We start from the raw sequence: 57,671 nt of genomic DNA on the forward strand, positions 1-57,671 counted from the left end.
GGAAGCCCAATGGTTCAAGGCTTTGGAATATTTGAAGAAATTCAACCTGATAGATAGCGAACATGTTGTCAATAATTACCTGAAAGACGGTAAGTCTGTTTTGGCAGAAGGTGCACAGGGTACCATGCTGGATATCGATTTCGGTTCTTATCCGTTTGTGACATCATCCAATACGATCTGTGCGGGATGTTGTACCGGCCTGGGTGTTTCTCCTCGCAATATCGGTGAAGTATACGGTATTTTCAAAGCATATTGCACACGTGTGGGAAGTGGCCCTTTCCCTACGGAATTGTTTGACGAAACGGGAGATAAAATCTGTGAACTCGGACATGAATTCGGTTCCGTTACAGGACGTAAACGCCGCTGCGGATGGATAGACCTGGTGGCTTTGAAATATGCGGTAATGATTAACGGCGTAAGCCAGTTGATTATGATGAAGAGCGATGTGTTGGATAGCTTTGACACTATAAAAGCTTGTGTAGCTTACAATATGGATGGCAAAGAGATTACAGAATTCCCGTTCGAAATTAATGATTCGATCGAACCGGTATATGTTGAAATGCCGGGTTGGAAGACTGATATGACAAAAATGCAGAGCGAAGATGAATTTCCGGAAGAGTTTAATGCTTATCTGTCTTTCCTGGAAGAAGAATTGGGAGTTCCTGTTAAAATCGTATCTGTCGGTCCTGACCGCGAACAAACAATTATCAGATATACTGAAGAATAAATTATTTTACCATACAAAATGGCAGAAGACCACATCCTGAAAGGACGATCTCCTGCCATTTTTGTTTTTGGCAGGATTTTTGCTTTTCATTGATAGTATAACTACATAAATTTAGAAGATTATGAGCATGTATTGGATCATATTTATTGGGTTTGCCCTTTTGAGCTGGCTGGTTTCTTCCCGACTGAAAAACAAGTTCGAGAAGTACTCCAAGATTCCTATGCCGAATGGTATGACCGGAAAGGATGTTGCAGAGAAGATGTTGCGTGATAATGGTATTAATGATGTGAAGGTGATTTCTACACCCGGTCATTTGACGGACCATTATAATCCTGCAAATCACACTGTGAATTTGAGTGAGTCTGTTTATTATAGTAATAGTATCGCTGCGGCTGCTGTTGCAGCGCATGAATGTGGTCATGCCGTACAACATGCAACTTCGTATGCTCCTTTGAAAATGCGTTCGGCATTGGTTCCGGTGGTTAGTTTCGCTTCCAACATTATGACATGGGTGTTGCTGGGCGGTATGTTATTGATTCATCAATTTCCTCAGCTATTACTGTTCGGCATCATACTGTTCGCTTCGACAACATTGTTTAGCTTTATAACATTGCCTGTTGAAATCAATGCCAGTAAACGAGCTTTGGCATGGTTGAGCAATGCCGGTATTACAAATGCCTACACACACGATAAAGCAGAAGACGCCTTACGTTCCGCTGCTTATACTTACGTAGTGGCTGCTTTAGGTTCTCTTGCTACGTTATTATATTATATCATGATTTTCCTTGGCGGAAGAAGCCGTGATTAATTACATATCATTTTCCCGGACAACCGATTGAAAAGGATTGTCCGGATTCCCGGTCCATTTGTACAGATGGACCGTACTGTTTTGTTGAGGTTTGTTCGAATCATGCGAAATATAGAAATATCCGTTTCCTAAGGGGCATAAACCTGTTGCCCCCCAACGGAAATTCCAACCGTAGACCCCGCTTTCTTTATCATAAAGTCCCTGGTTGCTTAGAGGCAGTACTTTCCGGACTTCTTTTCTGTCGAAACCTTTTAGTTGCATTTTCCGGGCGGGTTTGTTCCAGTCGATAACAAATAATGAATAATTGGGATAAATTTCTTTTTTCCCTTTGTAGACAGCGGCATATGTGTTGCCGGATGCCGGGTCGTAAGCCAGGTTTTGTATGCCATACGTAGTATTACCGGTGAATACAAAATATTTTTCATTCGGTTTGGATGGTCCTTGTTTATGTGGTGCCCCCTGTGAAAGAGCTTGTGCGTATTTTTTCCAGTTTTTTATATCGTACTCGAGCAGGACTTGGTAGTCATTGTCTGTCCGTTTGTTGTCGCCGTAGATTCCGTAGGCAACGTAAAGATATGTTTTACCTTTTTTCTTTCCGGCTTTTGGGGCAAAGCTTACGCCATCGATGCCTGAGCATCCGTATCGGTGGTCGACGGGGTTTCCATGGTTGGTATCGGTTGCATAATAATCATCTGCCACCTCTTTTAAATAGACAGTCGTCATGATACCGTCTTTTTCCGCATCCATTTGCGGGCAGGTTATTTTGTCCGTATCGAAAATGGCTATGTAGAATGCGCTTTCTTTCCGGGAGGCTTCCTCTCCGGCTATGCCTTTGCCGATGGCATCGTTTTTATATTCCAAGGAGCCGTATACTTGTCCGTTTTCCGGATTAAATGTCAGGCAACCTAAATGTCCGGTTAGTCCTTCGACACTACCGATGAGGTTCCCTTGTAAATCGGTTTTTATCAATTTGGTTGTAAAGGAAAAGTACATATAGCCTTTTTCCTGATCGATAGCAATTCCCTGTACATGATGTTTCCCTTGTAATCCGGAGTATATGCGATTGGGCAATTTGACAGGTGCATTGTCGTTTGGGACAATAGCCGGGAGTATGTTACAATGTATTACCAGTATCCAGGTCAACAACAAAATTTTTCTTAGGGAATCAGGTTTCATTTCAAAATAGAATTAGTTAGGTTGGCAAACTTACATTTTATTTTTGTGAAATGCTGTTATTTTTACAAAATGGAAGCTATCCGCATATAAGTTTGGGAAAATAATGTTTGAAAGCATTATCTTTGCAGTCTGAAATTAATAAAGAATAAATATATGCAAAAGCCAAGTATACCCAAAGGTACAAGAGATTTTTCGCCGGAAGAGATGGCGAAACGTAATTATATATTCAATACGATTCGCGAAGTTTATCATCTATACGGATTTCAACAGATTGAAACCCCGGCTATGGAGAACTTGTCTACCCTGATGGGTAAATATGGGGAAGAAGGAGATAAACTGCTTTTCAAGATATTGAATTCGGGAGATTGTTTTGCAGGTATTACAGACGAGGAATTACTGGAACGGAATGCTGTGAAATTCGGAGTAAAGGCTTGCGAAAAAGGCTTGCGTTATGACCTGACCGTTCCTTTTGCCCGTTTTGTGGTTCAGCATCGTAATGAGATAACATTCCCGTTTAAGCGTTACCAGATACAGCCGGTTTGGCGTGCAGACCGTCCTCAGAAAGGACGTTATCGTGAATTTTATCAGTGCGACGGGGATGTGGTAGGTTCCGATTCTCTTATCAACGAAGTGGAATTAATCCAGATTATGGATGAGGTGTTCCGCCGTTTCGGTATCCGTGTTTGCATCAAGATGAACAACCGTAAGATTCTTTCCGGTATTGCCGAGATTATCGGTGAAGCGGATAAGATTGTGGATATTACGGTGGCTATCGACAAGCTGGATAAGATTGGGTTGGATAATGTGAATGAAGAACTTCGTTCCAAAGGACTTTCCGAAGATGCAATTGCCCGTTTACAACCGATTATCATGCTGAGCGGTACGAACCGTGAGAAACTTGCCGTCCTGAAACAGGAACTGAGTGCTTCGGTGGTTGCAGTGAAGGGCATAGAAGAAATGGAATTTATACTCGACCGTATAGATATTCTGTCTCTGAATGCAGAGTTGGAACTGGATTTGACACTGGCCCGCGGTTTGAATTATTATACGGGAGCAATCTTTGAAGTTAAAGCCTTGGATGTCCAGATTGGAAGCATTACCGGTGGCGGACGTTATGATAACCTGACGGGTGTATTCGGCATGGATGGCGTATCCGGTGTCGGTATTTCTTTTGGTGCGGACCGTATCTTTGATGTACTGAACCAATTGGATTTGTATCCGGCGGATTCTTTACTTACTACCCAGTTGTTGTTTGTTAATTTCGGGGAAAAAGAAGCGAATTATTTATTGCCTTTAATTTTCAAAGTCCGTGCTGCCGGTATCCGTGCGGAATTGTATCCGGAATCTGCAAAAATGAAGAAACAGATGGGATATGCCGATACTAAGAAAATACCGTTTGTAGCTATTGTTGGCGAGACAGAAATGAACGAAGGCAAAATCAATCTGAAGAATATGCTGACAGGCGAGCAAAAGCCTGTTACTGTAGACGAATTGATCGAACAATTTTAATGTGTCAAAAGTCTATATAAAGGAACGCAGAATTCGCAGACAGGGCGCAGATTCACGCAGACAATATTTTTTCAATAAAGAATCTGCGTATTCTGTGCCATCAGCGTTCAGTAATAGCTTTTTTGCCACAGCCTCATCATATAGACTTTTGTAAAACCTGCTTTACTTATAAAATGAATATCATGAAAAAATCCTGTTGTGTGTTTTTATTTGCGGGCTTGTTAAGCGCCTGTTCATTCAATCCCCGTGCTTCCTGGGTTACTACTACAGAAACGGCCCCTTGGCAAGAACAACCGGATTTGATTTCTGCCTCTACCGATACCATAAAAACAATCGATGCAACCGTCCATATCGACAGGAAACAGCAAGTGATAGATGGTTTCGGGGCGTGTTTTAATGAGTTGGGGTGGATTTCTCTTAGCCGCTTGCAGCCTGTAGACAGGGAGAAGATTATGGAAGAATTATTCTTCCCTGAGTATGGGGCTAATTTTACGATTTGCCGTATGCCGGTCGGTGCCAATGATTTCTCCCGTGACTGGTATTCATATAATGAAACGGATGGCGATTTTGAAATGAAGAATTTTACGATTGCCAATGACCAGCAAACGTTAATTCCTTTTATCCGGAATGCACAGAAATATAATTCGGATTTGCGTATCTGGGCTTCTCCCTGGTGTCCTCCTTCCTGGATGAAGTACAATAAACATTATGCTTCCGCTTATACCGGTGAGGCCTATGATGAAAAGTACCGTAACGGGCTTCCTGCAGATAAAGCGGGTCATGAAGGTACGGATATGTTTATTCAGGACTCTTTGTATTTACAGGCATATGCCCTATATTTCTCCAAGTTTATTACGGCTTATAAGGAACAAGGCATCGATATTTTTGCCGTGATGCCTCAGAACGAATTTAATTCGGCTCAGATATTTCCCAGTTGTTGTTGGACTTCTTCCGCTTTAGCCAACTTTGTGGGTAAATACTTGGGACCGGCAATGAAGGATTTGGACGTAGATGTAATGTTCGGAACGATGGAGCGCGCCAATGAAGCCTTGGTCGATACCGTGTTGAATGATGCCTTAAGCAGTCGGTATGTAAGTGGTGTGGGTTTCCAATGGGCAGGAAAAGGAGCGATTGGCGGAATACATAAACGTTATCCGGATATGAAATTATATCAGACCGAACAGGAATGCGGAGATGGGCTGAATGATTGGAATGGTGCGGTATATTCCTGGAATTTGATGCGTCATTATTTGGATAATGGGGCTTCTGCTTATATGTATTGGAACATATCCCTGGAACAAGGTGGTATCAGTCGTTGGGGATGGGCGCAAAACTCGTTGGTTGTTGTCGATCCGGCAAATAAAACGTTCCGGTATACTCCGGAATATTATGTGATAAAACATTTGAGCCATTACGTGCAACCCGGAGCTTATAAATTGGAAACAGAGGGAACGTACACGAATATGCTGGCTTTTAAGAATCCCGATGGAAGTATTATTATCGCTTTGGCAAATGAAGGGAATGAAGATAGAAGGATATCAATCCGGATCAGGGATAGAGTTTACCAGCCTTTGCTTGTAGGGCATTCCATATCGACAATCCGGATCGATTAGCTGTTATGTTATAAATAATTTTTCAGAAGATAAAAAGATAATTTTATTATCTGTCTGTTTTTACATCTTATAGAGTCATCCTGTCAGTTGTGTCGGTTTGTCTGTTGGACAGCAGTGAAAAATTGGCAGTCTTTTGGATTTGGTTTGTTTTGGCACAGATTTCGTATAGATGTAAACGTCCGGTTGAGGCGGACTGTGAAAACAACAATATTATTAACATTTAAAAAATATATTAGAGATGAACATTAAACCATTAGCAGACAGAGTGCTGATTAAGCCAGCTGCAGCAGAAGAAAAAACACTTGGCGGAATCATTATTCCTGATTCAGCAAAAGAAAAACCTTTAAAAGGTGAAGTTGTTGCCGTAGGTAACGGAACAAAGGATGAAGAAATGGTTGTAAAGAATGGTGATACTGTATTGTATGGCAAATATGCCGGAACAGAAATTGAACTGGAAGGTGAAAAATACCTGATCATGCGTCAATCTGATATTTTAGCTATCATCTAATTAATTATTGAAACAATAAAAATAAAGATATATTACCACTATGGCAAAAGAAATTAAATACGATATGGATGCCCGCGACCTTCTGAAGAAAGGTGTGGATGAATTGGCTAACGCAGTAAAAGTAACATTAGGCCCGAAAGGACGTAATGTAATTATCGAAAAGAAATTTGGTGCACCTCACATTACAAAAGACGGTGTAACTGTAGCAAAAGAAGTTGAACTGACTTGCCCGTTCGAAAACATGGGTGCACAGTTGGTTAAGGAAGTTGCTTCTAAAACTAACGACAATGCAGGTGATGGTACAACTACTGCTACTGTATTGGCACAATCTATTATCGGTGTCGGTTTGAAGAACGTTACAGCAGGTGCTAATCCGATGGACCTGAAACGTGGTATCGATAAAGCGGTTGCTAAAGTTGTAGAAAGCATCGCAGACCAGGCTGAAGAAGTAGGCGATAAATTCGAAAAAATCGAACATGTGGCTAAAATTTCAGCAAATGGTGACGAAGCTATCGGTAAACTGATTGCTGAAGCTATGCAGCGTGTAAAGAAAGAAGGCGTTATCACAGTTGAAGAAGCTAAAGGTACTGAGACTACAGTGGATGTAGTAGAAGGTATGCAGTTCGACCGTGGTTATATCTCTCCGTATTTCGTAACAGATACGGAAAAGATGGAATGCCAGATGGAAAATCCGTATATCCTGATTTATGACAAGAAGATTTCTGTATTGAAAGATCTTCTGCCTATCCTTGAACCGGCAGTTCAGAGCGGCCGTCCTCTGTTGATTATCGCAGAAGATATCGATAGCGAAGCTTTGGCTACTTTGGTTGTAAACCGCCTGCGTGGTTCTTTGAAGATTTGTGCAGTTAAGGCTCCGGGCTTCGGCGACCGTCGTAAAGCGATGTTGGAAGATATCGCAGTTCTGACAGGTGGTGTTGTTATTTCAGAAGAAAAAGGTTTGAAGCTGGAAGGTGCAACAATGGATATGCTGGGTACAGCAGAAAAGGTTACTGTTGATAAAGATACAACAACTATCGTGGACGGTGCCGGCGACAAAGAAGCTATCCAGGCTCGTATCGGTCAGATCAAGACTCAGATTGAAAATACAACTTCTGACTATGACAAAGAAAAACTTCAGGAACGTCTGGCTAAAATGGCGGGTGGTGTTGCCGTACTGTATGTAGGTGCTCCTTCTGAAGTGGAAATGAAAGAAAAGAAAGACCGTGTTGACGATGCTTTGCATGCAACTCGTGCTGCTATCGAAGAAGGAACTGTTCCTGGTGGTGGTGTTGCTTATATCCGTGCAATCGAAGTCTTGGAAAGCTTGAAAGGTGAAAACGAAGACGAAACAACAGGTATCGAAATTGTTAAACGTGCAATTGAAGAACCGTTGCGCCAGATTGTTGCCAATGCAGGTAAAGAAGGTGCGGTTGTTGTTCAGAAAGTAAAAGAAGGCAAAGGTGACTTCGGTTACAACGCCCGTCTGGACAAATACGAAAACCTTTGTGCTTCCGGCGTAATCGACCCGGCAAAAGTAACACGTGTAGCTTTGGAAAATGCAGCTTCTATCGCTGGTATGTTCCTAACTACGGAATGTGTAATTGCAGAAAAGAAAGAAGAGGCTCCAGCAGCTCCTGCTATGAACCCGGGTATGGGTGGCATGGGCGGTATGATGTAATTCTTCCCATCTATGATAAAAGAAAAGGTCGCTTTCGCAAGAAGGCGGCCTTTTTTATTTAAGAATCAAACTGCCGTTCTTTCTCTATGGTTTCACGTTCTGGACAGAAAAAGCCGGTTCCCAACTCTCCAAATCTACCCGCGCAGATTGCCGCCACTACCCGGAACCTATTTTTTACTATGTTCCGGGTAGTAAAAAAGAACTGCGCAGTCAGTAAACATAATCTGCGCGGGTGGTTATTACCATATTCGTAAATCTTTTATATATTTGTATCCATTGATATACAAAGAGAATGCAGAATGCAGAATATGAAGTCTAAAATGAGTATATATATAACGGTTCTATTGTGGATTGTAATTCCAGTTTTGATACTGAATATAGTAACGTTGGTTTTTTCAAACGGTGATACATTGGGTGTTGCTCTTGTCGGACTTTACTCTTTGATGTTTGTATGTTGGGGCATATTTTTGGCATATAGTTTTTTACTTGGCTATAAGGCAGGCGAGGGTGCTCTCATTGCAATTCCTGTTTTATTGCTGATTGCGGGTGTCTTTTTGTGGCAATCATCGGGTAGTTGGATTGAACCGGGCACTTTGTGGCGGCAGTTTTTGTCTGGTGCAGTACTTTTCGGAGTGCTTCTGTTTGCCGGGCTATTATGCCGGTATGGCGTGAAAACCGGTGGTTTTATGCATTTCGGTACGATTTTGGTATCTGTTGTAATCGGATTTATTTGTATTGTAATTTGTTTATCGCGGATGTGCGGAGCTTATTCGCCTCTTCCGGAAGAACTTTTTTGGAAAGATGCCTATCCGGAAACGATAAAGAATGGGACAGTTCTTTTCCATGATGCTAAAATATATATAAATCCTTTTGACTCCCGGGTAATCGGTGTCTTTCGCTTTAACGACAAAGGTGAATATGTGGGTTTTAGTAGTAGCCGTTATGAATGCCATAAAATCGTAAACAGTGCATTTAAGGTAAATGATGAAATAAAGGCTTCAACGTGCGACTTTGTTTATACGGGTTACGAGCCGTTGTTGAATGATTTTATGGCTGACTGCCGGGATGCGCTTTATGTGAAAGAAAAAGATTACTGTGTATTTCTATATACAAAAGAGGGTCTTTTGTACAGAAAGGAATTCGACTATCATAGTAATGGCATTGTCAAACAAGCGCGTTCCTATACCTATGACCGGGAAACAGGTTTCCACATCGAGGAAGGGAAAACAATTGAATTTGATGAACTTGGTTTTTGTGAAAATAACGGCTTGCTGAGATGGGATATAAATGATTTCCGGAAAACAGATACCGTGATAGCGGTAGAACGTCGTTATGGGCAAGTATATAATCCTACGGTAACGGACAAAAAATATACGGTTTCCCAACAGGCTATAATCGATTCTTTTATTACTGTAGAGAGCCGGACCGGAAATGCCGGCACCTTAAAAAAATATAGTAGCTTGGATGTTCCACTTGATGAATATTATAAATTGGGAACGGTAAACGGACATGTTATATCCGTACATATAAATACGGATAGTTACAAGTGGCGAAATAGAGGTTTGCATGGATTTACTCAGTTGAAAACCGTAGATCAGATGTATACTTTTATAGATGCGCTGGAGCTGAGCAGCCTGGATACGGGGATGTGGAAGAGAATTGGCAAACAATCGTTGGTTGTAGGAGATGATGACGAATGCTATAGCTTTATGATAAAAGAGAATGCCAAAGGAGGCAAAGCGTTGGTTTTATATGTATTAGGAGATTATGCAGTTACGGCAGACTCAAGATTCAGTTTTCACTTGAACCCTTCTGTTCATAAAGATGTAGAGCTGCAAAAAAAGGCAGGGGAGGCATGGGATAAGATGATGAATATTTTTACTGAATATAAGGAAAAAGAGAATTAACAGGAGGTTACTCCTGCACCGCAATCATATACCTTTGACATCCCCTCTTTTTATCTAAAGAAGCCGTATTTGTTGAACTTTTCGTGTTTTCTTTTGTTTTTCGTTAATTCACCTCTATTAAACCAATTGATAATTAATGAGATGAAGAAAAAGATTAACATAGAGAAAGAGGTTGCCGTGACTGTGATAGAGATGTTTAATTTGCAGGTAAATCAGAAAATACGGTTGGGGTGCACGCGTACGGCGGGCAACTACAAAACCTGTATAAGGAAGTTGACCCTTTTTCTGAAAGAGGATGCTGCCAGTTTTACTTTACGGGAGGTAACTCCGGAATGGGTGGAAAGTTGGGTGAGGTATCTGACCACCCTTCATCCCAATCACCCGGAAACGGTCGATTTTTATTTTCGCAATTCACGCGCCATGTACAACCTTTCGCTGGCATCCCTGAAAGACAAGCAGGGATACGTTCCTTTCCCGTTCAAAGGCGTGAAAATAAAGAAATACCAGCCTTCCAAACGGGCATTGACAGTGGAAGAGATGAAGAAATTGCTGGAACCCGGATTCAGGGAAAAGTTGAAAGTGCCCTTGAGAGAGACACTCGATGTACTGCTATTCATTTTCTATGCCCAGGGGATGGTATTCCGGGACGTATATAACCTGAGGTGGGAGATGGTGGAAAGTGAAGGCCGTATCCGCTATGCACGCAGTAAAACGGGAAATCCGGTTGAGGTCGGTATCTTGCCCGAAACGCGTGAAATCATGGAGTGTTATTTTCAGAAACATTCGCCTTTTGTCTTTCCTTTCCTGCACAGTCGAAAGGAGCATAGCAAAAATATCTCGGAAGAGACTGCTCTCAGGCGTATAAATCTGCATGCTTCCCAAATCGGGAAACTTGCCGGGCTTTCGCTGCCACTGACCACATATGTGATGCGCCACACCTGGGCCACGCTGATGCTGGAAAGCGGTAAACCGGTCGAACTTATCAGCCAATGCCTGGGCCACTCCAATATTCGTACTACGCAGATTTACCTTTCCCGTATTTCCTCCGGGAAAGTGGATACGGAAATCAATGACATGCTCGACCAAATGTTGAGGGATACTTCCGCCCCGGCTGGGCAAAGGAAACAGAAAGGCCGGAAAGGTGTAACAACGGGTGCCTCCTCACAAACAAGAAATAACACGATATCCAACAGCGAAAAAGAAACAGAAATATCGGAAGGTAACCTCTTCCTGTACAAAAGTAAAGAAAAAGCACAGTGCACAAGGGAAAAAAATCCGTTTCTTACAAAGAAAGAGAAAATATTCGTAAACTCTTATAGCCCAATTCTATTTTCCGATACAAAAATACATATAACAAGAAAAAAAACAATATTTTCAGCGCCTTTTTTTGAATATTATAATAACAACTTCCTCCTGAAAGATTTAAAAAACGCTTTTATTCCCTTTGTGATAAGGTTTGTATACCTTTGTTTATCAGTATTTTGAATTATATTTTTTATTCTTTTCTCTTTCTTTGTAAGAAACGGAAGATTTGAGTTTTTCTTCTTCTTTGTAAGAAACGGATCTTCCTATAAGGGTTCAGTAACCGGGTTCCGATTTCTATCTGATTGAATATTATATTCAGATGGAAGAGCCAAAAAAGAAATGAAATTTTGTAGCGAATTATACATAGAATATGTTCTTCCATTTGGAAGTAATTTATATTCTCCTCTTAAACTTAAGTAGTGGAGACTTAGGAAAGAATTAAACGGTAACAAAGAAACAAACGATAACAAAGAAACAAACGATGAAAGTTCCCCTCATAGTAAGTGTCCTGCTCTTTTTTTGCATCCCTGCCGCTTTCGGGCAGAACATAGCTGTAAAGAGCAACCTTTTATCTGATGCTACCACCACCCTGAATCTGGGTGCTGAGTTCGGCCTGTCTCCCCGCTGGACTATTGATTTTTCGGCAAGTTACAATCCATGGACTTTCTCCGGCAACCGTAAACTGAAGCAGTTCTTTGTCCAGCCCGAAGCACGTTACTGGCTTTGCGAACGCTTTAACGGCCACTTCTTCGGTGTGCACCTGTTGGGCGGGGCTTTCAATATTGAAGGTATTCCTTTACCCGGGCTCAGTCGTGAGTTCCGCTATGAAGGTTGGGCAGGCGGTGCGGGAGTTTCCTACGGCTACCAATGGATGATAGGCCGGAGGTGGAACCTGGAAGCCTCTCTGGGGTTGGGCTATATGTATGCCCGGTATGATAAATACGAATGTGCCGCTTGCGGCAGGAAACTCGAAGCAGGCCGTACGAAGGGGTTCTTTGCACCTACCAAAGCCTGTATCTCCATTATTTATCTTATCAAGTAGTTCCCTTCCTCAATATATAGCATATATGAAAACAAAAGTCATGTCCTTCCTCATATTATTACAGTTGCTGTCTTTCGGTCCGGTACATGCCCAGAAAGCGGATATCCGGGTCATCGACTCCCACACCTGTTTTGCAAATGATAGTGTGCATGTACGTCTTACACTCAAAGCGCTCGGTCTTCCGTCCGATTACCGTATGGACCTTACCCCTGTCATCTATGGGGGAACGGAAAAAGCCCTGTTGCCTGCTGCTCGGATATCCGGAAGCAGGAACCGCCGTTCACAGGAGCGGAAGGCACTTTTCGGGCGGAACGTTCCGAAAGACGTATTTCTTACCGTTCCGGCTTCCGATACGCTGTTTTATAAAGCTGTCTTGCCTTACAAGCCCTGGATGAACCATGCTTCATTACGTATCGACAACCGTCTTACCGGTTGTTGTAGTTCGCGGTTGCTCGCCTCCACGTTGGCTGCCGTCGACCTGGCGCTTGCCTTACCCTTGCCCGGACAGCCACAGGCGAAAGAACCAGCCGTTGCGCCCGAACCCGTGATTTCCCCTACCGGACAGCTTGCGAAGACAGAGGGCTTCATCCACTGTGACGAATTGTACGAAGCGGAGAAGCAGGCAGCCAATTACTTCCGTGACCCGGATGCCCTGCGTGTATTTTTCCGCCAGGGACGCATAACGATAGACACCGCCTATATGGACAATGCAACCACGCTGGAGCGGCTGGATAAGGCCCTGCGTGTGATGACGGCAGATACAGCCATCCGCATTACCCGGCTGGTGATAGTGGGCTATGCTTCTATTGAAGGCTCGTTAAGGCGCAATACCTATCTGGCAGGAAAGCGCGCGGCCGTATTACGGGAGTATACCGCAGCACGCGGCGTTCCCCTGCCGGACATTGAAACGGTCAATATGGGCGAAGGATGGGATGAACTGCGGGACTTGGTTGCCACCTCCGGGAGTGTGCCTTGCCGGGAGAAGATTTTGCACATCATCGATACGGTTCCCGTGTCCGAGGGGCGTGAGAAACAACTGATGGACCTGAACGATGGAGTACCCTACCGATGGATGATGAAACATTTATTCCCTCAACAAAGGAATGCCGGATACATCAGGCTATACTATACCGGAGCGGAGAAACCATGCCCTGCAACTGCAACAGGCGGAGCTCCGGAATGAAGCAACAGACAAAATCATATATTAATTATTTTTTAAATATCTCGTTTATTTAACTAAATGTCACGTAAAATGAAACAGATGAGAAGTTTCCTCGCAATGGCCCTGGCGCTAACAGCCCTGGCCGGTTGTAACAAAGAGAATGAAGTGCCGGACATGAACCCGGGAGTAGAAGGAGTGAAGACTTATGCCGCCTTTTCGGTAAGCGTAAAAGCAGCGGAAAGCACACGTGCCGCCACGCCCTCAGATGCCAACGCCGATGCAGTGGAGCAGTCGATCAGTACACTGAACCTGTTTATATTCAACGGAGGGGTACTGGAAACTACCGGAACCATCACGTTGGATAACAACAATGTGGGTACTACCACCTTGGTCACCACTACAGGCGCGAAAGAAATCTATGCCGTGGCTAATGCAAAACCGGACATGACACTGGCCATAGGTAAGACGCTGGCTGATTTTAAGGCACTTGCCGTAAACGCAGGAACTACTGATGGGGTAGCGGATAACAATATCGCGGCAACAGGTGCGTTCGTAATGATTGGTAAAACAGAAGTTACCCTGGCTGTGCAAGACGAGGCTAATGCAAAGGGCAATCCGATTGCCATCACCGTTGCCCGTGGTGCGGCCAAGGTACAGATGCAGTACAATACGGCTACCGTAACTCAAAATGCCAACCTGAAGGGAACATTCAGCGAACCGAAGTATCTGGTGGCACAGATGAACACCAAAATGTTCCTGCCGCGCCAGGACTACGAACAGACTCCCGTGGGAGCCACTGCTGACCAGGCAGATACAACTCCCAGCGACGGTACATACGACCACCTGACAACCGTACCTGCCGACATGGCGAATGCCAAAGATGCTGCTACCGCCTGGGACCACAAGTTTACCAACTCTTTCTATACTGCGGAGAATGTAAATGAGGCACCCGTTACAGGTAACACCACTTTCGCGCTGGTACAGTTGAAATACGTACCGGATGAAAGTGAAATCCAAGGAAAAAACAAAGTCTTGGGCGGAGACGGTACTTTCTATCTCCTTTGGAATAAGACTGCCAAAACCGGTACCATCTATGCCGACCAGAGTGAAGCCAACACGGCACAGCAAGCAGATGCAACCAACCTGGAAGTCAAGACCTATACCGACGGTCGTTGCTATTACCGTGTGAACCTTCGCGACATCGCCAAGACAGCTCTTCAACAGAAGTACTGTGTACTGCGCAACCATTTCTACAAAATCAATATTACACAGATTAACAGCCTGGGAGGCTCCAGTACTACCGATCCGGATGTGGTGGTTCCGACAGAGCCGACTACTCCGTTGGAAGAATCAACATATATCTCTGCCGATATCACTATAGAGGCATGGAATGCCATCCTGATGAACGAACCGCTGGGATAACTCCCATACTGGAAACCGGAGCGGATGGGATAGCCCCATCCACTCCTTTTCTCCTTGTATTTCAGGTTATGGAACCTTCCGGAACAGCCATGCCCTGAACTAAAAACGGTATCCGGATATAAAAGCAAAACCCCATGTTATTCAGAAACATCTTTAAATATTTACTCCTGCTGTCGGCAGCCTTGCTCGTCAACTCCTGCATCTGGGACGACAGGGACGACTGCCGCTATCCTGTCGGCCTGCGATTCCTGTTTACACACAACACGCAGGGAAAAGACCTGTTCGATACGGAAGGGATAGATAACATACACCTGTTTGTTTATGATAACCAGAACCGGCTTGCACTGGAACAGCAGCTACACCGCAGCGACCTGGCCCCGGGCAATGTCCGCCAGCTTATGCTGCCGATGGGCCGCTACACCCTGATTGCATGGGCGGGCGACCTTCAGGAAACCTATAGCTATGAATCTTCCGAATACCTTCCCGATGCCTTGATAAAGCTTCGGAGGAATCCCGGAGGTATCACGGACCAACCTGCCGGAAAACTCTTTAACGGGATCTGCATACCCCTGTTCGCCGGCCTTGCCGACAAAGACCAATATGAAGCGGACCTGCACAAAAACACCAATGATGTACGTATCACAATCAAGGGGAAGAACACTTTCATCCCCCGGCCGGAAGACTTCGGCTGCACCATTACCGCCACCAATGGCGACTATACTTTTGACAACCGTACGCATGGCAACGACCCTGTACAATATATCCCCCGGATTACCGGGGCCGGCAGCGAAATACACTGCGATTTTACCGTGCTGCGCCTGTGGGACGGGGACGCTTCCCGTCTGACGCTGACCTACCGCCCCACCGGCGGCACCCGTGCGGAGAACGTCATCTATGACGGAAGCCTCTCGGAACTCCTGCTCAAAAAGCCGGGCACCGACCTGGAACTGGAAGACCGGTTCGAGGTGGTGTTTACCGTCGATAGCCCTGACGAACCGACCGACGTGGTACTCACCGTAAACGGCTGGGAGATAATCGACCATAATTCAGGATTATAATATGAATACAACAACATAATACCTATGCCCATGAAGAGAATACCCCATTACCAAAGCGCTTCGGCCTTTGTGTGCAGGGCAGCACTTGCCGGACTATTGGTGCTGGCAGCAGCCTGCACCAACGACCGCATGGAAGAAGGGCTGACTCCGGAACCGGGGCAACCGGAGCAGGTGGAGGTGAAAATACGCCTGCGTACCAACCAGCCTGCCAGCCCTACGCGTGCCCTGAGCGTGGAGCAGGAAAGCTTGATAAACGATGTATATGTCTTTTTCTTCAATACGACCGATAACAGGGTGTATACCGTGGTGAAAGGAAAGAATGTGACACCCAACGTCAGTGATCCGGCGAAATGGACCTTTACCGCCTCCCTGATTGTAAACACGGGGACGAGGACGACTTTCGACTGTTTGGTACTAACGAATGTAGACGACTGGATGCAGGGTAAGAACCTGGCGGACTTCAACGGGAAAAACTATGATGATCTGCAAACGATGCTTGTGAGCAACGAACTGAGCCCGGCGGCCCTGCCGGCAGCTTCGCCTACGGAAGGGTTGGTAATGTGGGGAAAAGCAGCCTCGCCCATATCTGTACCGGCTGATGCTGCCAGTATTACCGTTCCGGCAATCCGAGCACTGGCAAGTGTGGAGGTGGGGGTGGGCAAAGGCCCGGCGGCAGAGAATCTCGCTACATGGCCCGGCTGGAATGGGAAGGATGCATCAGGAAAAGACATCCCTTTCGTGCTTAAAAAGGTATATGTATACCGTCCCAATAACCGGTATGCCTTTATGCCTCTGGCTACCGTTTACGATGCGAGCCTGCGTAAAGTGACGGCACCTTCGCCCGAAGGGGGAGCTGCGCTGATAACAGCGCCTTTCATCTATGACCTGCCCGCAAGAGCATACGGCATACGCCGTGAAATCTATCTGCCTGAGGCGGATATACGGCAAACCGTTCCCGGTGGTCCGGGGCACACTGGGAAACCCGGCGATGCCGGACATAAAGACCGTTGCGCACTTGTGGTATGCGGCTCGTACAACGGGCATGCCGATAGTTATTACCGGATCGACTTCAATGACAACGCAGCCGACCGCTCGCTCATAGACCTGCTGCGCAACCACCGGTATTATGTAAGTATCACCTCCGTGCAAGGTGACGGGGAAACTTCCGCACAAGAGGCTTACGAGAGCCTGCGCATAAACATGGGTATAGAGATTACAGGATGGACGGACAATTTTCAGGACATCGTATTCGACGGTACGGACTGGATGTATGCGCAGAAAAAAAACATCATTTTGCCCGGAAATGAAGGACAGAAAGGAACCATAGACATGGAGAGTTCTATAGACCCTGCCGACTGGGAAATGAGCTTCGACGGAGGAGTTTCCTATACAAGGAATGCCTCCTTGGAGAATACCGATTTCCGAGTGACGAAACCCGCCACGGCAACGGATGGGAAGCTTGAGATAAAAACACTCCGCGCAATGGCTGAGAACGACCCCGACCGTACCTCTACGCTGACGATAAAGGCAAAGAGGCTGAAGTTTGATATCCGGATAACCCAGAAGCCGGATAATCAGGCGGATTGGGAACAGGAAGGGGGAGAGTTTGACAAGGACTTTTAAATACAATCGACATATGAAACAGAATCTTTGTATCCATACGCTTCTGGCAGTACTGCTGCCGCTACTGGTGCTTCTTGGCGGATGCCTGCAAGAGGAAACCTTCCCCCGGGACATTGCTGCGGGGGTGACTATCTCCTATAGTTTCGACGATCTGCAGACACGAAGCATATCCGCAACACCGGAAGAGAAGAAATTCAGCGATGTGTATTTCGTATTCTATAACGCTTCCACGGGTGCATACGTAGCCTACCAGAAAACCTCCGCACCGGCAGGAAACACAGGAGAGGGAAGTTTCCCGCTACCTATTCCCCAAGCACTCGCGCCGGGCAATACGTACCGCACGCTGATAGTGGCAAATTACGACCGCTACAAGGCAGACGGGAAAACCTTCGATGTGTATATCAAAGAAAACCGCAGCAAGAGTTATGACCAGATGCAACAGGATATGAAGTCGCAGGCGCTTAATAAAGTAAGGGTGACAGCACCGCTGCCCCTGTTTGGCACCTTGTTGGGAAAGGACGGACAGGAGAGCCTTTTCACCGCACCCGAACCCGATGCCACAGGACAACTGCCCGTATCCGTGCGGTTCAGCCGTGCTGTGAGTCGCTTCGACCTAAAAAACAGGGTGGCGGACAAGTTGGTTATTGCCTGGGTGAAAGTATGCAACTACCGTGATGCGGGTTATTTCTTCCATCAGGATGCCCCGTTGGGCGACTTAGTGAAAGGAACTGCCGCTAAACCGCCTGCTGACGTGAACAATCTTCCCGAAGGATGCGTAAAAGTCAATCCGCCGATGGGTGACCCCGCCACAAAGCAGGATATGGTAGACGGCGGGTTGTATGCCTACCCTAATATTGTGGCAAATGCCCTGCAGGACGATGAAAGCACCACCTGTCTGATGATAGCGGGATATTACCAGGACCCGGGCAGCCTCCCTAATACAACGACCCTGACCTACTATCGTGCCAACGTGGCAGACCCCGGACTGAGCCAGGTACTCAAAAGGAATTATGCCTATACCATCGTCATCACCGGCGTGCAGCGTGCAGGCTCGGGCACGGAAGACGAGGCTATGGCGGAGAAAGACCGTCTGTTGGACTACGTGGTGGACGACCAGTGGCAGGATGACGGGGACAACACCGTGGTGGACGAAAACGGGAACTTCCTCTCCGTATCGCGCACAGCCGTGGTGCTCGACCCGCCGGCAGGGGAGGCGTCCACCATCAAGGTGTCCGTAAAGGAAGGCCTGGGATGGGAAACAGTGTTCAGGCAGAATGAGGGGGATGCCTTTAAGGTAGAGAAAGTAGACGAACACTCATTCCTCATTATGACCAACAAGGAAAACAATACGGATTTTGTTAATACTGCACAGCTTGAAGTACGTGCTACGGGCATCCCCTCACCGGGAGACGGTACTACAAATATCCTAAAAATAACCATCAATATAACTCAGCTTTCCATAAAGAACGAAGTGAAAATGTTGTCCGTAGAGGGACAGACCGGGACACTTACCTACGAGGTGCCCGGACAAGGTGCCACCCTCTCATTACAAGTGCTCACCGGAGGAGCTTATGCCTCGTGGACGGCAAATCCGGACCCTTCACTTTCAGGCTTTATCGGAGACTATACGACATACGGGGCTAACAAAGCACGCATACAGATAACGTTTCAGCCCAACGTTACAAATGCCCCACGGAGCGGAACCCTTACAGTGAACCGTAGTCCCGATGATGGGATACCACCAGTAACGATTAACTTCACACAAAAACAAACCGACCATTTGGTGACGATCTTTCCCAATTTCGGCGACCAGGGGCTGACGCTCGAAGGATTTTCGCCCGATCCGGGAAACCCGAACGGGGTGGTATTGGAATATCCTTTCTGGGTATCACTGGCGGACGGACAAAACTATACGTACAAGGTGGAAAGCAATTTCAGGGCGGATACTGAAGCCTTCTTAACATATGACGTACAACCAGTCCGGCCTCAAGCCGCATATACGGCGAGCGCGGACGGAACTATACTGCAGAACTGCGTTGACGGGAAAAAGTTCACGCTGAGCATCTTCCGTACCGGTCCGGGCGATGCCGACCTCACCCGAAGCATCAAGGTGACGGCTGTGCCGAAAATGGCCGGAGGAAAGTCGGAAGAGGTATCGTTTAATGTCACCATACAATCAAGCTGTGATATCGGGGATGTCACTGTGGGAGGATATACGATAGCGGATCGCAACGTGGGTGCACCCTTGAAAACACAGGCTACGATAGCAGGGAATTACTCGACGAACAGGTATAGTCCGGATAATGGGACGGATCGAAAGAAGTGGACAGGGACAATCATTAAAGACAACCAGGAGATGGAATGCAAAACTTTCGGACAGCAAAATTATGGAGATGGTAACGGCTGGATGCCTGCAGATGCAAGTGTGCTCAATTTGATAAAAGGTGAGATATGCACTTCAAGGGAGAGGGTATTTTCAATAAGTGGAGCTAAGAAAAACGGTAGGTATGTAGCGTGTTATTGGCCCGAATATGCGATAATGGTGGATAACAAAGGCCAAACTTTCACAGGATGGTATGTTGAAAATGCACCTGTTGTTGCAGATGTATATGTGGATCCATCAGACAGTAGATCGTATAAATACGATGTTGATAAGCCAGTTCTGGACGTAAGTAAGGGATTCGTTCCATTTAATTTCAGAACAGATACAAGGCTCACTGCATATTTGATTGACAACTCCGGCTTCCCTGGTGCTAGTACTACGGCCAGAGCAAAGAGTGCGGAAGCAAAAGCAAAGGCTCTGTCTCAAGTACCATTGTCGGGAACTATGCTTAGATGTGTTAAGAGATAGGTGGATTAAAAATCCTGAAAATCAATCAATAGGACCGAAAATCCAATAGAACAAAGATATAATTCATTCTTATGAAACAGAAATTTCGCATCCATACTTCCTTTGCTGCCCTGCTCCCGGTGCTGGTACTTCTGGCCGGCTGCATAAGGGAAGAGTTTGATTTCGGCTTTGATGCTGAGGGAAAGGAAGTAACTGTAAATTATAGCTTTGACGACCTGCAAACGCGGAGCATAGCAGCAACACCGGCCGAAAAGAAAGTCGATAAAGTGTATTTCGTCTTCTATAACTCTTCCACCGGAGGCTACGTTGCCTGGCAGGGTGCTTCCGTCCCCGCCGGAAGCGGGGCGGCGGGCAGCTTCTCGCTCAACATTCCGGGGGCACTCACTGCGGGCAGCAAATACCGCACGCTGATTGTGGCAAACTACGACGAGTACAAAGCCGACGGGAAAAACTTCGAGGACTACATACGCGCAAACAACAGCAAGAGCTATGACGAAATGCGACGCATCATGAAATCACAATCCCTTGCCCGGGCAAGGGTGGCAGCACCGCTGCCACTGTTCGGCATACTGTTGGGACAGGACGGTGAAGAAAGCCTCTTCACTCCACCCGCCCCGGATTCTACAGAACCATTGAACGTTTCGGTACGGTTTAGTCGCGCCGTCAGCCGTTTCGACCTGCACAATATGGCGGCAGACCGGTTGGTTATTGCCTGGGTGAAAGTGTGCAACTACCGCGATGCTGGTTACTTTTTCCATCAGGACGCCCCATTGGGAGATGCAGTCGTGAAAGGAACCGCAACCACGCCACCGTCCGACCCGAATAACCTGCCCGCCGGATATGTAAAAGCCGACCTGCCCCTACCGGACACCAACAGGCAGGATATGGCAGATGGCGGACTGTACGCCTATCCCAACATCGCATCATATACCACGCAGGACGACGAACGCACCACCTGCCTGCTCATAGCAGGATACTACCAGAGCGAGACGGGAGGAGGAGTTAATACTACCAAACTGACCTACTACCGCGCCAATGTCGCGGATGCCGGGCTGAGCCAGGTGCTCAAGCGGAACTATGTTTATACGGTAGTAATCAACGGTGTCAAGCGTGCGGGAGCCGATACGGAAGACCAGGCCATGAGTGAGAAAGACCGCTTGCTGGACTATGCAGTAGACGATGCATGGGAAGAGGACAACAATAACACGGTGGTGGACGACAAAGGAAATTTCTTAACCGTATCACGTACTTCCGTCGTGCTCAATGCCTCTGCCAACGAATCAGCCGTGCTAAAAGTATCCGTAAAGGAAGGACTCGGCTGGAAACTCGCCTGGCGGGAAAATGTCGGGAATAATTTCAAGTTTGAAAAAATAGACGATAATTCGTTCCGGATTGTCGCTGCGCACGAAAACAGCACGGTGTTTGTTAATACCGCGCAGCTCGAAGTAGAGGCTACAGGTATTACACCCACCCCCGCCAAGCCCCTGAAAGTAACCATCAACATCACCCAACTGTCAACAACAGGTGAACTGGAGATGCTCTCCGTAGAGGGGCAGACCGGAACAGTGGAAATGTCCGTGCCCGGACAAGGCACTACATTCTCCCTTCAAGTCCTCACCGGAGGGGCAACCGGCTCGTGGACGACATCGGCGGATAACTACCTTTCAGGCTTTATCGGGGCGGATTATACGAAATTCGGAGGCAACAAAGGGCGCATACAGATACAGTTCCAGCCCAATGTGTCGAATGCCCCACGGAGCGGCACACTTACCGTGACCCGCAGCCCGGCGGGAAGCGTGCCGGATGTAAAGATACACTTCACGCAGGAACCCAGCAAGTATCTGGTGACGGTGTTCCCCAATTACGGGAACGACCCGTTGGTGGTGAACGGATTCTCGAATGACATTGGAAATCCGGACGGGGTGGTAAAGGTGATACCCTTCAGTGTGAAACTGGTAGACCCGGAAAACTATACTTTCAAAGTGAAGAGCAATTTCAGGGAGGACGTGGATGCGTTTCTGGCGCTTACCTCGCCGCAGAACGAGACCCCGCCGAGACAAGCCACTTATACCGGCAGCAGCGCCGGAACTACGCTTACGGGCGCGTTGGACGGGCAAATGTTCTACCTGGGCATCTTCCGCACAGGGCCGGGAGACATGCCAATCACGGAGTGCATCAAGGTGACGGCCGTGGATAAAAAAACCGGACTGGAGGTAACGGAAAGGCAATTCACATTTACGGTGACAATAGAGACGAATTGTCGCATCGATGATGTCGACCTGAACGATTTGGGTATCACGGTGGCGGACCGAAATTGCGGGGCGCAGTTGAAGCAGACATCAATAGCACTGAATTATGCCAATCAGGAGAACCATCCGGACCATGAAAATTCGCAGTTTAGGGGGGAGTATTTTACATTCGACAAGGACAAGCTGGCGAGTCGATGTGCAGAATACGGGGACTATAATTATGATGAGTCGGCGATGAAACAAGGCTGGAGACCGCCAGCCAGGACTGAACAGGAGGCGATGGTGAAACTGGTAAGATTCAGCAAGCAAAGAGCCTTTATCGCTTCGGGTGATGCGGTCGGCGGGTATGTGGGATGCTGGCTACCCACGTCCGGAGAACTAACTAAAGATCCTACAAAAACAAGCGGATTATTCTGGTCAGGTGAGTCTCCTTACAACGGTGTTGCCTACTATATGGCAGTACATGCAGGTACCACCAGATCAGCAGGTCCGGGTTCCAATTCGACCGCTCTGAAATTCTCCCTGCGGTGTGTCAGGCCATTACGACCATAAACACCCGGAATATCTTTACTGAATAGAAGGAAAAAGAGAATTAACAGGAGAAAGGCTATTCTTTTTTGAATAAGCATTTGGTATTTCAAAAGAAATAGTTACTTTTGCACCGCAATCGAGAGAGATTGTGATTTAGATAAAAAATAAATGCCCAGGTGGCGGAATTGGTAGACGCGCACGTTTCAGGTGCGTGTGTCGCAAGGCGTGCAGGTTCGAGTCCTGTTCTGGGCACTTTGAAAGCGGATAATCAGTATGATTGTCCGCTTTTTTTGTATATGCATACCGGAAAAGCTCTAAAATAGTAGAATAGTATATGTAAATCGTAAAATAGGTCACTGTTTCTGCCGTTTTTTTATCCTTATATTTGCCTGTAAATTTGTAATAGATGAATTAATATAAACTTGTATAACAACAAGTCCGGATTAAAAATAGGAAGGATAAATTATGAAAAGTATCATTATCACCGCTGCTTTATCTTGTTTGGTTTCGAATGTCTTTGCCGGTAACGAAGTTTCGGAAGAAAGCATTGATTGTAAAGTGGCAAGGCATTATAAATATAGGAGTGACAAGAGTGCCGGTCGCGAGATGTTTGTTACCTATAACGGTATAAAACCATTGAAAAATGCAAGTATCGAGATTTTGGCAAATGGAAAGAAAGAACGGACGCTGCTGAATACGGATAGGCGTGATTCTATTTCTGTATTGCTTCCTCCGGATATAGGGGTACAGAAAGATGATACGATATCAGTTAACTTTCTTATAGGTAAAAAGCAACTGGCATCGAAGCAAGTGGTAATTCCTTATGCCCGCCAATGGACTGTGTATATTTATCCGCATTCTCATGTGGATATCGGGTATACGAATACACAGGCAAATGTGGAATTGATACATAAACGTAATCTGGAGTATGCGATAGAATTGGCTGAGAAAACAAAAAGCTATCCGGAAGGAGCCCGTTTTGTTTGGAATCCGGAGGTAACATGGCCTGTTGAACGATATTTGAAAACAGAACCGGCTGAAAAATGTGAAAAACTTATCCAGGCAATTAAAGACGGACAGATCGCTGTAGATGCCGGCTACGTCAATACAAATACAAGTACGGCAAATGATGAAGAATTGTTTGAATTGTTCAACTATAGTAAGAAACTTGAAAAGCGGACAGGGAGAAGTATTAAAACAATGGTTCAGGTCGATATCCCCGGTGTTTCGTGGGGAGTGGTTCCGGTTGCATCCCAGTTGGGCATTCCTTATTGCCTGGCTCTTTTTAATGGCTCGGACCGTACGGGGCTTGCACATGAAATCAGTTTTAAACCTTTCTGGTGGGAAGGTCCTGACGGAAAGTCGAAGATGTTGTTTTTGCAGCCTGGGGCTTATACACCCGGCGCCCATAATAAAGGATATATGTTTTGGCCGAAGATGGCAGGGCAGACTGACCCGGATAAATTATTGAGAATTGTCAAAACGGATAACCCGCGTGCTAATTTTATAGACAAGTATATAGACCAGATGTTGCCGGAGTTGGAGAAGGCCGATTATTATCCGTTCGATATATTTCCGATGACCTGGTGTATGGCCGATAATACGCCGATTGATTTTGACTTGCCTGAGGCGGTGAAGAGTTGGAACGAAGAGTTTGTTTATCCAAAGTTGCGGATTTGTACGGCAACAGAGATGATGAGTGCTTTTGATGAAAAATATGGTGACCAGTTACCCGTATTGAAAGGCGATTTTACCGAATGCTGGACAGATGGGCTTGGCTCGAAAGCCGGATTTACAGGACATCACCGGGAAGTGAAAGAGCAACTTGTTCAGACCGAAACTCTTTGGAGCATGTTAAAGCAGGGTAGCCAGGAACCATTGCCGGATTTTGAGGAAGCGTGGAGAAATGTGATAATGGGAACAGAACATACATGGGCTTATATGAATCCTTCCCAGCAACCGATATGTGATGAGATATTGAATGTTAAACTCGATTATTTCCGTAATTCCGATAAGATGCAAAAAGAATTACTTGCAGGAACTTTATCGGACATTATCCGTGAGTCTGCTACTATCAGCCTGTTCAATACCTCTTCCTGGGTACGTAGTGAGGTGGTGAAGTTACCTAAAGAGGTTGCAAAAAATTACACATGTGTAGTAGATGTAGAGACTGGAAAAGAAGTTGTGAGCCAACGTCTTTCTGATGGTCGATTGGCTTTCTGGGCTGCGGATGTGGATGCATTGGGAGCTAAAAAATATCGGTTATCGTCTAAGCCGTCTAAGCGGGTTTCTCTGATAAGGATGGAAGAGAATACATTGGATAATGGCATTATAAAATTGAAAGTAAGTCCGGAAACAGGGGATGTGATAAGCCTGGTGTATGGAGGGGAGGAATTTGCAGATAATAAATCGATGTGTGCTTTGAACAGTTATCGTTATTTGAAAGGGGATGATGAAGGAAGCCGTGCGACAAAAGCATATAATGTAAAGGTGAGTGTAAAAGAGCAAGGACCATTGGTAAATTCTTTATTGGTAGAATCGGACGCGGAGGGATGTAGCGAATTAAAGCGTGAAATTATCCTGGTTGCAGGCCAGCCATATGTTTCATTCTGCAATATGCTTGATAAAATAGCAACAACGGATAAAGAAGGCGTACATTTCGGATTCGCTTTTGATATAAAGAATCCTGTGGTTAATGCTGATATTCCGTGGGGAGTAATGGAAGTGGAAAAAGACCAGCTTGAGGTTGCCAACCGGAATTGGATTGCTTTTCAGCGTTGGTTGAATATTTCCGGCGAAGATAAAAATGTGACTTGGTGTTCGCTGAATGCCTGTATGTTTGAAGTAGGGGAGATGAGTGCGAATATTATTGGCGGGGCATTTAAATCGCCTAAGTGGATTCGGAAAATCAAACCGTCGTCCACTATTTATTCATGGGCACTCAATAATCATTGGCATACGAATTTCCCTTTATCGCAAGACGGGAAAATCAAGTTTGAATATCGTGTGTTGCCGGATAAAGGGGCATATGATGTTGCGAAAGCAAATAAATTCGGGATGGAACAAATACGTCCGATGATAGCGGTTCCGGTTGATAAAGACTTTAGCTACCAACAAAATATGACTTTGACAGGAGATGAATCTGTTGCTGTTTCAATGATTAAAACGATAGATAATGGTAAATCCCAAATCGTTCGTTTGCGTTCCGTATCAGATAAAGAACATACAGTAAAACTTGATTGGAAGATGCAAAGTCCTAAAAAGATTACCGTTTGCGAATTTAATGAGGAACCTGGCAAAATACAGATTATTGATGGTAAAGTTCCGGTCTCTTCCATGGGATTTACTACGCTTAGATTAGATTGGTAATATTGAGTATCCGGATATTTTCCTTATATTTACCACCCAAATTAGTGAGTAAGGATGCAACAATATACAGAAGAAGAGATAGTGTTACAACTACGCGATCCTGCCTGTCAAAGAGACGCTTTTTCGAAGATCGTCGGTTTGTACGGGGAAAAGTTGTATTGGCAAATTCGTAAAATGGTATTGAATCATGAAGATGCGAATGATTTGCTGCAAAATACATTTCTGAAAGCTTGGACAAATATTGATTATTTCCGGGGGGATGCCAAATTGTCTACCTGGTTATATAGGATTGCTATTAACGAATGCATCACTTTCCTGAACCGTCAACGTACAATGAATAATGTATCTATTGATGATACGGATGAATTTTTGTTGGAAAAATTGAAGGGAGATGAGTATTTTGACGGAGACGAAGCGGAAATGAAATTGCAGCGGGCTATTTTGACATTGCCTGAAAAACAGCGGGCTGTGTTTAATATGAAGTATTTTGATGATATGAAATATGAGGATATGTCTGAAATATTCGGAACCTCGGTGGGGGCTTTGAAAGCCTCTTATCACCATGCCGTGAAAAAAGTCGAGGAGTTTTTAACAAAAGACATTTAAACCTTTCCTATTCCTATTTGTCAAAAGAATGTAAAAAGAGAGATGATATGAAAACTGAACGTAACAATCTGGACCATTTTAAGGGAAAAAATCCTTTTACTGTGCCTGAAGGGTATATGGAAGGACTGACGGCTAATATAATGAGCCGGCTTCCCGAAAAATCCCCAAAGGAGGAAGCGAAAAAGGTTTCCATGATGGATCGTGTTCGCCCATGGCTTTATATGGCAGCGGTGTTTGCAGGTTTGGGGTTGTTTTTTAAAGTTCTGGTTGGCGATGGCGGTGAACAAAGCCAGAATGCCGATTCTCTGCTCGTGAAATCAAATGTTACAGCAAATAGTATTTCTGCCAAGCAGGAGGCTGAAGATGAAGATTATCTTGAATATCTGGAAGATAGGTATGCGGGTTTTCTTTTGACAGGGGATATAAGTGTAACTGAGTGATAAAAAAATGAAATTATCAAAATATTTTTGTAGGAAGGCTTGTATGAATAAAATATTTTTTATTACATTTGTGGCGTTTTCAGTTGTGTTCTCATTCTGTGCAAATGCCCAGGAAGGAAAACAGCATAAGGACTTTGATAGAGAAGCATTTCAAGCAAAGCGAAATGCATTTATTACTGCAGAAGTTGGTTTGACTCCGGAAGAGGCTGCGTCTTTTATTCCACTTTGTAATGAACTGCAGGAAAAAATGTTTGAAGTAGGGCATGAATGTAGAAAACTCTCCAAGGAACTTAGAAAAAATCCGGAAACAACTGAAGATGTTTATTTAAAAGCAATTGATGAATGCATTAATGTAAATTTAAAGCAGGCGCAATTAGAAAAGGAGTATTACGATAAGTTTAAAAAGATACTATCACCGAAGAAACTTTATAAGTACAGACGTGCTGAACTCAAATTTGCACGGGAATTTATGAGAACTTCCTCCGGCGATAGAAAAAAGAGACAATAATAAAAAAAGATATTATCATTATTTGTGTTTTTTGTTTAGATTTAGTTTTGGCGTTTAAGTTAAGGGAGGGGTGGCGACGTGATGTCGGTTCCCCTTTTGTTCGTTATAACCCTTTTGATTTTGCTTCGTTCCAAAGTATATCCATCTCTTCCAAACTCATTTCTTTTAAGGATTTTCCTTTTTTTATCGTATGTTCTTCCAAGTAGTTGAAGCGTCGTATGAACTTTTGGTTTGTGCGTTCCAGGGCATTGTCCGGATTGATTTTGTAAAGACGGGCTGCATTAATCAAGCTGAAGAATAGATCACCGAATTCGGCTTCCATTTTATCGGCATCCATTTTGTCGATTTCTGTTTTTAGTTCGGTAAATTCTTCATGGACTTTATCCCATACCTGGTCGCGCTGTTCCCAGTCGAAGCCTACATTACGTGCCTTATCCTGGATGCGATGTGCTTTTACGATGGAAGGGAGGGAGGCCGGAACCCCTTCAAGTACGGTTTTATTTCCACCTTTCTCCTTAAGTTTAAGCTGTTCCCAACTTTGTTCTACTTTGCCGGCTGTGTCAGCCTGAGCGTCTCCGAATACATGCGGATGACGATAAATAAGTTTCTGGCACAGGCTGTCGCATACATCCTTCATGTCAAAAGCTTCTTTCTCTTCTCCTATCTTTGCGTAAAATACAACATGAAGGAGCAAGTCTCCCAATTCCTTTTTGATGTTGTTGTTGTCATCTTTCATGATAGCATCGCATAATTCGTATGTCTCTTCGATGGTATTTGTACGAAGGCTTTCGTTTGTTTGTTTACGGTCCCAGGGGCATTTTACACGCAGTTCGTCCAGAATATCGAGCAGTTGCCCGAAGGCTTCCATTTTTTCTTGTTTTGTTGCCATATATATTGTATTAATTTATCAAAGTCCTATTGTATCGATGCGGATATATAAAATGTGCCAATATTCCAATGAAAAGAAATATGGTTTGAAAACTCTTTTCGATTGGTGTATTGGCACATTCCCATTTTATTGACAGATTATTTCTGTTGTTCTCTGAATACTTTTAATCCGTTTTGCAGGAACTGGATGTATTGTGATACATCTTCATTGAAGGCATAGGACGGTCCGAGAGGCTCGCCTTTATCGTTCAATAATATATAGAATGGTTGGGCATTTGCTCCGAATTTGCTTCGTTGCAGATAGCTCCATTTGTCTCCGATTGTTTTCAAAGTGCGTGTTTTGCCATGTTCTTCGATAGTGATTGGATGCGATAATTTGGTTTTGTCGTCTACCATCAATGTGATTAGAACATAGTCGTTCTCCAGCAATTGCTTAACTTTCGGGTCTGTCCATACTGCAGCTTCCATCTTGCGGCAGTTGACACAACCAAAGCCGGAGAAGTCTATCATGACAGGTTTGTTTACTTTCTTTGCATAAGCCATACCTGTTTCGTAATCGTCGAAGGCTGCATGTACTTCACTTTCATATAAGTTGAAATCCTGTGTGTACAAAGGAGGAGCAAAGGCGCTTATAGCTTTTAGCGGTGCACCCCAAAGTCCCGGTACCATATAAACGGCAAAGGCAAATGAAATAATAGCCATGAACAGGCGGGGAACAGATACAAATTTCACGTCGCTGTCGTGACTGAATTTGATTTTGCCTAATAAATAAAGACCCAACAGGATGAATATAACGATCCAAAGTACGATAAATACTTCACGGTCCAGAATACGCCAGCCGTAAGCCAGGTCTGCGACAGACAGGAACTTCAATGCCAGGGCTAATTCCAGAAAACCTAATACTACCTTTACCGAGTTCAGCCAGCCTCCGGATTTCGGCATACTTTGCAACATGTTCGGGAAAATAGCAAACAGGCTGAATGGGATGGATAATGCCAAGGCAAACCCGAACATTCCGATAGCCGGGCCTACTGCCGTACCCATGGAAGCTGCCTGTACAAGTAATGTTCCGATAATAGGGCCTGTACACGAGAAGGATACCAGTACCAGTGTAAATGCCATGAAGAAGATGCTGATAATACCGGTTGTAGAGTCAGCCTTTGTGTCCAGTTTATTTGTCCAGGAAGACGGCAAAACCAATTCAAAAGCTCCGAAGAAAGAGATAGCAAATACTACCAGCAATAAGAAGAATATGATGTTGAATATGGCATTAGTTGAGAGGTCATTCAGAGCGCTTGCCCCAAAAATACCCGTAATTAATAATCCCATCACTAAATAAATAATGATAATGGAGAGTCCGTAAGTGATCGCATCGCGTATCGCCTTTTTACGATCTTTGGTCCGTTTCAGGAAGAAGCTTACTGTCATCGGAATCATAGGCCATACACAAGGTGTAAGCAAGGCAATCAGGCCACCTAAGAAACCTGCAAAGAAAATAAACAGCCAGGAAGTGTCGGTAGCGGAAACGGTCGTATCACCGAATGCTTTTAGCTGGTCGATTACCGGAGTCCATAAAGATACGTCGTCCGTTAATTTATTATTTGCCGTATTCTTAGAGCTTGCCTGTGTATTTTTGTTTGTTTCCGGAGTTGTAGTTTCGGCCGTATTTTCTGTTGTCTGGTTTATTTCCGGTTGTTCGACAGTAGAATCGTTGGTGTCTACATCCGGCGTTTTGTTTTCGGCTGTAGTCATTTGGATATTCTTCTTGTCGAAAGTGAAACTAACGCGGTCGGGAGGAAGGCATGTTTCATCGTTGCACACCATAAATTCAACTTCTCCTTCCACTTTGAACTTGGTAGGTTCCGTTACTTTAATTTTCTGTGTGAAAGAAACAGTTCCCGGGAACCAACGGAGATTCATTGCAAACTGTTCATCGTATACAACAGTAGGCTTTACGGATGGTACCGGTTTGCCAACCAATTCGGCACCTTTCAGCGTTTCGAATGTGAATGAAGTGGATACCGGTCCGCCTTCAGGCAGGTCCTGGTCATACAAATGCCATCCTTTTTCAAGGGTTGCCGTGAAGACGATTTCTTTTTCTGCCGAGCCGGAATCATTCAGGTTGATTTTCCATTTTGCAGGCTGCAGGATTTGCGCCTGTACAGTCAGTGCCATGATTGCCAGCACTAAGGTGCTAAAGAGCTTTTTCATACGATTGTTCTGTTTTATTATTTGGCTAATGAAATAAATGCCGTTGGAATTTGGGTTTCAAAACGCATCTCCTCCCCTGTCGTAGGATGGATAAAAAAGAGCCGTCTGGCGTGAAGCATCAGCCGTCCGGTGGGATCTGTTTCTGCGCCATACTTATAATCTCCGGCAATGGAATGTCCGATAGATTGCATTTGGGCACGTATCTGGTTTTTGCGTCCTGTTTCCAGGTCTAATTCCAGTAAAGAATAACCTCCGTTACTGTTTAATACACGATAGCGGGTAATTGCTTCTTTTCCATCTCCATCTACTGTCACATAGACTTGCATCTTCGCATTTTCCGTCAGGTTGGAAACGATAAGGTCCATGTCCTTTTCCGGGCGTCCTTCCACTACCGCCACATAAGTGCGCGCTGTAATAACGTTGTTCCAGTCAGACTGTAAAGCCTTTTGTACCTTTTGATTTTTTGCAAACATCATCAGTCCCGAAGTGTCCCGATCCAGGCGGTGCAGGATAAATATTTTATTTCTCGGGTCTGATTTTTTTACATAATCACTGAGCAGGTGGTAAGCTGTGCGCTCTTTTACCCGTGTGCTGGACACCGATAACAAACCTTCCCTTTTGTTGACAACAATCAAATCATCATCTTCCCAAACAATATTCAACAGCGGATTATTAAATTCAACTTTTCCCCGTTCATAACTTATTATCACTTCGTCCCCTTGCTGTAAAGGTGTATTAAATAGAGAAGTCACCTTTCCGTTTACCAATATTTGTCCGTGCGATAGAAGAGCCTTGACTGAACTTTTACTTTGTTCGGTTAATAACTTGAACAGAAAAGGAAGTAATGTATTTTCTTCTTCTACTGTTATCCGGCGTCCTCTCGGAGCTCTGGCTTTATCTGTGCTTCTGTAATTCGAGCGTCTTGCCATATTCATTATTATATATAGTGTACAAAGATACTGGCATTTACGGAATACTGCAAGTGATGAGCTCATAACTAAGGTTTATTAATATACCGGTTTCCGGAGTTCTCCTGATGCTAGGGAGATGAAGTTGTTCGGAGGTGCATATCCTGATTTAGATTAGTCGGATGATTTAGATACATTATACATATTATTTTTGTAATTTTGCAACCTGTTGCGGCATAATGCCATATGCAAAATGATAATAAAAGATTAAGAACGAAATATATGGAAATTGCAAGTAAGTACAATCCCGCAGAAGTAGAGGGGAAGTGGTATCAGTATTGGTTGGATAACGGCTTATTCAAGTCGAAACCAGACGGCAGGGAGCCGTATACGATTGTTATTCCTCCTCCAAACGTCACCGGCGTACTTCATATGGGGCATATGCTCAACAATACCATTCAGGATATATTGGTTCGCCGTGCCCGTATGCAGGGAAAGAATGCTTGCTGGGTTCCGGGAACCGACCATGCTTCTATTGCAACGGAAGCAAAAGTGGTAAACCGCTTGGCGAAAGAGGGGATAAAGAAATCCGATCTTACCCGTGACGAGTTTTTAAAACATGCGTGGGAATGGAAGGAAGAACATGGTGGTATTATCCTGAAACAGTTACGCAAGCTTGGCGCTTCCTGTGATTGGGACCGTACTGCTTTTACTATGGATGAAATCCGTTCGGAAAGTGTGATCAAGGTTTTTATCGATTTATATAACAAAGGTTTGATTTATCGTGGGGTTCGTATGGTTAACTGGGACCCGCAGGCATTGACTGCCCTTTCCGATGAAGAAGTAATCTATAAGGAAGAACATAGCAAACTGTATTATCTTCGTTATAAAGTAGAAGGGGATGCGGATGGTCGTTATGCCGTGGTTGCTACTACCCGTCCGGAAACGATCATGGGGGATACTGCGATGTGTATCAATCCGAATGACCCGAAGAATACTTGGTTGAAAGGAAAGAAAGTGATCGTTCCGTTAGTAAACCGCGTTATTCCTGTTATCGAGGATGATTATGTAGATATCGAATTTGGTACCGGCTGTTTGAAGGTAACCCCTGCGCATGACGTAAATGACTATATGCTGGGTGAGAAGTATAACTTGCCTTCCATTGATATTTTCAATGATAACGGAACCTTGAGTGAGGCGGCTGGTTTATATGTGGGTATGGACCGGTTTGATGTGCGTAACCAGATTGAAAAAGACCTGGCTGAAGCCGGGCTGTTGGAAAAGGTAGAAGCCTATGAAAATAAAGTCGGTTATTCAGAACGTACAAATGTACCGATCGAGCCTAAATTGTCTATGCAGTGGTTCCTTAAAATGGAACATCTGGCACAGATAGCGCTTGAGCCTGTGATGAATGACGATATTAAATTCTATCCTCCCAAGTTTAAGAATACATACCGCCACTGGATGGAGAATATCAAAGACTGGTGTATCAGTCGTCAATTATGGTGGGGACATCGTATCCCGGCGTATTTTCTGCCTGAAGGAGGTTATGTTGTCGCAGAAACTGCTGAAGATGCATTGAGGCAGGCAAAAGAAAAAACAGGTAATGCTGCGTTGACTATAGCGGATTTACGTCAGGATGAGGATGTTTTGGATACCTGGTTCTCTTCCTGGTTGTGGCCGATATCTTTGTTTGATGGTATCAATAACCCGGATAACGAAGAAATTAATTATTATTATCCGACCAGTGATTTGGTGACAGGACCGGACATTATTTTCTTCTGGGTAGCACGTATGATTATGGCAGGTTACGAATACCGTGGTGATAAACCTTTTGGTAGTGTGTACTTTACAGGTATCGTGCGCGATAAACTGGGACGTAAGATGTCTAAATCCTTAGGAAACTCTCCTGACCCGTTGGAGCTGATTGAAAAGTTTGGAGCTGATGGCGTACGTATGGGATTGATGATGGCTGCACCTGCCGGAAATGATATTCCTTTCGATGATGCCTTGTGTGAACAGGGACGTAATTTTAATAATAAGATATGGAACGCCTTCCGTCTGGTAAAAGGTTGGGAGGTTGATAGTCGGATAGCGCAACCCGAAGCTTCTGCTATTGCTGTTAAATGGTTCAAGATGCAGTTGGATAAAACGATTGCGGAAGTAGATGATTCTTTCAGCAAATATCGTTTGAGTGAAGCGATGATGGCTATATACAAGCTTTTCTGGGATGAGTTCTCTTCCTGGTATCTTGAAATGATTAAACCGGGTTACCAACAGCCTATCGACAAGGCAACTTACGATGCAACATTGGGATTCTTTGATGCTTTGCTTCGTCTGCTTCATCCGTTCATGCCATTTATTACGGAAGAGTTGTGGCAGGCACTGGAACCGCGTAAAGAAGGCGAAAGCCTGATGGTTGCGCAGATGCCGGAGGTTGCTCCTGTAGATGACGTGTTGTTGACTAATTTTGAAATAGTAAAAGAGATTGTCGGTGGCATACGGACAATACGCTTGCAGAAGAATATACCGAATAAAGATACATTGGCGTTACAGGTTTTGGGAGAACATGCAGAAGACTTTAACTGTGTTATCTCCAAAATGTGCAACTTGTCTGCTATTGATAAGGTGGAAGATAAGGCTGCAGGTGCTGTTTCTTTCCTTGTCCGGACAACAGAGTATGCAGTACCTCTGGGTAATTTGATTAATGTAGAGGAAGAACTGGCAAAACTGAACGAAGAACTGGAATACCAACGTGGTTTCCTTGCATCGGTCATGAAAAAACTAAGTAATGAAAGTTTTGTAAGCAAAGCTCCTGCAAAGGTTATTGAAATGGAACGTAAAAAACAAGCGGATGCTGAAAGCAAAATCAAATCAATTGAAGAAAGTATCGCAGCTTTAAAAAAATAAAGAAAGGTGCCGTTTCGGCGTGTATTTTTCTTAGGTTCTTTATTTTTTAATGAGACAAAAGTCCATATCGGCATTTAAGGTGCAGATATGGACTGTTTTTTTAATAATGAGACAATTGGCTATCGATTTTTTATTAAAACCTCGGTTGCCGGATTTAAATATTTGTTACCTTGCTGCACGATTGGAGATGGAGTTTATAGAAAGAAATGAGCTTTATCTGAGATGAAAAAACAAACTTACTTATGAAACGTATCCTTGCTCTAATATGTTACATGTTATTGAGTATTTCCTCTTCTTATTCTTCTAATAAGGGAAGTGTTGCCGATAGTGTTGCTTTGCAGCAATTATATCAGGTGGCAATTGACCATATCCGAAAACCGGACCGTTTTCAACACATACAAGCCTTACTTGCTGAAGCACGTAAATCCGGCAATGAGAAATATGAAGCCAATGCGATGTTTTTGTTGATGAAGCACTATTACTCTGTCGATCTGGACAGTTTGTTTTATTGGCTGGAAAAATCAACACCTTTGTTTATGAAGCAAAAGAGGTATGAAGATATGTTTCGTACAAAAGCGTGGGGAATTTATGTGCTGACCAAGGCTAAGAGAAATAAGGCGGCATTGGATAGCATACATTCATTAAAAGGTCTGGCTGTAGAGTTAAATTACCCGGATGGAAAGGACATGGCCAACCAGGCTTTGGCTGACTATTATTTATCCAATAACTTAGAAGAAGAAGGCGTAAAACTGTATGAAGAAGTTTTAGCTGAAATGGAACAGCGGAATGCCCCTTTGGTTAAACAGGTCTATATCATCCGGCAATTAGTGAATCTCATACCAGGTCAGGAGCGGAAGTTTCCCTATTTGGAACGTTTGCAACAGATCATCGATTTATGTGATAAAGATGGCATCCGGCAATTGGATAGTGAAAATCCTGTTTCTTTTCTTCGTTATATATTGTATCGTAGTTATGTGATGCTCTATCTCCATATGGATAATTACCCCCGCGCACTGGCTTATCTGAAAAAAACGGAAGATGTGGTAAGAAAAAATAAGATGGGCTATAAAGATTCTGAGATAAAAACGATGTATGCTACGTATTATATCCGTTCCGGACAATATGATAAGGCCGTACCGATCTACGATGCATTATTAGCGTATTATAAGGCATCAGATATTAACAAAACTTATTTGGATGTCTTAAGGCTGAAAGCGGAGGCTTTGATGAATGCGGGTCGTTATCCGGAGTCTTCCGATGTCCTCCTGCATTATGCCCAGTTGAAAGATTCCTTGGCTTCCGCTAATTATTATAAGGAACTGGCGGAAATGCAAGCGCAACATAATGTGGATAAACTGGAGCTTGCAAATAAACAAATGGAACTTCAGGTAATGGCAGACCATAATAAGGTGGTATTTCTTTGGAGTGGCGTAATTGTGTTGGGGGTAATATGTTGTTTGCTTGGCTATTTGGCATATACGGTATATCGTTTTGGAAACCAGTTGAAAGTGGCAAAAGAAAAGGCGGAAGAAGCAGACCGGATGAAATCGGCCTTTCTTGCAAATATGAATCATGAAATTCGAACCCCGCTGAATGCAATAGTGGGATTCTCTCAAATACTGGTGGATGAGGAAGACCCGGAGACCCGTTTGGAATATTTCAATATTATCCAAAGTAATAATGAATTATTGCAACGGTTAATATGTGACGTTTTAGATATATCCAAGATTGAATCGAATTCAATGAAGCTTAGTTATGCACAGTTGTCACTTCCCGAACTTATGGGAGAAATTTATAACGTAATTCGGCTGAGGATGCCCGAAGGTGTAAAATTGGAATTGACGGATTGTGCTCCTTTTGTATTTAATATGGACAGGAACCGTTTGACTCAGGTTTTGACGAATTTATTGACAAATGCAATTAAACATACCCAAACAGGCGTAATCCGTTTTGGTTACGAATTAGAAGAAGCAGCCATCCGTTTCTTCGTACAGGACACCGGAGAGGGAATACCTCAGGAACAGATGGATAATATTTTTAGCCGTTTTGTACAACTGGACAGCGGAAGCAAAGGGGTAGGACTTGGCCTGGCTATTTGTAAGGGGTTAGTATTAAAAATGGGAGGCTCTATCGAGGTTATATCCCGGTTGGGTGAAGGTTCTACTTTTTTTGTTATACTACCATTTGATTTTATCCCCGATTGATGGTGAAATAACATATTTAGATGCAAATGTGGACGGACACACAAAAAAAGATTATATTTGCTATCAGGTATAATAAACTTATCAATTTACTACCATGGAGAAATCAAGAAGGTCTTTTTTTAAACAGGGATTGGCAGGTGCAATCCTTTTCGGTACTACCGGAATAGCCAAAGCAGGATTACCGGACCCGGTAAAACCCAAAGCTACCAAAGCGATAAATCCTTTCCATTTGGGAATGGCTGGATATACATTTGTTAATTTTGACCTGGATACTACGTTAAAGACGTTGCAGCGTCTGGATATTCATTATCTTTGCATTAAAGACTTCCATTTGCCGTTGGATAGTACGTCTGAACAGATTAAAGCTTTTCATGATAAATGCGCATCGTATGATGTTACCGGTTATGCCGTAGGACCTATTTATATGAAGAGTGAAGCTGAAATAGACCGTGCGTTCGACTATGCCAGGCGGGTAGGTGTGAAGACAATAGTTGGAGTTCCTAATTATGAGCTGCTTCCTTATGTAGATAAAAAGGTGAAGGAATATGATTTTAATTATGCGATTCATTTACATGGACCGGATATTAAAACTTATCCTGATGCAACGGATGTTTGGGAACATACAAAAGAACTTGATTCCCGTATTGGAATGTGCCTGGATGTAGGGCATGACTTGCGTAACGGCTGCGATCCTGTTGCTGATTTAAAGAAATATCATACCCGGGTATTTGATATGCACATTAAAGATGTAACAGATGCTTCCAAAGCCGGAGTAGGTATAGAAATCGGGAGAGGAAAGATTGATTTTCCGGCATTGGTGAGAATGATGCGTGAAGTAAACTATACGGGAATGTGCAGCCTTGAATATGAAAAGGATATGAAAGATCCCTTTCTGGGCATTGCCGAGTCGATCGGTTACTTCAAGGCAGTATCGGATATGGCTTAACTATTGGGGTAATATAAAGATTATCTGGTGAATAATTTCATGGCAGGCTTTTAACATTACCTCATTTATATAATATAGTGTATGATGAGAATATCGTTTTATTTGTTGATAGCCTGCTTGTTTGCCGCATGCAGTCCTGTTAATTATATTGGTATCCAGACGTATAATCCTGCGAATATTACTTTTCCGAAGAATGTTCGTAAATTGCTGGTAGTGGATAATGCACTTCCGCAGCCTTCGGATGTGGGTTACCAATACAGTCTGTTTGGAAAGGCGCAGGACACTTGCCGTGCAAGTGCAGATAGTGCTTCCTTTTTTGCCTGTCGTTCATTGGGTAAATCGATTGTTTCGGTTCCTTATTTCAGGGATGTTCTTCTTTATGACCGGGGAACTCGTCAGGATAGTCAATATCTGGTAGATAAAAAAATGTCTTCCGATGATGTTAAGGCTTTGTGTGAGGAAACCGGGGCGGACGCAGTTATTTCTTTTGACAGGCTTTTGTTTAAAATGGAAAAGACTGTGGTTGCTTTTGCAGACGGATATATCGCAGGAATGGTAGAAGTGAAAATGAATGGAGTTGTTCGCAGTTATATACCGGAAAGGGATCACCCTTTGGCAACAGTTTATATGAATGACAGCATTTATTGGATGGAGAATGCCGGTGATCTGAATGAACTGGCGCGTTATCTGCCTTCGCCATCGGATGCTCTACGTTCTGCTGCGGAATATTTGGGAACAAAGGCATCCCCGAATTTTATACCTCATTGGATTGATGAAACCCGTTGGTACTATAAGGGAATAGGAACTCGGTGGAAAGAGGCCTCTGCATATGCTGCCGCTGAAAAATGGGACGAGGCTTATCAGCATTGGATAACTATTTATGAGAAATCCTCCGGTTGGAAAGAAAAAGCAAAAGCAGCATCCAATCTTGCATTATATTATGAAATGGATACGAAATTGAAAGAAGCGTTCGACTGGGCTTCGAAATCTTATGCCCTTTATGAAAAGAATGCAGGAGCAGAGAATCAATATACGAAAATGCAGAAATTGTATATGGATGCATTAAGTGAGCGTTTGACTTCGGATACAAAACTAAATATGCAAATTGACAGGTAATAATCCTATTTTATCTGAATTATTATTACTTTTGACAGATAATTCGATTAAGACGAATAAAGATTAAAAACATATGAGTGCGAATAGTGCAAAGACCCAGTCTGTAATAGAGTCAACTTTCTCGGTAGCAATCAGTAAACTTACTTCTAATGAGTCCGGTAATTTTTATAGCGACTTGTATGTACAAGCCGATCCGGAAAGTGGGGAGTTGCAGATTTATGATGAGAATGAGAACTTGTTAGAAAAGAAAATCATTTTTGACTGGGTGGGATGTCCCTGTGAGAATGATATATTCTATAGTCAGGTGGCAACATCCTTGAAGAATGTCCTTACTCTTTTATCTGCAAAAAAAGTTTTTGAACATCCGAATTTTATGAAACCATTTTCTGTAAGCCTTACAGATGATGACTTCATGGTAATGGAGGAGTTATTATTTCTGGATGATGAGACTTTGCGCGCGGATGACCCTCTGTTGAAAGATTTAGATGCAGATTTGGATGAATTTTTAACGAAACTTCTTTCAGATGTCGAATAGACTTACTACATTTGTGCCCGCATTCGATAATTAAATGTTGCCGAAATAGCTCAGTTGGTAGAGCAACGCATTCGTAATGCGTAGGTCGCCGGTTCAAGTCCGGCTTTCGGCTCTGGATAAAAAAACTGCTACTTTTAGAAGTAGCAGTTTTTTTATGTCTATTGCAATTATAGATTTCCTTCCCTTGTTTTCTGTATCAATAAATAGTCCAGTAAAGTCATGGCTGCCATTGCCTCGACAATGGGAACAGCTCGGGGAAGTACACACGGATCATGGCGTCCACGGGCTTTTAGAATAGTGTCTTCACCTTCCATGTTAACAGTTTCTTGTTCCATTAATATGGTAGCAACCGATTTGAATGCAACCCGGAAGTATATATCCTGTCCATTGGAAATACCCCCTTGAATGCCTCCCGAATGGTTGGTGTGGGTATTAATATCCCCATTATCGTTAAAAAAACGGTCATTGCGTTCTGAACCCCGGTAAAGAGCAGCTTCAAATCCGTCTCCATATTCAAAACCTTTTACGGCATTGATTGTGAGCATGGCATGTCCCAAAGCAGCATGAAGTTTTCCGAATACAGGTTCTCCGAGACCAACTGGAACTCCTTTGGCTACGCAAGTAATAACTCCGCCTATGGTATCTCCTTTGGATCTGACTTCCGCTATCAGTTCTTCCATTTCAGAGGCTTTGGCAGTATCCGGACAGCGGACGATATTTTCTTCTGCATTTTCCAAATTATAATCTGTATACTTCCCTTCCAACTTTAGAGGACCGACCTGTGATGTGTAGGCCTGTATCCGGATGCCTTTTTGTATAAGTGCCAATTTAGCTATAGCACCGGCTACGCATCTGGCTATTGTTTCGCGGGCAGATGAGCGTCCTCCTCCACGTGGGTCGCGGATGCCATATTTCATCTGGTAAGTATAATCGGCATGAGACGGGCGATAAACGTTTTTCATATTGTCATAGTCCGATGAATGCTGGTTTTTATTCCAGATAATGAAACCGATAGGTGTTCCTGTTGTCTTCCCTTCGAAAACACCGGAAAGGAATTGAACTTCGTCGTCTTCTTTTCGTGGTGTTGTAATTTTGGACTGCCCAGGTTTACGACGGTCTAACTCATGTTGAATGAATGCCATATCCAGTTCGATACCAGCAGGGCAACCATCTATTACACCTCCTATTCCAGGGCCATGCGATTCCCCGAAAGAGGTTAGTCTGTATATATTACCGAATGTGTTCATTTTTATAATTGAAAAAGGAGAATTGAAAATTCGAAATTAAAAGAGAACCAAACTGATAATACAAAAAATGGAAAAGTATCCTATCACAGATAATTTTCCATTTTTAATTATCAATTTTTCAATGAATTAATGGCATCCGCCACATCCGCAATTACTGTCGTGATTGTGGTCGCTGCATCCGCTTCCGCAGTCATCGCATCCACATCCGCAACCTCCTGCCGGAGCAGAAAGAGCTGCAATCTCTTCAGCTGTAGGTTCATGAACATCAATAACTTCACCACTGAAATGCAATGTTTCGCCAGCCAAAGGGTGATTGAAGTCCATTACAACAACATCTTCGTTTACTTCCAGTACGGAGCCGTTCATACGATTTCCGTTAGAGTCCATCATGGGAACAGTGTTGCCAACTTTAATCATTTCGCTATCGAATTTACCTTCAACTTCGAAGATGTTTTTCGGAAGATCCAGGACATGTTCCTCCACATACTCGCCGTATGCTTCAGCCGGAGCTATAGAGAAATTAAATTTGTCGCCAACTTCAAGACCTTTTAATGCATCTTCGAAAGCGGGAAGCATAGCACCTGTTCCGTAAATGAATTTCAAAGGTAGTTCAGCAGTTGCTTTTTCCATTAATTCACGTTCTTCGCCTTCGCCTACGTTCAGGTCGTAAGTAACTGCAACGAACTTATTTGCTGTAATTTTCATTATGTAATTGTTTATGTAATAAATAAAACGAGGACAAATTTAAGCATTATTTCCCAGTTCCCTGCTTAATAGATGAAAAATAAAGCAAAGACTTACAATGCTTTTGCTGCTTTCTTTAATGATTCCAGTGCGGAAGCTAAAATAGCACGCGGACATCCGATATTCATTCGCATATATCCTTCACCTCCGGGGCCGAACATACTTCCATCGTTTAGCAATAAACCTGCTTTATCCTGAAAAAGGCTGACCAAATCAGGTTGGTTGAGCCCTAATTCGCGACAATCCAACCAGATAAGGAAGGAGGCCTGTGGGGGATATACTTTGATTTTCGGTAGATGCATTTGTAAGTATTCATTAACAAAGCGTACATTTTCCATAATGTACATTCTCATTTGCTGTAACCATTCCGCACCGTAAGTATAAGCCGCTTCAGTTGCCGTATAAGCGAAGATTGTACCGTCTCCAAATTCTCCGGCCTCAAGGAATGAGTAGAATTTTTCCCGTATATCATTATCCGGAATGATTGAATAGGAGCTTACGATACCGGCTATATTAAAAGTCTTGCTCGGCGCCATGAATGTGATACTACAGGATGCCGCTTCCGCAGAAACCGTGGCAAAAGGATGGTGTGTATACTGGGGAAAACACATTTCCGCATGAATCTCATCGGAGATAACCAGGATATTGTGCCGGAAACAGATTTCGGCCAATTTTACTAATGTATCTTTTTTCCAAACGATTCCACCCGGGTTGTGGGGGTTGGAAAGAATTAAAATTTTGCATTTGTCATCGATAACAGACTCTAAATTTTCAAAGTCCATTTCATATGTCCCATTTACCAACTGGAGGGGATTATATACAATCTCCCGGTGCATACTTTCGGGAACAATGCGGAACGGATGGTATACGGGGGGCTGGATAATTATTTTATCGCCTGGCTGTGTGAAACATTGTAACACAAAACCGATACCTTTGACAATTCCAGGAATGTAACTCAGCCATTCTTTCTGGATTTTCCAGTTGTGTTTGTAATGTACCCATTCAATGATGCTGGTATAATAATTTTCCGAACCATATGTATATCCGAATATTTCATGTTCACACCGTTTCTTTATTGCATTAACAATAAAATCCGGAGTCCGGAAATCCATGTCGGCAACCCATAGCGGTACGAGGTTTTCGTTTCCGAATCGCTCTTTTATAGCATCGTATTTGATACAATTGGTACTGCGCCGTTCTACGATTTCGTCAAAATTGTATTGCTTCATTTATATTCAATTTTCAGTCTGTTGATTGTCGCCAAAGATACAAATTAGTTGACAGTTGGCAATTGACAGTTGAGAGTTATTTCGGCTTTCGATAGATTTATGAACAGGTGAGAGGTGTTGTTATTCAATAGTTGATTGTCGGTTAGCTGAGATTGGGTATAAAAAAAGCCCGTAGATTTATCTACGAACTTTTGTAGTGCGTCCGGGGATCGAACCCGAGTTTCCGCCGTGAGAGGGCGGCGTCCTAGGCCACTAGACGAATGCACCGGCTTAGTTGTCAATCGCTCCGTTTGACGATGCAAATTTAGTAAAAAAATATTTCGTGGTATCTATTCAAAGGAAAAAATGTAATCTTTTTCCGGATGGCTATCATTTTGGTATCATTTTCTATCCGGCACCACTAAAAGGCGTTAAAAATGGTATCAAATTCGTTTCTTTTTCATTGTTCTTACTGTTTATTTATTCTACCTTTGCCTCCTGTTATTGAACAATATACTATTGAACAATTACTAATACCAGTATTAAAATAACTAATATTATGGCAGAATTAAAAGAAAAACTTTTCTCAGAATTCGCACCTGTATCTACTGAAGAGTGGATGGCGAAGATTACGGCAGACCTGAAAGGTGTTCCGTTTGAGAAAAAGCTTGTTTGGAAGACAGGCGAAGGATTTAATGTAAATCCTTTCTATCGTGCAGAAGACATCGAAGGTTTGAAAACGACAGAATCTCTTCCCGGTGAATTTCCTTATGTTCGCGGTACTAAAAAAGACAATGATTGGAAGGTACGTCAAAACATTGAAGTAACATGCTTTAAAGGAGCTAACGAAAAAGCGCTCGACATCCTGAACAAGGGTGTATCTTCGTTAGGCTTCATTATTAAAGGGGATGAAGTAAATGCCGAAAACATTGCAACCTTATTAGAAGGTATTTGCCCGGAATGTGTAGAATTGAACTTTAATACTTGTAATTGCAAGGCTGAAAAGTTAATCGGTATTCTGGCTGAATATTTTAAGAGTAAAGGTGCAGATCTGAGTAAATGCTTCGGTTCTGTAAATTACGATCCGTTTAAAAAGCCATTAGTTAAAGGTAAAGAGAACGAAAACTGGGTGGAAGCTGCCGCTGCTGTGCTCAAAGCCGGTAAAGCACTGCCTCGTTACAAAGTCTTGGCTGTAAATGCCTTTTACCTGAATAATGCTGGTGCGTATATCGCTCAGGAATTAGGTTATGCATTATCTTGGGGTAATGAATTGATGGCAAAATTGGTAGAAGCCGGTTTTGAAGCAGATGAAGTTGCCAAAAAGATCAAGTTTAATATGGGTATCAGCTCCAACTACTTCATGGAAATTGCGAAGTTCCGTGCCGCACGTTGGTTATGGGCTGAAATCGTAGCTGCTTATAATCCTATTTGCCACTGTCCGACAGAATGTCCGAACAAGGCAGATAACGGTTTGTGCCGTTGCGCTTGCAAGATGAACGTACATGCACAGACTTCAGAATGGAACATGACTATTTACGATGCTCACGTAAACTTACTCCGTTCACAGACAGAAGCAATGTCTGCTGCTATTGCAGGTGTTGACTCAATCACTGTTCGTCCGTTCGATAAAACCTATCAGACTCCGGATGATTTCTCAGAACGTATTGCCCGCAACCAGCAATTGCTGTTGAAGGAAGAGTGCCACTTTGATAAAGTAGTTGATCCTTCTGCCGGTTCTTATTATGTGGAAGTTTTGACAAATTCATTGGCAGATGTCGCTTGGAAGTTATTCCTGGAAACGGAAGAAAAGGGCGGTTTTGGTGCTGCTGCTTTGGCTGGCGATATCCAGAAAGCCGTAAATGCTTCCAATGATGCTCGTAAGAAAGCGGTTGCTACCCGTCGTGAAATCTTATTGGGTTCTAACCAGTTCCCGAACTTTACAGAAGTGGCTGCCGAAAAGATTAAAGAAACTGCCTCTTGCTGTTGTGGTGGAGGACATTGCGGTGAAGCAACGATTACAGCTCTTGATTTCTCTCGTGGCGCTTCTCAGTTTGAAGTTCTTCGTTTAGCTACAGAAAAGAGTGGTAAGACTCCGAAAGTATTTATGTTGACTATCGGTAATTTGGCTATGCGTCTGGCCCGTTCACAGTTCTCTGCAAACTTCTTCGGATGTGCAGGATACAAAATTATCGACAATTTAGGCTTCGAAACAGTAGAAGCCGGTGTAGATGCAGCTGTTAAGGCAGGTGCCGAAATTGTAGTTCTCTGTTCAAGCGACGACGAATATGCTGATTATGCTCCTGCTGCTTATAAAGCACTTGCCGGACGTGCAGAATTTGTTGTGGCTGGTGCTCCTGCTTGCATGGAAGACCTGAAAGCTCAGGGTATCGACCAGTTTATTAATGTGAAGAGCAATGTGCTTGAAACATTGCAGGCTTTCAACGCTAAATTAGGAATCGCTTAAGTAGAAACAATTATGAGACCGAATTTTAAAAATATAGATATAAAGAATGCCGGTTTTGCAGCAACAAACGCTGCCGAATGGGCGAAAGCCAATGGCATTGAAGCCAATTGGAAAACACCTGAGCATATCGAGGTAAAACCCGTATATACAAAAGAAGACCTGGAAGGAATGGAACATCTGAACTATGCTTCAGGTTTGCCTCCTTATCTGCGTGGCCCGTATAGTGGTATGTACGCTATGCGTCCTTGGACAATCCGCCAGTATGCAGGTTTCTCTACAGCTGAAGAATCTAATGCATTCTATCGTCGTAACCTGGCATCCGGACAAAAGGGTTTGTCTGTAGCATTTGACCTTGCTACACACCGTGGATACGATGCCGACAACGAACGTGTAGTTGGTGATGTTGGTAAAGCCGGTGTATCTATCTGTTCTTTGGAAAATATGAAAGTTCTGTTCGATGGTATTCCTTTGAATAAGATGTCTGTTTCCATGACAATGAACGGTGCCGTTCTTCCTGTTCTTGCTTTCTATATCAATGCAGGTTTGGAACAAGGTGCTAAGTTGGAAGAAATGGCCGGTACAATCCAGAATGATATCCTGAAAGAATTTATGGTGCGTAATACTTATATCTACCCGCCTGAATTCTCAATGAAGATTATTGCTGATATCTTCGAATATACTTCACAGAAGATGCCGAAGTTCAACTCTATTTCCATTTCCGGTTATCATATGCAGGAAGCCGGTGCTACTGCCGACATCGAAATGGCTTATACGTTGTGCGACGGTCTGGAATATCTTCGTGCAGGTGTGAATGCAGGTATTGATGTGGATGCTTTCGCTCCGCGTTTGTCTTTCTTCTGGGCTATCGGTGTAAACCACTTCATGGAAATAGCCAAGATGCGTGCTGCACGTATGTTGTGGGCGAAGATTGTGAAGAGCTTCAATGCTAAAAATCCGAAATCATTGGCTCTGCGTACTCACTGCCAGACTTCAGGTTGGTCATTGACAGAACAGGATCCGTTCAACAACGTAGGCCGTACTTGTATCGAAGCTATGGCTGCCGCTTTGGGACATACACAGTCTCTGCATACGAACGCATTGGACGAAGCGATTGCATTACCTACAGACTTCTCTGCACGTATTGCCCGTAATACCCAGATTTATATCCAGGAAGAAACAAAGATTTGTAAGGAAATCGACCCATGGGCAGGTTCTTACTATGTAGAAACTTTGACAAACGAACTGGTTCATAAAGGTTGGGCTTTGATTCAGGAAATCGAAAGCATGGGTGGTATGGCAAAAGCTATCGAAACAGGTCTGCCAAAGATGCGTATCGAGGAAGCTGCTGCACGTACTCAGGCTCGTATTGACTCTAAGCAACAGACAATTGTTGGTGTCAACAAATATCGTCTGCCGAAAGAAGATCCGATCGATATCCTTGAAATCGATAACACGGCCGTTCGTAACGAACAGATCGAAATGTTGAAAGAGCTGCGTGCCAACCGTGACGAAGAAGCGGTTAAGAAAGCATTGGCTGAAATTACAGAATGTGTTCGCACGAAGAAAGGCAACTTGCTGGAACTTGCTGTTAAAGCAGCCGGTTTGCGTGCTTCTCTGGGTGAAATCTCTGACGCTTGCGAAGAGGTAGTAGGTCGTTATAAAGCAATTATCAGAACTATATCAGGCGTGTATTCATCAGAAACGAAGAAAGATGCAGACTTCGAAAAAGCTTGTGAGCTGACAGCTGAGTTTGCTAAGAAAGAAGGTCGCCAGCCGCGTATCATGATCGCTAAAATGGGTCAGGACGGACACGACCGTGGTGCTAAGGTTGTTGCAACAGGTTATGCCGACTGTGGTTTCGACGTGGATATGGGACCGTTGTTCCAGACTCCGGCTGAAGCTGCCCGTCAAGCTGTTGAAAATGACGTTCATGTAATGGGTGTTTCTTCTTTGGCTGCCGGCCACAAGACTTTGGTTCCGCAAGTTATTGAGGAATTGAAGAAGTTAGGCCGTCCCGATATCATCGTAATTGCCGGTGGTGTAATTCCTGCACAGGATTATGACTTCCTGTACAAAGCAGGTGTTGCCGCGATTTTCGGTCCGGGTACTTCCGTTGCAAAAGCAGCTTGTCAGATATTGGAAATCCTGTTAGGTGAATAATGACAAAGTAAGACTTTAAAAATAATAGAAGTCTTTTATCATAAAACCGTGCAGTTTCCATCCGGAGACTGTACGGTTATTTTTTATAATCCAAATGAATAGAAATATGAAGCTGAGGCGTGATTGTATAGGGAAGGTATCAGTTGTTTTTACGGCTGTATTAACGTGTGTCCTGCTGGTAACTTCTTGCCAGAAAAATGATGAAGGGAATAATGGCCCGAAAGATGATGTAAATACATGGATATATAAAACCATGCAGGAACATTATCTTTGGTATGGCGAGATGCCGTCTCAGAAAAGGCTTGATTATAATCTTTCTCCGGAAGATTTTTTTAATTCTTTGTTGGTTGATGAGGATGGGGCAATTCTAAATAATACAAAAATAAAGTTCTCTACAATCGAAAAGAAAGATGAAACGACAAAGGCTATATCGGATGCCTTAGATTCATACGGATTTGAATATGCTTCCCTTCGCTTATCCAGTGGTTTGTATTATGCGTGGGTTCTGTATGTCCTTCCTGATTCGCCGGCGGCAGAAGCCGGATTGAAACGAGGGGATTGGATTGTAGGTGTCAATAATACATCTCCTATTATGGATCTTTCGACCTTGAACAGTGGTGCTGCTACTCGTTTCCGAATGGCACAATTCAAAAATAATAAGTTTGTAGAAAATGGGACGATAAATATATCAGCTTCGCGTGCTGTAGAAGATACCCCGTTTCTGAAAGATTCGGTTTATCATATAGATGGTAAAACAATAGGATATCTATTATATAACCATTTTGCTTCCGGTCCGGATAATAAGGATTATAGCTATGATGAAAGGATGAAACAAATCTTTGCCTCCTTTAAATCCGGAAACGTAAACGAGTTTGTTCTTGATTTGCGTTATAACGGAGGAGGATTGGTTACCAGTTCGCAACTCCTGACTTCCCTTTTGGCACCGGCCAATGCTTTAGGTAAAACATTCTGCATTATGGAATATAACGATAAGCATACAGATGATACACAAACATTACCTTTGAAAAATAACAATGAACTGTCGAATGCAAATTTGAATTTAAAACGAATTTATGTTTTGGTTGGAGATTTGACGGCTTCGGCTTCGGAAGCCGTAATCAATTGCCTGATACCTTATATGGGGAGGGAAAATATCACTTTAATCGGACAGAAGACCATAGGCAAAAGAGTCGGGTCTGTACCTTATGGCGATAATGAAGATTACGGCTGGATACTTCATCCGATAACCTTCAATATTTTTAATGCCGACCATAATGCGGATTATGGGAACGGCTTTAACCCGGATGTAGACCTTAATGAGATGGATTATCAACATAATGTGTTATATCCTCTTGGAGACAGAAATGAGCTGCTATTAGGTGCTGCTATCGATTTGATTACCGGACGTACCTCAAAGAGCCCGTCCGTTCAAACCGGTGGAACTACCGAGTTTTCTTATCCTTCCCTGGAAAGAAAAGCAAAAGGATTAATCTATACTCCTGAAAAATAAGATAAAACGATTATAATTGTAACTCATCTGCCAGCTTGTCCAACCAGGCTGGCATTTTTTTTAAGAAGTCGCTACGTTCTCCGGCGTAATTTGGAGCAAACAAATGGATTTGCAAATCCTTGCACTTATCCCGTAAGCTCTTTTCTATCGGGTAATAGCTGACAAGCACAGCTTGTGAAATATCTCCGCCATAAGTCTCCCTGACTGCATCGATTTTGTAAATGTCATTTTGGGTAACGTTTCCGGATTTACATTCCAGAAAGATAAGTTTCTGCTGGTTGTTCAGTAAAACATCGATTTCGTTCTTCGTTTGCGGGTTCCTTTCGTTGGTCTGGAAGATAACACTCTGCCATACTTCCGGAGACTGGGGCCTTTGTTCGCTCCAGTTGCGTACTTCATTGGCAACCAGTGTCTCCCACCATCTTCCTTCAAAATACAGCATGGTGGCATAACTTTGGTTCAAGCGCAATAAAACATATTCCCCCAATGAAATCAACAGGGAACCGTTTCGCTGTTTGAAACGCAGGTTATTGGCGAACAGTTTGGAATTAGGTAAACGTGTCAATTGCCGTTTACAGAAAATGTTGAAAAATTTCTGGATACGGGCATGTTCCTGCGGATATTGTTCGATAAACTGCTTGATTTGCAGGGATGCTTTTACTTCGCCGATACTCAGTTCTTTGGCATCATGGTAATGAGTCAGTTTATTCCCGCTTAACCCGAGAATTTCCTCATTATTAAGAGTACTGTGCAGCGGATGGAATTTGAACGTATTCAGGTGAACGATTTCACCATGTTGTGTCAGGTAAAAAGCCTCCGAATTTGTTTCTTTGGCAACAATAAAAGCAGCAAAAGCCATTACTTTAGTCCCTTCGGATAGGTTGTAGGCAAATTCTCCCTGGTGCTCGCTATGAATCTGGCGACAAACATCGATCACATTATTCCCGTCGTAAGGCTCTGCTTTATACCGGCTGCAACGAATGGATTCCGGCAGCAAAGGATACATAGGTGTTTCAATATCTTTCGTCTCTTCCGTGTATAAAAGATGGATATGGTCGGGACCGAACTCTTTAATACCATGATAAACCGAAGTGATATCTTTGCCGAGAAGAATGATTTGATGTTTCATGATTTCCTGTTTTGAATGGTTAGTAAAGGTAAGCCTTCTCCCGGAAATACGAAAATTTAAAGCTTGATTTATTATAGGGGTACTTTCGTATCTGAGCGAAGCAGTTTTGTAGCAGGCAATTCATGCTGCTGCGCGCGTATTATCCGATGGAACTGAGTAATCACATAAGCAAGAGGGAGCTGTTAGAGAATAGCTCCCTCTTTAGTGTACTGAATTTATAAAATAAAAATAGGGTTAGTTTCTTATTAATGTGTCTATGTGTTGTACTTTTATTATTTACCGGTATTGATATATTGGATGGCTCGTTCCAGTTGTGTATCATTCCCGTTAAGAAATTCATCCTCATTATATAGCGCTTCAATATCCGGAGTAAGGCCGATACCTTCATAAATATTGCCGTCCAAGTTTTTGGTTAGTGATGTGGAAGTATATACTTCAAAAGCACTGTTTTCAAAAGTCCCTGCATAACTGTCATTAAAGTTGCCATTCAGCGGACCGTGGCCTCCCCAAGTACGTTCTCCGATAAGACATCCGTTAGGGAAAGCGCAGATTGCCATGGGGGTTATTTCGCCCATGCTTACAGAATTAACATCAGCAAGTGCAACAATAGGGATATTTTCAATATTTCTTTCAATTTGTAATTGAGGTAAGACCTCATCATAAGAATGACCACTGCTGGCAGGATAGAGAGTCATAGGAGACCAGGGTGTATAATCCAGCCTTCCCATACCGTTTTTAGTACGGGTATATCCAAAAGTGATTGCTTTGGAAGTTAGTGGGGATAAAATGTAGAACATATCTGCCAGGTTTCCACCTCCATTATTTCTGGTATCAATAATAATCCCTTTTAAGTCCGGAATGGTTTTAATTAGGTGGAAGAAGTTAGAGATGGTTTCCTGTATTTGGAGATTGTTTATATTGTTCGAAAGATAAAAAATGTTTAGACGAAAATATACAATACTATTGTCTATACAGTAGGAATAGATATGTATATAGTTATCTCCTATGCGAACATGTGCCTCTTTTAGTTCATTTCTTTTTATACGTCCTTTTTCCCCATTTGTATTGATCGTATTTATCAGAGCATCTTCAGAGAAAGAGTCGTGGTAATACTCTCTTTTTTTTACTTCTTGATACCCGGGCCTAATTTGCTCCCAAATTTGCCCATTTTCATCCTTTATGGATAAAGAGTAGTGATGGTCAATAAGATTTTTAGTCATTTCTGTAAATAATTCTATAACAGTCGTCGAGTCCTGACTGTTATAGAATTTCAGATCCTGAAAACGTGGCTTATATTCCCTGTAGACCGCATCCCAGTCTGTAGAGTCCACATCCCAGAAGGCATAGCTGTAATTCATGCCATTCCAGAAAGACTCGAAAACATCATCCCAACAAGTGAGTCTTATGCCATCCTGTGGATTAAATACGGCAGGGTTCTCTTCCCTGCAAGCGAACAATAGGGTACTTACTAATAGTACCAGTAATATTTTATAATGTTTCATTTGTATTTATGATTAATGTTGAATATCCGGTTCAGTTTATTTCTTTTTGTTCCAGTCTCCCAAAGTGAACATGCAACCAACCTGTAAGGTGAATGTATCATGGTAACGGTGTATCTGGTTCAACATATAATTTTTCTGCAAATCAGTCAGTCCGCGGTAATAGCGTCCTTCTATTAAAAGTTGGATTTCCGGGATTAATTGATATTGCAGACCCAGACCTGTCATCAATCCTCCGTCGAAGCGATTGTCTCTGCGTGAATCAAAAGATACTTTTTCATCGAAATGGTAAGGTGCTTGATTTTGCAAATCTATAATCTGATAAAAGTATTGGATTTGGTTTCCCTTTGCGTTACTCGAAGCCCAATAGCCGGCGTAGGCGCCTGCATTAATAAAACCTCTTAGCTTTTTGTCTCCGAATGAGAAATGTGCATAAACCGGCAGTTGCATAAATCCGTTTTTTGTATCACTTTGTACGTTTTTATACATACCACTACGATGGGAGGCATAGTTTTTTGCGTATATGACAAATCGGCTTGTAAAGCAAACCAGTCAACGAACTCATATTGTACGGGAATGCCAACGGTAAAACCTCCAAGGGCATCATAATTCCGGTCGTAGGCATATCCGGAAGTTGTAGACAGGCTATTGTGCGTGTAACCGGCTTGCACGCCTACTTTCCATTGTGCCGAAGCAGTGGAAATATGGAAGGCAAATAATAATAAAGTCATCCATTGTAGATAAATCATTTTTTTCTTCATCTGTTTTTGTGTTATTTTATTTGATCCTTTTTAGCATTACATCCAGTAGTTGTATCCTTTTTCTTGAGGATTGCTCAGTACTTGGTATCTCTTTATAAAACTTTAGCGTGAGTCTATCACCGGAATGATCAATATCGGCTATCAAGGGAGGATTGCCGATAAACTCTAATTTGAGTGTGGGAGAACTTCCTGGAAATCTGGTTACGTGCCATGTTCCATTCATTCCCTGGAGATTAAAAGAATTATCGGCGTTTAATATGAGTTTGTCGCCTTTATTAAACACTAGAATGATGTCTGGATTAGGATATCTGGCTACTTCTTCTACAGTCCATGTGCCAATCAGTTCCATTGTCAATTCTTTATCCTCTTTTTCACAGGACAACAATGTAAACAGTAACGAACAGATCGAGATGAATTTAATAGATGTTGTATTCATATTCTTGTTGATTATAGTTTATTTATTTTCCCGTGTTGATGTATTGGATGGCTCGCTCCAGTTGTGTATCATTCCCTTTAAGAAATTCATCCTTATTGTATAGCGCTTTAATATCCGGAGTGAGACCGATACCTTCATAAATATTGCCGTCCAGATTTTTGGTTAATGAAGTGGATGTATATACCTGAAATGCTGCATTTTCAAAAGTCCCTGCATAACTGTCATTAAAAATACCATTCAGTGGACCGTGTCCTCCCCAAGTTTGTTCTCCGATAAGGCATCCGTTAGGGAAAGCGCAGATCGCCATGGGCGTTATTTCCCCCATGCTTATGGAATTAACATCAGCAAGTGCAACGATAGGAATATTTTCAATATTTCTTTTGATTTGGAGTTGGACCATGCTTTCGTCATCCTTGGCGCTGCTGGCTGGGTAGAGAATCATAGGCGACCAAGGTGTATAATCCAATCTGCCCATACCGTTTTTAGTACGAGTGTATCCAAAAGTGATTGGCTTGGAAGTCAGTGGGGATAAAATGTAGTATATATCTGCCAGATATCCACCTCCGTTTGCTCTGGTATCAATAACAATCCCTTTTAAGTTTGGAGCAGTTTCGATTAGATTGTAGAAGTTTAGAAGGGTTTCCGATACATCAGGATTATCCAGATTGGATAGGATACGAAATGCACTTAGACCTAAATATACAATATTGTTGTCTATGCTATAGGAATAGATAGTTATATCTTCACTATATCCGTATTTAAAGTCTTTTATACGTCCCTTTTTCTTGTTCATTTTGATAGTCTCCACCAGATCCTCTTCATAAAAAGGCTCGTGGTAATACTCTCTTTTTTTAACTTCTTGATATCCGGGATTAATTTGTTCCCAAAATTGCCCATTTTCATTCTTTATGGATAAACAGTAGTGATGGTCGATGAGATTTTTAGTCATTTCTGTAAATAATTCTTTTACAGTTGTCGAGTCTTGGCTGTTATAGAATTTCAGGTCTTGAAAACGGGGTTTGTATTCTCTGTAGACCGCATCCCAGTCTGTAGGGTCTACATCCCAAAAGGCATAGCTGTAATTCATTCCATTCCAGAAAGATTCGAAAACATCATCCCAGCAAGTGAGTCTTATGTCATCCTGTGGGTTAGATATGGCAGGTTTTTCTTCCCTGCAAGCAAATAATAGAGTACTTACTGATAGTGCCAGCAATATTTTATAATGTTTCATTTGTTTTTATGTATAAATGTTGAATATCCGGTTCAGTTTACTTTTTATTGTTCCAGTCTCCCAAAGTGAACATGCAACCTACCTGTAAGGTGAAAGTATCATTGTAACGGTGTATCTGGTTCAACATATAATTTTTTTGTAAATCAGTTAATCCGTGGTAATAGCGTCCTTCTATCAAAAGCCGGATTCCCGGGGTTAATTGATATTGCAGACCCAGTCCCATCATCAATCCACCGTCGAAGCGATTGTCCCGGCGTGAATCAAAAGGTACTTTTTCATCGAAATGATAAGGAGCCAGATCCTGCCAATCTATAATATCATAAAAGTACTGGAATTGGTTTCCCTTCGTTCTACTCGAAGTCCAATAGCCGGCATAGGCACCTGCATTTATAAAACCTCTCAGCTTTTCGCCTCCAAATGAGAAATGAGCATAAACGGGCAGTTGTATAAATCCGTTTTTTGTATCACTTTGTATATTCTTGTACATTCCACTCCGGAACGAGGTATAATTTTTTTGTGTAAACGACAAATCTGCTTGCAAAGCAAACCAGTTAACAAACTCATACTGTACAGGTATGCCAACGGTAAAACCTCCAAGGGCATCGTAATTCCTGTCGTAGGCATATCCGGATGCCGTAGACAGGCTGTTGTGTGTATAACCGGCTTGTACGCCAACTTTCCATTGTGCCGAAGCAGTGGAAATATGGAAGGCAAATAATATAAAAGCCATCCATTTTAAGTAAGTCATTCGATTTTTCATATTAAAAAATATAAGTGAGTGTATTTGTTACGAAGTTTTTCAAATTGGTTATGTCTTATGGTTGTGTTCTTTTGGGAAGAAAAGGACTGTCAAAATTAGTTTTGACAGTCCTTTAGAATTGAAATGTTTGCTATTTTACTTTTTTACAGATTATTGTTTGATTGTCAATTGTAAGTGTAAGTATATTATCCTTTAAGGCATAGTGTCCGATAGGTCCTTTTTTAAAGATAATACGCTTTCCGTCCATAGTATATGTATCAGTTTCTGAACTTATGAGTTTATACTTATCCGATTCAGGGATATATATTTCAATTTTGAATGAACCATTTGAATCAAAAGTTACTACAACTTTCCCAGAAGCATCAATGGCCTCCCAGGAACCGACAAGTTCCGGATCAATCCTTGTTTTTTCATCTTCATCATCTTTTGAGCAGGAAGAGAATAGCATCATTGGTAGCATTACCAACATAATCATTAAAATCTTTTTCATTGTTATATTTTTAATAAAAGCAAGTGAATTTCAATGTGAAGGCTGAGTTATTCAGCGAAACATTATTTTTCCCAATTGCTTGGTAGTCATAACCGATAGAAAGTCCTAATGCTTCCCCATTATCTTTCAGGTTATAAGCATAACCAATATTAGGAGAAAAGTATAAACCTGTGAATGATGTATTAAGGTAATCAGACTCTGTAAATCCATAACCGATTTTAGCAAGTACAAACGGAGTAAACCCTTTTGTTGATTTCAACCGATACCAGCCTGAAGCAAGTATCTGATGGGTGTAAACTGAATTTGCCTGAAACAAAGGATCATAAGCATGGATTCCATAACCAATACCAATATTCGCTTTGGGATTAAACCTGTAGCCAATAATTTGGGCTTGTACTCCAAGATAGCTTGCACTTTCATCTCCTAAGGCAAATCCCCATCCCAATTGTCCTTCACTAAAAAAAGTGATTCCTTTTTCTTTTTGTGCATTTACATGCATGCATCCAACCAATGTAACTAATGTACATAAGCAAAATATAAATAGTTTTCTTTTCATTTTAAGTAGAATAAAGTTTGTATCGAATAAGTAATATAGCTATTGATTTTCAATATATATCCCCTCCTATTAATACTTTATTGGAAGGGAGTATATGTAAACAATACACTACTTTGTTTCGTTTCAGGTACGTTGTTAAATACAAACAATAAATTGCTGTTTCTCAGCTTGAAAGTGAAATTTACAACAGCTCCTTTGTTTTGCATGAAGATTTCATCCATTTCTTTGAGTGGTTCGAGATCAGAAGTTTTCAACCATTCATCGAAAAGTGTTTGACAGCGGTCTTCGTTCTCAGTAAACCAGAAGCGTTTTTCAGAATCTTCAGTTCCCCCGGCCTTCAACACATTCTTGTAGATTTGCCCCATTAGGCGTGCAGGAACGGCAGTGGATTGTGTATATTTTTCTATTTCAGACACTTCTGATAGTTTGCCGTCCTGGTATTCATAAACTACTCCCGATTGGGAGGAACTCACGAAAATTGTTCCAGCAAAGGATGTTTTAATATCCTTACCTCCATATGTCAGAAGTGTGTCGGTCTCTTCTTCCGGAGTCTTTCCCAGTAGGTTGAGTTTCGTCTCATCTTTGGTTTCACCCCAAAAGGAGTTTCGTATATCGCAGGGAATCACTTTTACTGTATTGGACACTGTGTCTTGGCGGGTATTTTTTCCGTCGGCATCAGGATAAGTAAACTTATAGTCTACTATTGCGCTAACTATGTAGGTCCCTGCTGCGTTGAAGCAATAAGTGGTTTTCAACAAATTATCTGTTTGCTGGATTTTTACCGGTGTAGTAACATTTTCGTTCGGCTCCACGGCAAAATTCGGTTTCCATAACTCCACTCCTTCAGGTTTTGGGGGTATCTTGAAGGAGATTCCTACCGGCTGTCCTACTCCGATATTATTTCGGTCGAAGGTTATTTCTCCTGTTAGTTGGGGAACATTGACTACTGGTTGGTCTTCATTATCATTGTTACAAGCGGTGAAGGTGGTTGCAATACTTCCTACCGCAAATAGGAAAAGGAAGTTTTTGTGGAAAAATTCTTTTACTTTCATGATTACTTAATATTAATTGTGATGTTTTTTAATTGTTCGAGACAGTATACATAAGATTTTAGTAGGGATATTAATTTTCTACTGAAGATAACTTGCGCTTTCATCTCCTAAGGAAAATCCCATCCCAATTGTCCTTCACTAAAAAAAGTGATTCCTTTTTCTTTTTGTGCACTGGCTTGTATGCATCCGGCCAATGCAACCAATGTGCATAAGCACCAAGTAAATAATTGTCTTTTCATTTTAAATAAGCTTAAATTTGTAATATGTTTGTTATTGTTATAATATGAAATCATCCCATTTTATTGAATTTGAAAATATTTTATCTGTTTTACCCTATCGTGTATTTTGTGTAATGGATGTTTTTGATGGAGTATAATGATAATATTGCATTTTTTCAATCTTTGTTGTATTCTTATAAAGACTAAAAAAACGTTCGTTTATCTTAGTCGTATTATTAAAAATTAATTATCGAGTGAGGTGGATTATTCAAAAGTCAAATTATTTGATAATCTTGATGTTATTGTTTGGTTGTTTTAAAAAAGGGGATTATCTTTGCAAACAGAAACGATGAGATAATGACTAAAATAAACGAACGTTTTTTTAGTCATTTGTTT

Annotated in this window: 45 protein-coding genes and 3 tRNA genes (1 of these 48 cut by a window edge); 29 read left to right on the plus strand and 19 right to left on the minus strand. The window is 42.8% G+C overall.

The features are described 5' to 3' along the window. Both ACGE0T_RS01700 and ACGE0T_RS01705 read left to right on the plus strand, forming a co-directional pair. Positions 1–727: the 3' portion of an adenylosuccinate synthase gene (locus tag ACGE0T_RS01700; protein WP_459188833.1), read on the plus strand. The gene continues 545 nt to the left of window position 1, outside the view; 727 of the gene's 1,272 nt are visible here — the last part of the coding sequence; its start codon lies off the left edge, out of view; its stop codon occupies positions 725–727. Between the two features lie 121 nt (positions 728–848). Next, the gene (locus ACGE0T_RS01705; protein ID WP_459188834.1) at positions 849–1,535 is read left to right on the plus strand and encodes a zinc metallopeptidase; all 687 of its coding nucleotides are present in this window, start codon (positions 849–851) and stop codon (positions 1,533–1,535) included. Here the strand turns inward: ACGE0T_RS01705 and ACGE0T_RS01710 are convergent, their stop codons facing one another. Then, a complete protein-coding gene (locus tag ACGE0T_RS01710; RefSeq protein ID WP_459188835.1) occupies positions 1,536–2,711 on the minus strand; it encodes a hypothetical protein in 1,176 nt (391 codons plus the stop codon). A 153-nt stretch (positions 2,712–2,864) separates the two neighbouring features. Here ACGE0T_RS01710 and hisS point away from each other — a divergent pair, with 153 nt between their 5' ends. The 18 genes from hisS (at position 2,865) to ACGE0T_RS01800 (ending at position 28,092) form a co-directional block, all read left to right on the plus strand. Beyond that, positions 2,865–4,220: a histidine--tRNA ligase gene (gene hisS / locus ACGE0T_RS01715; protein ID WP_459188836.1), complete on the plus strand. Its 1,356-nt coding sequence runs from the start codon at positions 2,865–2,867 to the stop codon at positions 4,218–4,220. A gap of 182 nt (positions 4,221–4,402) precedes the next feature. Next, positions 4,403–5,833 carry a glycoside hydrolase family 30 protein gene (locus ACGE0T_RS01720; RefSeq protein WP_459188837.1) on the plus strand — a complete coding sequence of 477 codons (1,431 nt, stop codon included), beginning with the start codon at positions 4,403–4,405 and terminating at the stop codon, positions 5,831–5,833. Positions 5,834–6,071: 238 nt separating this feature from the next. After that, the gene (locus ACGE0T_RS01725) at positions 6,072–6,341 is read left to right on the plus strand and encodes a co-chaperone GroES (RefSeq protein WP_459188838.1); all 270 of its coding nucleotides are present in this window, start codon (positions 6,072–6,074) and stop codon (positions 6,339–6,341) included. 40 nt (positions 6,342–6,381) lie between these two features. Beyond that, positions 6,382–8,019: a chaperonin GroEL gene (groL, locus tag ACGE0T_RS01730; RefSeq protein WP_459188839.1), complete on the plus strand. Its 1,638-nt coding sequence runs from the start codon at positions 6,382–6,384 to the stop codon at positions 8,017–8,019. Positions 8,020–8,339: 320 nt separating this feature from the next. Further along, positions 8,340–9,926, plus strand: coding sequence for a hypothetical protein (locus tag ACGE0T_RS01735; protein ID WP_459188840.1), 1,587 nt, complete (start codon positions 8,340–8,342; stop codon positions 9,924–9,926). 141 nt (positions 9,927–10,067) lie between these two features. After that, positions 10,068–11,411, plus strand: coding sequence for a tyrosine-type recombinase/integrase (locus ACGE0T_RS01740; RefSeq protein ID WP_459188841.1), 1,344 nt, complete (start codon positions 10,068–10,070; stop codon positions 11,409–11,411). Between the two features lie 301 nt (positions 11,412–11,712). Then, complete coding sequence (locus ACGE0T_RS01745) at positions 11,713–12,273, plus strand: DUF3575 domain-containing protein (protein ID WP_459188842.1); 561 nt, start codon at positions 11,713–11,715, stop codon at positions 12,271–12,273. Between the two features lie 25 nt (positions 12,274–12,298). Beyond that, positions 12,299–13,456 carry a hypothetical protein gene (locus ACGE0T_RS01750; protein WP_459188843.1) on the plus strand — a complete coding sequence of 386 codons (1,158 nt, stop codon included), beginning with the start codon at positions 12,299–12,301 and terminating at the stop codon, positions 13,454–13,456. Positions 13,457–13,525: 69 nt separating this feature from the next. Continuing rightward, positions 13,526–14,857, plus strand: coding sequence for an Mfa1 family fimbria major subunit (locus ACGE0T_RS01755; protein ID WP_459188844.1), 1,332 nt, complete (start codon positions 13,526–13,528; stop codon positions 14,855–14,857). 134 nt (positions 14,858–14,991) lie between these two features. Beyond that, positions 14,992–15,915, plus strand: a complete 924-nt coding sequence (locus ACGE0T_RS01760; protein WP_459188845.1) for a FimB/Mfa2 family fimbrial subunit — start codon at positions 14,992–14,994, stop codon at positions 15,913–15,915. Between the two features lie 30 nt (positions 15,916–15,945). Continuing rightward, positions 15,946–17,538 (plus strand): fimbrial protein, encoded by a 1,593-nt coding sequence (locus ACGE0T_RS01765; RefSeq protein ID WP_459188846.1) that lies wholly within the window; start codon positions 15,946–15,948, stop codon positions 17,536–17,538. Between the two features lie 13 nt (positions 17,539–17,551). Beyond that, positions 17,552–20,389, plus strand: a complete 2,838-nt coding sequence (locus ACGE0T_RS01770; protein WP_459188847.1) for a hypothetical protein — start codon at positions 17,552–17,554, stop codon at positions 20,387–20,389. 509 nt (positions 20,390–20,898) lie between these two features. Then, positions 20,899–23,190 (plus strand): hypothetical protein, encoded by a 2,292-nt coding sequence (locus ACGE0T_RS01775; RefSeq protein WP_459188848.1) that lies wholly within the window; start codon positions 20,899–20,901, stop codon positions 23,188–23,190. Positions 23,191–23,339: 149 nt separating this feature from the next. Further along, positions 23,340–23,421: transfer RNA gene (locus ACGE0T_RS01780), tRNA-Leu, on the plus strand. 213 nt (positions 23,422–23,634) lie between these two features. Beyond that, positions 23,635–26,538, plus strand: coding sequence for a glycoside hydrolase family 38 N-terminal domain-containing protein (locus ACGE0T_RS01785; RefSeq protein WP_459188849.1), 2,904 nt, complete (start codon positions 23,635–23,637; stop codon positions 26,536–26,538). Positions 26,539–26,592: 54 nt separating this feature from the next. Next, entirely contained in the window at positions 26,593–27,144 is a 552-nt protein-coding gene (locus tag ACGE0T_RS01790) for an RNA polymerase sigma factor (RefSeq protein ID WP_459188850.1), read from the plus strand. A gap of 47 nt (positions 27,145–27,191) precedes the next feature. Further along, entirely contained in the window at positions 27,192–27,584 is a 393-nt protein-coding gene (locus ACGE0T_RS01795) for a hypothetical protein (RefSeq protein ID WP_459188851.1), read from the plus strand. Between the two features lie 43 nt (positions 27,585–27,627). Then, positions 27,628–28,092, plus strand: a complete 465-nt coding sequence (locus ACGE0T_RS01800; RefSeq protein WP_459190395.1) for a hypothetical protein — start codon at positions 27,628–27,630, stop codon at positions 28,090–28,092. A 103-nt stretch (positions 28,093–28,195) separates the two neighbouring features. Here ACGE0T_RS01800 and mazG read toward each other — a convergent pair whose 3' ends face one another. The 3 genes from mazG to ACGE0T_RS01815 form a co-directional block, all read right to left on the minus strand. Continuing rightward, positions 28,196–28,981, minus strand: coding sequence for a nucleoside triphosphate pyrophosphohydrolase (gene mazG, locus ACGE0T_RS01805; RefSeq protein WP_459188852.1), 786 nt, complete (start codon positions 28,979–28,981; stop codon positions 28,196–28,198). A 137-nt stretch (positions 28,982–29,118) separates the two neighbouring features. Continuing rightward, positions 29,119–31,191, minus strand: coding sequence for a protein-disulfide reductase DsbD family protein (locus ACGE0T_RS01810; RefSeq protein WP_459188853.1), 2,073 nt, complete (start codon positions 31,189–31,191; stop codon positions 29,119–29,121). Between the two features lie 17 nt (positions 31,192–31,208). Continuing rightward, the gene (locus ACGE0T_RS01815) at positions 31,209–32,120 is read right to left on the minus strand and encodes an RluA family pseudouridine synthase (protein ID WP_459190396.1); all 912 of its coding nucleotides are present in this window, start codon (positions 32,118–32,120) and stop codon (positions 31,209–31,211) included. A gap of 261 nt (positions 32,121–32,381) precedes the next feature. Between ACGE0T_RS01815 and ACGE0T_RS01820 the strand changes: the two genes are divergently transcribed. The 6 genes from ACGE0T_RS01820 to ACGE0T_RS01845 all read left to right on the plus strand — a co-directional run bounded on the left by ACGE0T_RS01820 (position 32,382) and on the right by ACGE0T_RS01845 (position 39,922). Next, positions 32,382–35,009, plus strand: a complete 2,628-nt coding sequence (locus tag ACGE0T_RS01820; RefSeq protein WP_459188854.1) for a valine--tRNA ligase — start codon at positions 32,382–32,384, stop codon at positions 35,007–35,009. Between the two features lie 242 nt (positions 35,010–35,251). Next, positions 35,252–37,213, plus strand: coding sequence for a tetratricopeptide repeat-containing sensor histidine kinase (locus ACGE0T_RS01825; protein WP_459188855.1), 1,962 nt, complete (start codon positions 35,252–35,254; stop codon positions 37,211–37,213). Between the two features lie 94 nt (positions 37,214–37,307). Then, a complete protein-coding gene (locus tag ACGE0T_RS01830; RefSeq protein WP_459188856.1) occupies positions 37,308–38,159 on the plus strand; it encodes a sugar phosphate isomerase/epimerase family protein in 852 nt (283 codons plus the stop codon). Between the two features lie 81 nt (positions 38,160–38,240). Further along, entirely contained in the window at positions 38,241–39,275 is a 1,035-nt protein-coding gene (locus ACGE0T_RS01835; protein WP_459188857.1) for a DUF6340 family protein, read from the plus strand. A 73-nt stretch (positions 39,276–39,348) separates the two neighbouring features. Next, on the plus strand, positions 39,349–39,810 hold the full coding sequence (locus ACGE0T_RS01840) for a hypothetical protein (protein ID WP_459188858.1): 462 nt from the start codon (positions 39,349–39,351) through the stop codon (positions 39,808–39,810). Between the two features lie 39 nt (positions 39,811–39,849). Further along, a tRNA-Thr gene (locus ACGE0T_RS01845) sits at positions 39,850–39,922 on the plus strand. Between the two features lie 55 nt (positions 39,923–39,977). Here the strand turns inward: ACGE0T_RS01845 and aroC are convergent. The 4 genes from aroC to ACGE0T_RS01865 form a co-directional block, all read right to left on the minus strand. Then, positions 39,978–41,057 (minus strand): chorismate synthase, encoded by a 1,080-nt coding sequence (gene aroC, locus ACGE0T_RS01850; RefSeq protein ID WP_459188859.1) that lies wholly within the window; start codon positions 41,055–41,057, stop codon positions 39,978–39,980. A 126-nt stretch (positions 41,058–41,183) separates the two neighbouring features. Next, a complete protein-coding gene (locus tag ACGE0T_RS01855; protein ID WP_459188860.1) occupies positions 41,184–41,762 on the minus strand; it encodes an FKBP-type peptidyl-prolyl cis-trans isomerase in 579 nt (192 codons plus the stop codon). A 92-nt stretch (positions 41,763–41,854) separates the two neighbouring features. Next, positions 41,855–43,030 carry a MalY/PatB family protein gene (locus ACGE0T_RS01860; protein ID WP_459188861.1) on the minus strand — a complete coding sequence of 392 codons (1,176 nt, stop codon included), beginning with the start codon at positions 43,028–43,030 and terminating at the stop codon, positions 41,855–41,857. A 194-nt stretch (positions 43,031–43,224) separates the two neighbouring features. Beyond that, a tRNA-Glu gene (locus ACGE0T_RS01865) sits at positions 43,225–43,297 on the minus strand. A 271-nt stretch (positions 43,298–43,568) separates the two neighbouring features. On the opposite strand from ACGE0T_RS01865, the gene mutA reads away from it, so the two are divergent. The 3 genes from mutA to ACGE0T_RS01880 all read left to right on the plus strand — a co-directional run bounded on the left by mutA (position 43,569) and on the right by ACGE0T_RS01880 (position 49,143). After that, on the plus strand, positions 43,569–45,473 hold the full coding sequence (gene mutA / locus ACGE0T_RS01870; RefSeq protein WP_459188862.1) for a methylmalonyl-CoA mutase small subunit: 1,905 nt from the start codon (positions 43,569–43,571) through the stop codon (positions 45,471–45,473). Between the two features lie 12 nt (positions 45,474–45,485). Next, positions 45,486–47,633, plus strand: coding sequence for a methylmalonyl-CoA mutase (gene scpA / locus ACGE0T_RS01875; RefSeq protein ID WP_459188863.1), 2,148 nt, complete (start codon positions 45,486–45,488; stop codon positions 47,631–47,633). 106 nt (positions 47,634–47,739) lie between these two features. Next, positions 47,740–49,143 (plus strand): S41 family peptidase, encoded by a 1,404-nt coding sequence (locus ACGE0T_RS01880; protein ID WP_459188864.1) that lies wholly within the window; start codon positions 47,740–47,742, stop codon positions 49,141–49,143. A 10-nt stretch (positions 49,144–49,153) separates the two neighbouring features. Here ACGE0T_RS01880 and ACGE0T_RS01885 read toward each other — a convergent pair whose 3' ends face one another. The 11 genes from ACGE0T_RS01885 to ACGE0T_RS01935 all read right to left on the minus strand — a co-directional run bounded on the left by ACGE0T_RS01885 (position 49,154) and on the right by ACGE0T_RS01935 (position 57,296). Further along, positions 49,154–50,272: a Card1-like endonuclease domain-containing protein gene (locus tag ACGE0T_RS01885; RefSeq protein ID WP_459188865.1), complete on the minus strand. Its 1,119-nt coding sequence runs from the start codon at positions 50,270–50,272 to the stop codon at positions 49,154–49,156. Positions 50,273–50,544: 272 nt separating this feature from the next. Continuing rightward, the gene (locus ACGE0T_RS01890) at positions 50,545–51,774 is read right to left on the minus strand and encodes a S41 family peptidase (protein ID WP_459188866.1); all 1,230 of its coding nucleotides are present in this window, start codon (positions 51,772–51,774) and stop codon (positions 50,545–50,547) included. Positions 51,775–51,810: 36 nt separating this feature from the next. Next, positions 51,811–52,221 (minus strand): outer membrane beta-barrel protein, encoded by a 411-nt coding sequence (locus ACGE0T_RS01895; protein ID WP_459188867.1) that lies wholly within the window; start codon positions 52,219–52,221, stop codon positions 51,811–51,813. Continuing rightward, on the minus strand, positions 52,173–52,532 hold the full coding sequence (locus ACGE0T_RS01900; RefSeq protein WP_459188868.1) for a hypothetical protein: 360 nt from the start codon (positions 52,530–52,532) through the stop codon (positions 52,173–52,175). Before ACGE0T_RS01900 ends, ACGE0T_RS01895 begins: the two co-directional genes overlap by 49 nt. Before the next feature lie 16 nt (positions 52,533–52,548). Continuing rightward, the gene (locus ACGE0T_RS01905) at positions 52,549–52,968 is read right to left on the minus strand and encodes a hypothetical protein (protein WP_459188869.1); all 420 of its coding nucleotides are present in this window, start codon (positions 52,966–52,968) and stop codon (positions 52,549–52,551) included. A 22-nt stretch (positions 52,969–52,990) separates the two neighbouring features. After that, positions 52,991–54,199, minus strand: coding sequence for a S41 family peptidase (locus ACGE0T_RS01910; protein ID WP_459188870.1), 1,209 nt, complete (start codon positions 54,197–54,199; stop codon positions 52,991–52,993). A 37-nt stretch (positions 54,200–54,236) separates the two neighbouring features. Continuing rightward, a complete protein-coding gene (locus tag ACGE0T_RS01915) occupies positions 54,237–54,929 on the minus strand; it encodes a porin family protein (RefSeq protein WP_459188871.1) in 693 nt (230 codons plus the stop codon). Positions 54,930–55,089: 160 nt separating this feature from the next. Then, positions 55,090–55,449: a hypothetical protein gene (locus tag ACGE0T_RS01920; protein WP_459188872.1), complete on the minus strand. Its 360-nt coding sequence runs from the start codon at positions 55,447–55,449 to the stop codon at positions 55,090–55,092. A 10-nt stretch (positions 55,450–55,459) separates the two neighbouring features. Continuing rightward, complete coding sequence (locus tag ACGE0T_RS01925; protein ID WP_459188873.1) at positions 55,460–56,005, minus strand: hypothetical protein; 546 nt, start codon at positions 56,003–56,005, stop codon at positions 55,460–55,462. Between the two features lie 77 nt (positions 56,006–56,082). Further along, complete coding sequence (locus tag ACGE0T_RS01930; RefSeq protein ID WP_459188874.1) at positions 56,083–57,057, minus strand: hypothetical protein; 975 nt, start codon at positions 57,055–57,057, stop codon at positions 56,083–56,085. A 107-nt stretch (positions 57,058–57,164) separates the two neighbouring features. Then, a complete protein-coding gene (locus tag ACGE0T_RS01935; RefSeq protein WP_459188875.1) occupies positions 57,165–57,296 on the minus strand; it encodes a hypothetical protein in 132 nt (43 codons plus the stop codon). Positions 57,297–57,671 lie beyond the last annotated feature (375 nt).

The sequence above is a fragment of the Parabacteroides sp. APC149_11_2_Y6 genome (assembly GCF_054506995.1).

Excerpts from the sequence above, each read along its gene's own strand:
- ACGE0T_RS01825 (WP_459188855.1), top strand. The coding sequence starts at position 35,252 with ATGAAACGTATCCTTGCTCTAATATGTTACATGTTATTGAGTATTTCC.
- ACGE0T_RS01880 (WP_459188864.1), top strand. The coding sequence starts at position 47,740 with ATGAAGCTGAGGCGTGATTGTATAGGGAAGGTATCAGTTGTTTTTACG.
- ACGE0T_RS01900 (WP_459188868.1), bottom strand. The coding sequence starts at position 52,532 with ATGAAGAAAAAAATGATTTATCTACAATGGATGACTTTATTATTATTT.
- mutA (WP_459188862.1), top strand. The coding sequence starts at position 43,569 with ATGGCAGAATTAAAAGAAAAACTTTTCTCAGAATTCGCACCTGTATCT.
- ACGE0T_RS01890 (WP_459188866.1), bottom strand. The coding sequence starts at position 51,774 with ATGAAACATTATAAAATATTACTGGTACTATTAGTAAGTACCCTATTG.
- ACGE0T_RS01855 (WP_459188860.1), bottom strand. The coding sequence starts at position 41,762 with ATGAAAATTACAGCAAATAAGTTCGTTGCAGTTACTTACGACCTGAAC.
- ACGE0T_RS01785 (WP_459188849.1), top strand. The coding sequence starts at position 23,635 with ATGAAAAGTATCATTATCACCGCTGCTTTATCTTGTTTGGTTTCGAAT.
- ACGE0T_RS01925 (WP_459188873.1), bottom strand. The coding sequence starts at position 56,005 with ATGAAAAGAAAACTATTTATATTTTGCTTATGTACATTAGTTACATTG.
- ACGE0T_RS01810 (WP_459188853.1), bottom strand. The coding sequence starts at position 31,191 with ATGAAAAAGCTCTTTAGCACCTTAGTGCTGGCAATCATGGCACTGACT.
- ACGE0T_RS01750 (WP_459188843.1), top strand. The coding sequence starts at position 12,299 with ATGAAAACAAAAGTCATGTCCTTCCTCATATTATTACAGTTGCTGTCT.
- ACGE0T_RS01760 (WP_459188845.1), top strand. The coding sequence starts at position 14,992 with ATGTTATTCAGAAACATCTTTAAATATTTACTCCTGCTGTCGGCAGCC.
- ACGE0T_RS01790 (WP_459188850.1), top strand. The coding sequence starts at position 26,593 with ATGCAACAATATACAGAAGAAGAGATAGTGTTACAACTACGCGATCCT.
- ACGE0T_RS01755 (WP_459188844.1), top strand. The coding sequence starts at position 13,526 with ATGAAACAGATGAGAAGTTTCCTCGCAATGGCCCTGGCGCTAACAGCC.
- ACGE0T_RS01840 (WP_459188858.1), top strand. The coding sequence starts at position 39,349 with ATGAGTGCGAATAGTGCAAAGACCCAGTCTGTAATAGAGTCAACTTTC.
- ACGE0T_RS01835 (WP_459188857.1), top strand. The coding sequence starts at position 38,241 with ATGATGAGAATATCGTTTTATTTGTTGATAGCCTGCTTGTTTGCCGCA.
- ACGE0T_RS01740 (WP_459188841.1), top strand. The coding sequence starts at position 10,068 with ATGAAGAAAAAGATTAACATAGAGAAAGAGGTTGCCGTGACTGTGATA.
- scpA (WP_459188863.1), top strand. The coding sequence starts at position 45,486 with ATGAGACCGAATTTTAAAAATATAGATATAAAGAATGCCGGTTTTGCA.
- ACGE0T_RS01860 (WP_459188861.1), bottom strand. The coding sequence starts at position 43,030 with ATGAAGCAATACAATTTTGACGAAATCGTAGAACGGCGCAGTACCAAT.
- ACGE0T_RS01710 (WP_459188835.1), bottom strand. The coding sequence starts at position 2,711 with ATGAAACCTGATTCCCTAAGAAAAATTTTGTTGTTGACCTGGATACTG.
- mazG (WP_459188852.1), bottom strand. The coding sequence starts at position 28,981 with ATGGCAACAAAACAAGAAAAAATGGAAGCCTTCGGGCAACTGCTCGAT.
- ACGE0T_RS01770 (WP_459188847.1), top strand. The coding sequence starts at position 17,552 with ATGAAACAGAATCTTTGTATCCATACGCTTCTGGCAGTACTGCTGCCG.
- ACGE0T_RS01910 (WP_459188870.1), bottom strand. The coding sequence starts at position 54,199 with ATGAAACATTATAAAATATTGCTGGCACTATCAGTAAGTACTCTATTA.
- ACGE0T_RS01765 (WP_459188846.1), top strand. The coding sequence starts at position 15,946 with ATGAAGAGAATACCCCATTACCAAAGCGCTTCGGCCTTTGTGTGCAGG.
- ACGE0T_RS01775 (WP_459188848.1), top strand. The coding sequence starts at position 20,899 with ATGAAATCACAATCCCTTGCCCGGGCAAGGGTGGCAGCACCGCTGCCA.
- ACGE0T_RS01745 (WP_459188842.1), top strand. The coding sequence starts at position 11,713 with ATGAAAGTTCCCCTCATAGTAAGTGTCCTGCTCTTTTTTTGCATCCCT.
- ACGE0T_RS01815 (WP_459190396.1), bottom strand. The coding sequence starts at position 32,120 with ATGGCAAGACGCTCGAATTACAGAAGCACAGATAAAGCCAGAGCTCCG.
- ACGE0T_RS01905 (WP_459188869.1), bottom strand. The coding sequence starts at position 52,968 with ATGAATACAACATCTATTAAATTCATCTCGATCTGTTCGTTACTGTTT.
- ACGE0T_RS01705 (WP_459188834.1), top strand. The coding sequence starts at position 849 with ATGAGCATGTATTGGATCATATTTATTGGGTTTGCCCTTTTGAGCTGG.
- ACGE0T_RS01800 (WP_459190395.1), top strand. The coding sequence starts at position 27,628 with ATGAATAAAATATTTTTTATTACATTTGTGGCGTTTTCAGTTGTGTTC.
- groL (WP_459188839.1), top strand. The coding sequence starts at position 6,382 with ATGGCAAAAGAAATTAAATACGATATGGATGCCCGCGACCTTCTGAAG.
- ACGE0T_RS01915 (WP_459188871.1), bottom strand. The coding sequence starts at position 54,929 with ATGGCTTTTATATTATTTGCCTTCCATATTTCCACTGCTTCGGCACAA.
- ACGE0T_RS01920 (WP_459188872.1), bottom strand. The coding sequence starts at position 55,449 with ATGAAAAAGATTTTAATGATTATGTTGGTAATGCTACCAATGATGCTA.
- aroC (WP_459188859.1), bottom strand. The coding sequence starts at position 41,057 with ATGAACACATTCGGTAATATATACAGACTAACCTCTTTCGGGGAATCG.
- hisS (WP_459188836.1), top strand. The coding sequence starts at position 2,865 with ATGCAAAAGCCAAGTATACCCAAAGGTACAAGAGATTTTTCGCCGGAA.
- ACGE0T_RS01830 (WP_459188856.1), top strand. The coding sequence starts at position 37,308 with ATGGAGAAATCAAGAAGGTCTTTTTTTAAACAGGGATTGGCAGGTGCA.
- ACGE0T_RS01720 (WP_459188837.1), top strand. The coding sequence starts at position 4,403 with ATGAAAAAATCCTGTTGTGTGTTTTTATTTGCGGGCTTGTTAAGCGCC.
- ACGE0T_RS01735 (WP_459188840.1), top strand. The coding sequence starts at position 8,340 with ATGAGTATATATATAACGGTTCTATTGTGGATTGTAATTCCAGTTTTG.
- ACGE0T_RS01935 (WP_459188875.1), bottom strand. The coding sequence starts at position 57,296 with ATGAAAAGACAATTATTTACTTGGTGCTTATGCACATTGGTTGCATTG.
- ACGE0T_RS01885 (WP_459188865.1), bottom strand. The coding sequence starts at position 50,272 with ATGAAACATCAAATCATTCTTCTCGGCAAAGATATCACTTCGGTTTAT.
- ACGE0T_RS01725 (WP_459188838.1), top strand. The coding sequence starts at position 6,072 with ATGAACATTAAACCATTAGCAGACAGAGTGCTGATTAAGCCAGCTGCA.
- ACGE0T_RS01930 (WP_459188874.1), bottom strand. The coding sequence starts at position 57,057 with ATGAAAGTAAAAGAATTTTTCCACAAAAACTTCCTTTTCCTATTTGCG.
- ACGE0T_RS01820 (WP_459188854.1), top strand. The coding sequence starts at position 32,382 with ATGGAAATTGCAAGTAAGTACAATCCCGCAGAAGTAGAGGGGAAGTGG.
- ACGE0T_RS01795 (WP_459188851.1), top strand. The coding sequence starts at position 27,192 with ATGAAAACTGAACGTAACAATCTGGACCATTTTAAGGGAAAAAATCCT.
- ACGE0T_RS01895 (WP_459188867.1), bottom strand. The coding sequence starts at position 52,221 with ATGCAACTGCCGGTTTATGCACATTTCTCATTCGGAGACAAAAAGCTA.